General features: G+C 68.8%; 58 protein-coding genes, 1 tRNA gene and 1 other RNA gene (2 of these 60 only partly in view). 31 read left to right on the top strand and 29 right to left on the bottom strand.

Annotation, left to right across the window (positions count from 1 at the left end; genetic code table 11):
• The 3 genes in view from ACZ50N_RS24705 to ACZ50N_RS24695 are tightly spaced (each overlapping or abutting the next) and all read left to right on the top strand, a layout consistent with a single transcriptional unit that may run on beyond the window.
• Positions 1 to 254: the 3' portion of a propanediol/glycerol family dehydratase large subunit gene (locus ACZ50N_RS24705; RefSeq protein ID WP_133414798.1), read on the top strand. 1987 nt of this gene lie to the left of the window's left edge; the window shows 254 of its 2241 coding nt (coding positions 1988-2241); its start codon lies off the left edge, out of view; the stop codon is at positions 252 to 254.
• Positions 251 to 580 (top strand): diol dehydratase small subunit, encoded by a 330-nt coding sequence (locus ACZ50N_RS24700; RefSeq protein ID WP_046362943.1) that lies wholly within the window; start codon positions 251 to 253, stop codon positions 578 to 580. Before ACZ50N_RS24705 ends, ACZ50N_RS24700 begins: the two co-directional genes overlap by 4 nt.
• Positions 577 to 2310, top strand: coding sequence for a diol dehydratase reactivase ATPase-like domain-containing protein (locus ACZ50N_RS24695; protein ID WP_133414799.1), 1734 nt, complete (start codon positions 577 to 579; stop codon positions 2308 to 2310). Before ACZ50N_RS24700 ends, ACZ50N_RS24695 begins: the two co-directional genes overlap by 4 nt.
• On the opposite strand, the gene ACZ50N_RS24690 is transcribed toward ACZ50N_RS24695, so the two are convergent.
• The 3 genes from ACZ50N_RS24690 to ACZ50N_RS24680 form a co-directional block, all read right to left on the bottom strand.
• On the bottom strand, positions 2288 to 3160 hold the full coding sequence (locus ACZ50N_RS24690) for an LLM class F420-dependent oxidoreductase (RefSeq protein WP_133414800.1): 873 nt from the start codon (positions 3158 to 3160) through the stop codon (positions 2288 to 2290). The genes ACZ50N_RS24695 and ACZ50N_RS24690 overlap by 23 nt on opposite strands.
• Positions 3161 to 3345: 185 nt before the next feature.
• Entirely contained in the window at positions 3346 to 4416 is a 1071-nt protein-coding gene (locus ACZ50N_RS24685) for an ATP-dependent DNA ligase (RefSeq protein ID WP_277243150.1), read from the bottom strand.
• A 30-nt stretch (positions 4417 to 4446) separates the two neighbouring features.
• On the bottom strand, positions 4447 to 5979 hold the full coding sequence (locus ACZ50N_RS24680) for an amino acid permease (RefSeq protein WP_464474023.1): 1533 nt from the start codon (positions 5977 to 5979) through the stop codon (positions 4447 to 4449).
• Between the two features lie 121 nt (positions 5980 to 6100).
• On the opposite strand from ACZ50N_RS24680, the gene ACZ50N_RS24675 reads away from it, so the two are divergent.
• From ACZ50N_RS24675 to ligD, 5 genes are read left to right on the top strand one after another with little or no spacing between them, the layout of a single operon-like run.
• A complete protein-coding gene (locus ACZ50N_RS24675) occupies positions 6101 to 7105 on the top strand; it encodes a putative nucleotidyltransferase substrate binding domain-containing protein (RefSeq protein ID WP_464474022.1) in 1005 nt (334 codons plus the stop codon).
• Positions 7106 to 7110: 5 nt separating this feature from the next.
• Positions 7111 to 7881 carry a Fic family protein gene (locus tag ACZ50N_RS24670; RefSeq protein WP_464474021.1) on the top strand — a complete coding sequence of 257 codons (771 nt, stop codon included), beginning with the start codon at positions 7111 to 7113 and terminating at the stop codon, positions 7879 to 7881.
• Positions 7882 to 7896: 15 nt separating this feature from the next.
• Positions 7897 to 8217, top strand: a complete 321-nt coding sequence (locus ACZ50N_RS24665; RefSeq protein WP_073684071.1) for a hypothetical protein — start codon at positions 7897 to 7899, stop codon at positions 8215 to 8217.
• 39 nt (positions 8218 to 8256) lie between these two features.
• Positions 8257 to 9327: an ATP-dependent DNA ligase gene (locus tag ACZ50N_RS24660; RefSeq protein ID WP_464475704.1), complete on the top strand. Its 1071-nt coding sequence runs from the start codon at positions 8257 to 8259 to the stop codon at positions 9325 to 9327.
• Complete coding sequence (gene ligD / locus ACZ50N_RS24655; protein WP_046362934.1) at positions 9327 to 10373, top strand: non-homologous end-joining DNA ligase; 1047 nt, start codon at positions 9327 to 9329, stop codon at positions 10371 to 10373. The genes ACZ50N_RS24660 and ligD overlap by 1 nt, the downstream gene beginning before the upstream one ends.
• Here ligD and ACZ50N_RS24650 read toward each other — a convergent pair.
• Entirely contained in the window at positions 10366 to 11550 is a 1185-nt protein-coding gene (locus tag ACZ50N_RS24650; protein WP_464474020.1) for a PucR family transcriptional regulator, read from the bottom strand. The genes ligD and ACZ50N_RS24650 overlap by 8 nt on opposite strands.
• Positions 11551 to 11667: 117 nt before the next feature.
• Between ACZ50N_RS24650 and ACZ50N_RS24645 the strand changes: the two genes are divergently transcribed.
• The 4 genes from ACZ50N_RS24645 to ACZ50N_RS24630 are packed head-to-tail and all read left to right on the top strand — an operon-like array spanning position 11668 to position 14172.
• A complete protein-coding gene (locus ACZ50N_RS24645; RefSeq protein WP_048422542.1) occupies positions 11668 to 12579 on the top strand; it encodes an AurF N-oxygenase family protein in 912 nt (303 codons plus the stop codon).
• A complete protein-coding gene (locus ACZ50N_RS24640) occupies positions 12576 to 12872 on the top strand; it encodes a DUF4873 domain-containing protein (protein ID WP_052765160.1) in 297 nt (98 codons plus the stop codon). The genes ACZ50N_RS24645 and ACZ50N_RS24640 overlap by 4 nt, the downstream gene beginning before the upstream one ends.
• A 50-nt stretch (positions 12873 to 12922) precedes the next feature.
• Complete coding sequence (locus tag ACZ50N_RS24635; RefSeq protein WP_046365270.1) at positions 12923 to 13423, top strand: hypothetical protein; 501 nt, start codon at positions 12923 to 12925, stop codon at positions 13421 to 13423.
• Positions 13420 to 14172, top strand: coding sequence for a thioesterase II family protein (locus tag ACZ50N_RS24630; protein WP_048422543.1), 753 nt, complete (start codon positions 13420 to 13422; stop codon positions 14170 to 14172). Before ACZ50N_RS24635 ends, ACZ50N_RS24630 begins: the two co-directional genes overlap by 4 nt.
• Positions 14173 to 14191: 19 nt before the next feature.
• Here ACZ50N_RS24630 and ACZ50N_RS24625 read toward each other — a convergent pair whose 3' ends face one another.
• From ACZ50N_RS24625 to ACZ50N_RS24615, 3 genes are all read right to left on the bottom strand, one after another.
• Positions 14192 to 15205 carry a S1C family serine protease gene (locus tag ACZ50N_RS24625; protein WP_046365272.1) on the bottom strand — a complete coding sequence of 338 codons (1014 nt, stop codon included), beginning with the start codon at positions 15203 to 15205 and terminating at the stop codon, positions 14192 to 14194.
• Positions 15206 to 15258: 53 nt separating this feature from the next.
• Entirely contained in the window at positions 15259 to 15993 is a 735-nt protein-coding gene (locus tag ACZ50N_RS24620) for a lipid uptake coordinator LucA (protein ID WP_464474019.1), read from the bottom strand.
• Between the two features lie 71 nt (positions 15994 to 16064).
• Positions 16065 to 16149 (bottom strand) — tRNA-Ser (locus ACZ50N_RS24615).
• A gap of 60 nt (positions 16150 to 16209) precedes the next feature.
• Between ACZ50N_RS24615 and ffs the strand changes: the two genes are divergently transcribed.
• The 4 genes from ffs (at position 16210) to ACZ50N_RS24595 (ending at position 20669) form a co-directional block, all read left to right on the top strand.
• An RNA gene (gene ffs, locus ACZ50N_RS24610) (signal recognition particle sRNA small type) lies at positions 16210 to 16304 on the top strand.
• Positions 16305 to 16335: 31 nt separating this feature from the next.
• A complete protein-coding gene (locus ACZ50N_RS24605; protein WP_464474018.1) occupies positions 16336 to 17634 on the top strand; it encodes an aspartate aminotransferase type Ic in 1299 nt (432 codons plus the stop codon).
• A gap of 39 nt (positions 17635 to 17673) precedes the next feature.
• The gene (locus ACZ50N_RS24600; RefSeq protein WP_464474017.1) at positions 17674 to 19602 is read left to right on the top strand and encodes a DNA polymerase III subunits gamma/tau; all 1929 of its coding nucleotides are present in this window, start codon (positions 17674 to 17676) and stop codon (positions 19600 to 19602) included.
• Positions 19603 to 19604: 2 nt separating this feature from the next.
• A complete protein-coding gene (locus ACZ50N_RS24595; protein WP_464474016.1) occupies positions 19605 to 20669 on the top strand; it encodes a GGDEF domain-containing protein in 1065 nt (354 codons plus the stop codon).
• Here ACZ50N_RS24595 and ACZ50N_RS24590 read toward each other — a convergent pair.
• Together ACZ50N_RS24590 and ACZ50N_RS24585 are read right to left on the bottom strand one after the other, a co-directional pair.
• The gene (locus ACZ50N_RS24590; RefSeq protein ID WP_464474015.1) at positions 20666 to 21970 is read right to left on the bottom strand and encodes a class I SAM-dependent methyltransferase; all 1305 of its coding nucleotides are present in this window, start codon (positions 21968 to 21970) and stop codon (positions 20666 to 20668) included. The two genes, ACZ50N_RS24595 and ACZ50N_RS24590, sit on opposite strands and share 4 nt — an antisense overlap.
• A complete protein-coding gene (locus ACZ50N_RS24585; RefSeq protein ID WP_464474014.1) occupies positions 21967 to 23358 on the bottom strand; it encodes an FAD-binding oxidoreductase in 1392 nt (463 codons plus the stop codon). The genes ACZ50N_RS24590 and ACZ50N_RS24585 overlap by 4 nt, the downstream gene beginning before the upstream one ends.
• 68 nt (positions 23359 to 23426) lie before the next feature.
• Here ACZ50N_RS24585 and ACZ50N_RS24580 point away from each other — a divergent pair, with 68 nt between their 5' ends.
• Complete coding sequence (locus tag ACZ50N_RS24580; protein ID WP_464474013.1) at positions 23427 to 23885, top strand: SRPBCC family protein; 459 nt, start codon at positions 23427 to 23429, stop codon at positions 23883 to 23885.
• 13 nt (positions 23886 to 23898) lie between these two features.
• Here the strand turns inward: ACZ50N_RS24580 and ACZ50N_RS24575 are convergent, their stop codons facing one another.
• Complete coding sequence (locus tag ACZ50N_RS24575; RefSeq protein WP_046365288.1) at positions 23899 to 24642, bottom strand: Rv3717 family N-acetylmuramoyl-L-alanine amidase; 744 nt, start codon at positions 24640 to 24642, stop codon at positions 23899 to 23901.
• A gap of 115 nt (positions 24643 to 24757) precedes the next feature.
• Between ACZ50N_RS24575 and ACZ50N_RS24570 the strand changes: the two genes are divergently transcribed.
• From ACZ50N_RS24570 to ACZ50N_RS24560, 3 genes are read left to right on the top strand one after another with little or no spacing between them, the layout of a single operon-like run.
• Positions 24758 to 25093, top strand: a complete 336-nt coding sequence (locus ACZ50N_RS24570) for a YbaB/EbfC family nucleoid-associated protein (RefSeq protein WP_046365280.1) — start codon at positions 24758 to 24760, stop codon at positions 25091 to 25093.
• 1 nt (position 25094) lies between these two features.
• Entirely contained in the window at positions 25095 to 25706 is a 612-nt protein-coding gene (gene recR / locus ACZ50N_RS24565; RefSeq protein ID WP_048422551.1) for a recombination mediator RecR, read from the top strand.
• 47 nt (positions 25707 to 25753) lie between these two features.
• Positions 25754 to 26629: a type IV toxin-antitoxin system AbiEi family antitoxin gene (locus ACZ50N_RS24560; RefSeq protein WP_464474012.1), complete on the top strand. Its 876-nt coding sequence runs from the start codon at positions 25754 to 25756 to the stop codon at positions 26627 to 26629.
• On the opposite strand, the gene ACZ50N_RS24555 is transcribed toward ACZ50N_RS24560, so the two are convergent.
• Positions 26610 to 27923, bottom strand: coding sequence for a cytochrome P450 (locus ACZ50N_RS24555; RefSeq protein WP_464474011.1), 1314 nt, complete (start codon positions 27921 to 27923; stop codon positions 26610 to 26612). The two genes, ACZ50N_RS24560 and ACZ50N_RS24555, sit on opposite strands and share 20 nt — an antisense overlap.
• 132 nt (positions 27924 to 28055) lie before the next feature.
• Between ACZ50N_RS24555 and ACZ50N_RS24550 the strand changes: the two genes are divergently transcribed.
• Together ACZ50N_RS24550 and ACZ50N_RS24545 are read left to right on the top strand one after the other, a co-directional pair.
• Positions 28056 to 29273: a sensor histidine kinase gene (locus tag ACZ50N_RS24550; RefSeq protein WP_464474010.1), complete on the top strand. Its 1218-nt coding sequence runs from the start codon at positions 28056 to 28058 to the stop codon at positions 29271 to 29273.
• Positions 29270 to 29926 (top strand): response regulator, encoded by a 657-nt coding sequence (locus tag ACZ50N_RS24545; protein ID WP_046365284.1) that lies wholly within the window; start codon positions 29270 to 29272, stop codon positions 29924 to 29926. Before ACZ50N_RS24550 ends, ACZ50N_RS24545 begins: the two co-directional genes overlap by 4 nt.
• A 1-nt stretch (position 29927) precedes the next feature.
• On the opposite strand, the gene ACZ50N_RS24540 is transcribed toward ACZ50N_RS24545, so the two are convergent.
• On the bottom strand, positions 29928 to 30644 hold the full coding sequence (locus tag ACZ50N_RS24540) for a type 1 glutamine amidotransferase (RefSeq protein ID WP_048422554.1): 717 nt from the start codon (positions 30642 to 30644) through the stop codon (positions 29928 to 29930).
• The gene (locus tag ACZ50N_RS24535) at positions 30641 to 31864 is read right to left on the bottom strand and encodes a DUF1727 domain-containing protein (RefSeq protein ID WP_464474009.1); all 1224 of its coding nucleotides are present in this window, start codon (positions 31862 to 31864) and stop codon (positions 30641 to 30643) included. Before ACZ50N_RS24535 ends, ACZ50N_RS24540 begins: the two co-directional genes overlap by 4 nt.
• A 77-nt stretch (positions 31865 to 31941) precedes the next feature.
• Between ACZ50N_RS24535 and ACZ50N_RS24530 the strand changes: the two genes are divergently transcribed.
• Entirely contained in the window at positions 31942 to 32943 is a 1002-nt protein-coding gene (locus ACZ50N_RS24530; protein WP_133414817.1) for a DEDDh family exonuclease, read from the top strand.
• A gap of 1 nt (position 32944) precedes the next feature.
• Here the strand turns inward: ACZ50N_RS24530 and ACZ50N_RS24525 are convergent, their stop codons facing one another.
• From ACZ50N_RS24525 to ACZ50N_RS24470, 12 genes are all read right to left on the bottom strand, one after another.
• A complete protein-coding gene (locus ACZ50N_RS24525) occupies positions 32945 to 33196 on the bottom strand; it encodes a hypothetical protein (RefSeq protein ID WP_046366305.1) in 252 nt (83 codons plus the stop codon).
• Between the two features lie 39 nt (positions 33197 to 33235).
• A complete protein-coding gene (locus ACZ50N_RS24520) occupies positions 33236 to 33484 on the bottom strand; it encodes a hypothetical protein (RefSeq protein WP_464474008.1) in 249 nt (82 codons plus the stop codon).
• Positions 33485 to 33586: 102 nt separating this feature from the next.
• Complete coding sequence (gene leuA, locus ACZ50N_RS24515) at positions 33587 to 35392, bottom strand: 2-isopropylmalate synthase (protein WP_464474007.1); 1806 nt, start codon at positions 35390 to 35392, stop codon at positions 33587 to 33589.
• Between the two features lie 226 nt (positions 35393 to 35618).
• Positions 35619 to 36278 carry a helix-turn-helix domain-containing protein gene (locus ACZ50N_RS24510; protein ID WP_464474006.1) on the bottom strand — a complete coding sequence of 220 codons (660 nt, stop codon included), beginning with the start codon at positions 36276 to 36278 and terminating at the stop codon, positions 35619 to 35621.
• Positions 36279 to 36289: 11 nt separating this feature from the next.
• Positions 36290 to 37474: an NAD(P)/FAD-dependent oxidoreductase gene (locus ACZ50N_RS24505; protein WP_464474005.1), complete on the bottom strand. Its 1185-nt coding sequence runs from the start codon at positions 37472 to 37474 to the stop codon at positions 36290 to 36292.
• Complete coding sequence (locus ACZ50N_RS24500) at positions 37471 to 38796, bottom strand: FMN-binding glutamate synthase family protein (protein WP_464474004.1); 1326 nt, start codon at positions 38794 to 38796, stop codon at positions 37471 to 37473. Before ACZ50N_RS24500 ends, ACZ50N_RS24505 begins: the two co-directional genes overlap by 4 nt.
• Complete coding sequence (locus ACZ50N_RS24495; RefSeq protein WP_464474003.1) at positions 38796 to 39485, bottom strand: protein glxC; 690 nt, start codon at positions 39483 to 39485, stop codon at positions 38796 to 38798. The genes ACZ50N_RS24500 and ACZ50N_RS24495 overlap by 1 nt, the downstream gene beginning before the upstream one ends.
• Entirely contained in the window at positions 39473 to 40390 is a 918-nt protein-coding gene (locus ACZ50N_RS24490; protein WP_046366311.1) for a class II glutamine amidotransferase domain-containing protein, read from the bottom strand. The genes ACZ50N_RS24495 and ACZ50N_RS24490 overlap by 13 nt, the downstream gene beginning before the upstream one ends.
• A gap of 17 nt (positions 40391 to 40407) precedes the next feature.
• Complete coding sequence (gene glnT, locus ACZ50N_RS24485) at positions 40408 to 41718, bottom strand: type III glutamate--ammonia ligase (RefSeq protein WP_464474002.1); 1311 nt, start codon at positions 41716 to 41718, stop codon at positions 40408 to 40410.
• A gap of 110 nt (positions 41719 to 41828) precedes the next feature.
• Positions 41829 to 43082, bottom strand: a complete 1254-nt coding sequence (locus ACZ50N_RS24480; protein ID WP_464474001.1) for an ammonium transporter — start codon at positions 43080 to 43082, stop codon at positions 41829 to 41831.
• Positions 43083 to 43194: 112 nt separating this feature from the next.
• The gene (locus ACZ50N_RS24475) at positions 43195 to 44610 is read right to left on the bottom strand and encodes an MFS transporter (protein WP_464474000.1); all 1416 of its coding nucleotides are present in this window, start codon (positions 44608 to 44610) and stop codon (positions 43195 to 43197) included.
• A 52-nt stretch (positions 44611 to 44662) separates the two neighbouring features.
• On the bottom strand, positions 44663 to 45250 hold the full coding sequence (locus ACZ50N_RS24470) for a nitroreductase family protein (RefSeq protein ID WP_046364048.1): 588 nt from the start codon (positions 45248 to 45250) through the stop codon (positions 44663 to 44665).
• 85 nt (positions 45251 to 45335) lie between these two features.
• Here ACZ50N_RS24470 and ACZ50N_RS24465 point away from each other — a divergent pair, with 85 nt between their 5' ends.
• From ACZ50N_RS24465 to ACZ50N_RS24440, 6 genes are all read left to right on the top strand, one after another.
• Positions 45336 to 46601, top strand: coding sequence for an aspartate kinase (locus tag ACZ50N_RS24465; RefSeq protein WP_046364047.1), 1266 nt, complete (start codon positions 45336 to 45338; stop codon positions 46599 to 46601).
• Positions 46602 to 46603: 2 nt separating this feature from the next.
• Positions 46604 to 47638, top strand: coding sequence for an aspartate-semialdehyde dehydrogenase (locus ACZ50N_RS24460; protein WP_464473999.1), 1035 nt, complete (start codon positions 46604 to 46606; stop codon positions 47636 to 47638).
• A 29-nt stretch (positions 47639 to 47667) separates the two neighbouring features.
• The gene (locus tag ACZ50N_RS24455; protein WP_464473998.1) at positions 47668 to 48768 is read left to right on the top strand and encodes a DUF4185 domain-containing protein; all 1101 of its coding nucleotides are present in this window, start codon (positions 47668 to 47670) and stop codon (positions 48766 to 48768) included.
• Positions 48769 to 48849: 81 nt separating this feature from the next.
• Positions 48850 to 50544 carry a dihydroxyacetone kinase subunit DhaK gene (locus ACZ50N_RS24450; protein WP_464473997.1) on the top strand — a complete coding sequence of 565 codons (1695 nt, stop codon included), beginning with the start codon at positions 48850 to 48852 and terminating at the stop codon, positions 50542 to 50544.
• Between the two features lie 97 nt (positions 50545 to 50641).
• Complete coding sequence (locus tag ACZ50N_RS24445; protein WP_046364044.1) at positions 50642 to 51091, top strand: hypothetical protein; 450 nt, start codon at positions 50642 to 50644, stop codon at positions 51089 to 51091.
• A gap of 86 nt (positions 51092 to 51177) precedes the next feature.
• Positions 51178 to 52620 carry a catalase gene (locus ACZ50N_RS24440; protein WP_464473996.1) on the top strand — a complete coding sequence of 481 codons (1443 nt, stop codon included), beginning with the start codon at positions 51178 to 51180 and terminating at the stop codon, positions 52618 to 52620.
• Positions 52621 to 52685: 65 nt separating this feature from the next.
• Here ACZ50N_RS24440 and rpsR read toward each other — a convergent pair whose 3' ends face one another.
• The 4 genes from rpsR to rpmB are packed head-to-tail and all read right to left on the bottom strand — an operon-like array spanning position 52686 to position 53624.
• Complete coding sequence (gene rpsR / locus ACZ50N_RS24435; protein WP_464469841.1) at positions 52686 to 52925, bottom strand: 30S ribosomal protein S18; 240 nt, start codon at positions 52923 to 52925, stop codon at positions 52686 to 52688.
• Positions 52922 to 53221: a 30S ribosomal protein S14 gene (gene rpsN, locus ACZ50N_RS24430; protein ID WP_073684586.1), complete on the bottom strand. Its 300-nt coding sequence runs from the start codon at positions 53219 to 53221 to the stop codon at positions 52922 to 52924. The genes rpsR and rpsN overlap by 4 nt, the downstream gene beginning before the upstream one ends.
• Positions 53221 to 53388 (bottom strand): 50S ribosomal protein L33, encoded by a 168-nt coding sequence (gene rpmG / locus ACZ50N_RS24425; RefSeq protein ID WP_046364040.1) that lies wholly within the window; start codon positions 53386 to 53388, stop codon positions 53221 to 53223. Before rpmG ends, rpsN begins: the two co-directional genes overlap by 1 nt.
• Positions 53388 to 53624 (bottom strand): 50S ribosomal protein L28, encoded by a 237-nt coding sequence (gene rpmB, locus ACZ50N_RS24420; RefSeq protein ID WP_464469843.1) that lies wholly within the window; start codon positions 53622 to 53624, stop codon positions 53388 to 53390. The genes rpmG and rpmB overlap by 1 nt, the downstream gene beginning before the upstream one ends.
• Positions 53625 to 53722: 98 nt before the next feature.
• Here rpmB and mrf point away from each other — a divergent pair, with 98 nt between their 5' ends.
• On the top strand, positions 53723 to 54886 hold the full coding sequence (mrf, locus tag ACZ50N_RS24415; RefSeq protein WP_073684588.1) for a ribosome hibernation factor-recruiting GTPase MRF: 1164 nt from the start codon (positions 53723 to 53725) through the stop codon (positions 54884 to 54886).
• A gap of 12 nt (positions 54887 to 54898) precedes the next feature.
• Positions 54899 to 55114, top strand: the start of a protein-coding gene (locus ACZ50N_RS24410; protein WP_073684589.1) for a sensor domain-containing protein. 447 nt of this gene lie beyond the right edge of the window; the window shows 216 of its 663 coding nt (coding positions 1-216); it begins with the start codon at positions 54899 to 54901; the stop codon falls past the right edge of the window.

Here is a 55114-nt window from a genome sequence, read left to right as displayed (position 1 = left end):
GTGACCTGGCGCCGTTGGCCAACCTCGAACTGTTCAGCGTGGCGCCCCTGCTGACCGCGAAGATGTACCGCGAGCTGGGCCGCAACGCCGCCCGGCACGCGAAGGGGATGGCGCCGGTGCCGATCTTCACCGGTGGCACCGACGAATCCATTTCTGCGCGCTATCACGCGAGGGCGGTGGCTCTGGTCGCGCTGGAACGTCAGGCGTGCGAACCAGGGACAGCCCCTGTCACGGTGAAGGTGGAGCGACCATGAGCGAGATCACCGTGGAGAACGCCGTCGACGGGAAGCTGGGGCTTGGCGATCTGCGCATGGATCCCGCCGCGCTGGCTCACCAGGCCGCGGTGGCGGAGCAGGGCGGGAACCCGCAACTGGCCGAGAACTTCCTGCGGGCAGCAGAATTGGCGACCATCGATGACGAAGACGTGATGGGGCTCTACGAGGCGCTGCGTCCGCACCGCTCGACGGCCGAGGAACTGGAGCAGTTGCGCACCTCGCTGATCGACCGCGGTGCGCCGCGCTGCGCCGCGCTGGTCGAGCAGGCGGCAGCCGCCTACGCCCGTCGCGGCTTGCTGCGTTGATCCGCACGGTCGCCGGGATCGACATCGGCAACCACACCACCGAGATCGTGCTGGCCACGGTGGACGGTGGGACCGTCACCACGGTCTCGCACGGGCAGGCACCCACCCGTGGCCGCAAGGGTGGCCATGATTCGCTGCAGGGTGCGGCCGCTCTGCTGCACAGGCTCGAGGTCGAGGCCGGGGTCGACGCTGACGAGTTGCTGCTCTCCGCACTGCGGCCGGTGGACACGGCGACCGCGCCGATCCCGCCGGCGTACTCACCGGCGGCGCCGGTGCGCAGCCTGCGCCGTCCGGATGCCAGTACTCCGGCGGGTGCGGGACATGCAGTGGGGCAGCATGTTCGGCTCGCGGATCTGAGTTCATCGTCGGTGGACGGGCCGGTGGTCGTGTCCGTCGACGCGGTCACCGATTTCGAGGATGCCGCGCGCGAGATCGATGCGGCGGTCGCCCGCGGATGGCGGGTCGTCGGGGTGGTGGCCGAGCAGGACGACGCCGTACTGATTCGCAACCGCATTCCGATCGACGTGCCGGTCGTCGACGAGTGCGACGTCGCCGGGCTCGCGCCCGGCGCACTGGTCGCCGTCGAGGTGGTCGAGCAGGGTCGTGCCTACCGGGCGATGGCCGATCCGATCGCGTTGTCGGCCGCCCTGGATCTGCCGTCGACGTCTCTGCCCGAGGTCGCCGAATTCTGTCGGGAACTGGCCGATGCGGCGGCCATCGCGGTCACCGCACGGACGGAGGCGGTACCACCGCCCGCGGCAGACGACGACTACGTGGAGATCCACGTCGACGGCGCTACAGTGCGCTACACGCCCGCGCAGGCGCACGCCGTGCTGCGTCGCTCCGTGCCCGGATCGGTGAAACGTGTTCGCCTGCAGTCGGTTCCGTCAGCCGCAGACAGCCTCGCGGTACACGATGCGTTCTTCACCGATCTCGCGACGATCGACAACGGGGCGTGGCTGCGGCGCGGCGTCGTCGACGCGCACGGGACGGTCGTCGCGCTGTTGGCCGCCGAGGAAGCCGCCGACGCCGCCGCGCGGTTGAGCGAGCTGACCGGCAGGCCCGCCCGCACGCTGGCTTCGGAACCCGAGGCGGCGGCCTGGGGGGCGCGCACCACGCCGGGCTTTCCGCCGGACGCGATGGTGTGCGACATCGGCGGCGGCACAGTCGATCTCATCGGAGCCGAGGCGACGGTGGTGGCAGCTGGTGCGGGGGAGTCGATCACCGTGGCGATCGCGCAGGTGCTCGGCATCCCCCAGGCACTCGCCGAGACGGTCAAGCGCACGCCCGCGATTCGCGTCGAGGGTCCGCACGTCGCGCACGAGGAGGACGGCCGGCGCGTGTTCCTCGACGCCCCTGCTTCGTCGGATGCGATCGGCCGGTTGTGCACCCGGGGCAGCGCAGGGTTGGTGCCCTTCTCCAATCGCCTGGCCGCCGAGGAATGGCGCAGTCTGCGGTTGGCGGTCAAGCAGGAGACCGTGGCGGCGAACATCGCGCGGTGTCTGACGGCGTTCGACGAGCCGCCGAGGGCCCTGGTGCTGGCCGGTGGCGGTGCGCTCGATGACGAGCTGATGCGCACGGTCGCCGAGGCGCTACGGCCCGCCCGTGTCGTGGTGGGCCGCGCCCATATCGACGGCGTGCACGGACCACGCTTCGCCGTCGCCCGCGGCCTGGTCGCCCTTTTCGCCGGTGGGCCCCACGCGGGGGCTAGATCTCGGCGAGTGCCTTGACCGCCGGGGCGATGCTGTCGATCCACGCCGCCGGAGAACCGGTGGGCGGAAACACGATCACCTCGTCGATGCCGAGCTCGGCATACTCGGCGGCGGCTCTGACGAATTCGTCGCGGGTCTCCGGGGCCGGGCTCAGGTCGTTGATCATGATGGTCTTGCGGATCGCGTCGTAGTCGCTGCCCACATCGTCGCAATGCCCGCGCAGCACTCGCAATTTGTGCGCGACCTCGTCGGGCGAGGTGCCGAACAGGTTGCACGCATCGCCGTACTTGGCCACCAACCGCAGAGTCTTGCGCTCGCCGCTGCCGCCGATGAGCACCTTGGGCTTGTTGATCGGCTGCGGATTACACAGCGTTTCCTGCAGGTGGTAGTGCTTGCCGCGGTACTCGCCGTTGTTGTTCGGGTCCCACATCTGGTTGCAGATCTGGATCGTCTCTTCGAGCCGCTCGAAGCGCTCGGCCAGCGGCGGGTACGGCACACCGAGGCCGAGGTGCTCGCGCTCGAACCACGCCGCGCCGATGCCCAACACCGCGCGGCCGCCCGACAACACGTCGACGGTCGTCACCGTCTTGGCGAGCAGTCCCGGGTGGCGGTAGGTGACGCCGGTGACCAGCAATCCGAGACTGATTCGCGATGTCTGGCCGGCGAGGTAGCCGAGCAGCGTGTAGCCCTCGAGCATGTTGGCTTCGGCGGGGAGGCCGGTCGGCTCGATCTGGAAGTAGTGGTCCATGAACCACAGGGAGGTCGCGCCGGCGTTCTCTGCCGCTGCGCCGGCGCGGGCGAGTTCGGGTCCGATGGCTGTGGTGCCGCCGTCGATGTCGAGGATCGGAATGCTGAGTCCTAGGTCCATGTCTGCTTCAAGTCGCTATCCGGGGCGTGCATTCCGCTTGGCAGCAACTTGACTGTGCCTCCCAGGACGGCCACGTGGCGTCGACCCGCCCCCGCGAGAAGACATGAACTCGCGCGACACGCCGCCAGAACACTCGAGTTCGCGTCTGTCCCCTACTTCGTGGGGGCCCCACGCGGAAAGAACGGTCAGGTTTCGCCAAGGCCGGGCACGATGTCGTCGAGGCGGAAACTCACCGGCCGGTCGATCTGGTCGAACGTGCACGAGTGGGGCTCACGGTCGGGCCGCCACCGGTTGAACTGCGCCATGTGTCGAAATCGGGTCCCCTCCATGTGTTCGTAGCGCACCTCGACGACGCGCTCGGGACGCAGCGGCACGAAGGACAGGTCCTTGCCCGCGTTCCATCGTGAGCCGCCGCCGTGGCGGCGCACCACATCCGGGTCGACGTGGGCCGCCCAGTTCCACGGATGCTCCTCGAAAGTCGTCACCAGCGGCTGCAATTCGTCGAACAGCGCGCGCCGTCGCGCCATCGGGAACGCACCGATGACGCCGACCGACGCCAGCGATCCGTCGGCCGCGTACAGGCCCAGCAGCAGGGAGCCGATCGCGTCCGGCCCCGACTTGTGCAGCCGGTACCCGGCGACCACGCAGTCGGCGGTGCGCTGGTGCTTGATCTTGAACATCACGCGCTTGTCGGGCTGGTAGGTCACCTCGGGCGGTTTCGCGATCACACCGTCGAGCCCGGCCCCCTCGAACGCCGAGAACCAGCCGCGGGCGGTGTCCAGGTCCGTGGTCGCCGGTGTCACGTGAAAGACCGGCCCCGACCCGGCGAGCGCCTCGACGAGTGCGGCCCTCCGAAAAGAGAACGGTCGCCCCGTCAGGTCCTCGTCACCGAGCGCCAGCAGATCGAACGCGATGAACGCCGCGGGTGTCTGTGCGGCCAGCATCCGCACCCGCGACGCGGCAGGGTGCAGGCGCAATTGCAGCGCCTCGAAATCCAGGCCGTCGCCGGTGGCGATGACGATCTCACCGTCGACCACGCAGCGTGGCGGCAGCTCGACCCGCGCCGCGTCGGCGATCTCGGGGAAGTAGCGCGTCATCGGCCGTTCGTTCCGGCTGCCGAGTTCGACGTCGTCGCCGTCGCGGAACAGGATCGAGCGGAACCCGTCCCACTTCGGCTCGTACCACGCACCGGGTGGGATCTCGGTGACCGACTTCGCCAGCATCGGCGAAACGGGCGGCTTCACGGGCAGCTGCACCCGCCCAGTGTGGCCGATTCGCCGGAGGCGCTACTTCTTGCGCCCCACCAGTGCGTCGACCGGGTCGGGTGCGCCGTCGCGATCCTTGACCACCCGGTAGGCCACAAAACCGACGACGAGGGTGAGAACCACGAAGATCAGCGCGAAGTACTGCAGGAACAGCGAATCCCCGGCAGGGTTGTAGACCTCTTGGCGCGGCCAGCCGATGTTGACCACCAGCAGGGCACCCATCACGACCGCGATCAGGTTCACGGGGATGCCCCAGCGGCCCAGGTCCATGATCGGCTTCCCGTGCGAGAGGCTGGTCCCGCGCAGCCGGTGCATCAGAGCCGGCACCGTCACCATCAGGTAGGCGAGGTAGACGATCACCACGGACACCGACGCGATCGCGGCGAACACGCTGGCCTGACCGAGGTTGACCAGAAGGACCAGGATCGCCAGCAGGCTGACCGAGATGCCGGTGATGACCGGGGTCCCCGTCCTCTTGTTGACCTTCGCGAGGAACGTGCCGAACGGCAGCCGGTTGTCCCGGGCCATCGAGAACATCACCCGCGACGCCGACGCCTGGATCGCCAGCGTTGCGGAGAAGATCGCGACGGCGACCAGACCCAGCAGCGTCTTGCCGAGCCACGTGTCGAGCTGGCTCTCGATCACCCAGGCCATGCCGCCGTGGGCGAGATCGTCGCCGAGCTCGGGCGCCGACATCAGCGCGGCCAGGATCATCAGTCCGCCGCCGACGAAGGAGACGAGCAGCGCGGTGACGATGGCCTTCGGCGCGGTTCGCCGCGGGTCGCGGGTTTCCTCGGAAAGCTCTGCGGCACTGTCGAAGCCGTACATCACGTAGGCGGCCATCAGCATCGAGGCGAGGAACGCCGGCAGGTACTGCACGCCGCTGCCGTGGCCGCCGGTGTCGGCGACGGCCTGCACCGGGCTGCGCTCGGCGGTCAGGAACATCGCGCCGATGATGAGGATGACGCCGATGATCTCCAGCGTCACCCCGGTGACGGTGATGCGGGCCATGAAGCGCACGCCCGCGGCGCTGATGATCGTGCAGAGCACGATCGTGACCGCGCCCAGGATGATGCCGTTGGTCGCGCCGTCCACCGACAGCGGATCCATGTCCTCACCGACCAGCTGGAATCCGCTCCAGATCGGTGGCAGCACCGTCTGCATCGCGATCGCCAGGGCTGCGATCGACACGATGTAGCCGATCAGCATGAACCAGCCGGCGAACCAGCCGATCGCGTTGCCGGCCAGCCGCCGGGACCACTGGTAGATGGCGCCGGCGACCGGGAACTTGCCCGACAGCTCGGCGAACACGAGGCATACGCAGAACTGGCAGACGAACACGATGGGCCAGGTGAAGAAGAACGCCGGCCCGCCGAGCGCGAAACCGAGCGGGAAGAAGGCGAACACGGTGGTCAGGATCGACACGAACGAGAAGCCGGCCGCAAAAGATGCGTAGCCGCCGACGCCGCGGTGCAATTCCTGGGTGTAGCCGAGTTCCTCGAGCGTGGAGGCATCCTCCGCGGAGGAGATGGCGGGGTCGAAGCCGGCGGTCATGGCGCTCCTGACATGAGACATTCCTGTCGTGCGACAGAAATGTACAAAGCGATCGTGTGCTGGCCGTTTCGGTTGTGTCACGGCTGTGTGACCGGAGCCTGGACACGTCACAATCGACTCCATGCCGCCCGGTCATGATCTCGCGCAGACCGTCGCCGCGCTCGACACGTGCGTCGACGAGGCAGGCCTGCGTGCCGAGATCGACCGCGCGGTGGCGGGCCTGACCCGCCGGCCCGAACAGTCGGCGGCGTGGTCGGCGGTGCTGCGTCGCGCCGTGGCAGCCGCGGTGCGCCTGGTGGAACCGGCGGACTGGACGTGGTTCGTGTCGGGGAGCGTGGCCCGAGGAGAGGCTGTGCCGGGGTCCGACGTCGAGACGATGGTGATGCTCGGCGACGGGATCGGTGACGACGAGAAGGCCGACCTGCTCACGCGCGCGGCGCAGGTGCACGCGCTGTTGGAGCGCTGCGGGATCGGTGGCGACGCCAACGGCGTGCTGGCCAGTCGGCCGAGGTTCTGCCGTCGGCGGCGCAGCTGGGACGAGGGGATCGAGCGCTGGGCGAGCGAGCCCGAGCGGGACCGGGGCGTGGTGATGACCGGTTTGATGGCCGACGCGTCCGGACTGGCCGGCGCCGAGGACACGCTGCGGGTGGCGGCGAACGCGGCGGCACGCCGGCACTACGCGGTGCGCCAGGCGATGGTGCAGGACGCCACCGCGGTGCGGGCCACGGTGCCGTCGCGGCTGAAGGTGTTCGTCAGCGCAGGTGACTCCGTCGACGTCAAACGCGCCGTGCTCGATCCCGTGGTCAAGATCGCGCGCTGGGCCGCGCTGTCGGGCGGCTCGACCGCGCTGGCCACAGGACAGCGGCTCGACGACGGCGCCGCCGCCGGGGTACTGGACGGCGACGACGCCGCGCCGCTGCACGAGTGTCACCAGTGGTTGACGCGGTTCCGGTGGCAGGGGCGCGTGGCGAACCTGCAGGCTGGCCGGGCCGGTGGGGACGTCGTCACGCTCGGGCAACTGTCCCCGCAGGACCGCGCCGCGTTGCGCGGCGTCGCCCGGGACGTGTCCGGGGTGATGCGCACACTCGCTTACCTGTCGTCGATCTCGGCGTTCGCCGACCAGTAGCGCCGATGGGTACCGAGGAGCACGTCGTCGCGACGACGGTGGCCGTGCATCGTATCGAGGGATGGCGCCCCGAGCCCGAGCACTTCGACGCGCTGGCTGCGATCGTGCGGGGAGAACTCGACTGCGACGACCACCTGGCCGCCTACCGGGACCGGCACCCCCCGCCGGTCCCGCAGCGCCGGCGACTGCGGCTGGGGCGGCCCGCACCCTACCTGCTGCCCGGAACAACGTTGCTGCGCAACGAGTTCGGAGTGACCACCGCCGAGGCGCTCGCCGACCTGGAGTACATGACGTCCGCAGCGCGCATGGCGGAGTGGCTGTGCCGTCAGCCACCCGACCAACCGCTCGACGTCCGCGACATCCACCGGCACCTGTTCGGCGGGGCGTATGCCTGGGCGGGTCACTACCGGACCGTCGAATTGCGCCGCGGCAAGCACTCTTTCGGCTCGGTCTCGATGATCGACGACGCGATGGCCGCGGTACACGACCGGGCGCGGCAGCTGGCGGGCGAAGACCTCGACCCCGCGCGGCTGGCCTACGAACTCGCGCGAATCTATGCCGTCTACAACCAGATTCACCCGTTCCGGGAGGGAAACGGACGCACCGGTGCGCTCCTTCTGATCGGCATCGCGGCGCGCTGTGGCCGCCGCCTCGACTTCGCCGGAATCGAGCGCGCCGACTGGTATGCCGCGGCGATCGACAGCATGCCGCTGCGCCGCGACGGCCGGGCGAGCCACCGGCCGTTCCTCTATCTGCTGAATAGGGCCGTGCACTGAGCGCATGATGGAGGCATGATCCGATACGCCGTGTGCGTGCCGCTGGCCGTGCTGCTCGCGGCCCCCTGCGCGGCTGAACCGAGCTCGGCGGCAGCCGTCATCGACGAACTCAAGGATCAGGGCTACGACGTCGCGATCAACTGGGTGAGCGGCATCAGCAGTCGTCCGTTGTCGGAGTGCCGTTCGCTGGGTGTGCACAATCCGGATCTGACGGGCCCGCCGCCGGAGACGTTCACGACGGTCTACGTCGACGTGTCGTGCCCCAACGATCACGACGACGGCGGCGTGTGGATCGAGGGTGGTCTGGGCGGCATCGGGGTCGGTGTCGGGAACTGAGCGCGATGAGATTGTCTGGGTACTCGGGTCTACGTGACTATGGATGCCATGGACCTGCCCGTGATGCCGCCGCTGGAGCCGATGCTGGCCAGGGCGCAGAAGGCGGTTCCTGCTGAGGCAGGCGTGTGGTCGTATGAGCCCAAGTGGGACGGGTTCCGGGCGTTGGTGTTCCGTGACGGCGACGAGGTGGTGCTGCTCTCGCGCAGCGGTAAGGACCTGGCCCGCTACTTCCCTGAGGTTCTCGATGCCGTGCGCGACGAGCTCGCGCCGCGTTGCGTGCTGGACGGAGAGATCGTGGTGCCGCGCGACGTCGGCGGCCGCGTGAGGTTGGACTGGGAGTCGCTGAGCCAGCGGATCCATCCCGCCGAATCGCGCGTCCGGATGCTGTCGGAGCAGACACCGGCGCATTTCATCGGGTTCGACGCCCTCGCCGTCGGCGACACCTCCCTGCTGAAAGAACCGTTCCGGACCCGGCGAGAAGCCCTGATCGATGCGGTCGACGAAAAGCAGTGGTGTCACGTCACCCGCACGACCGAGGACCCCGAGCTGGGCACCCGCTGGCTGCAGGACTTCGAGGGCGCCGGGCTGGACGGGGTGATCGCCAAGCGCCTCGACGGCGTCTACCTGCCGGGTAAGCGCGACATGGTGAAGGTCAAACACGCCCGCGATGCGGACTGCGTGGCGATCGGCTATCGAATTCACAAGAGCGGCGAAGGAATCGGCTCGATACTGCTGGGCCTCTACCGCGACGACGGGGAGCTGCAGATGGTCGGTGGCGCCGCGTCGTTCACCGCGAAGGCGCGGCTGTCGCTGCTGGCCGACCTCGAGCCGCTGCGCATCGGCGACGACGTCCGGGACGGGGAGCCGAGTCGGTGGAACTCGGCGGCGGACAAGCGCTGGATCCCGGTGCGGCCCGAGCGGGTCTGCGAGGTCGCCTACGACCAGATGGAAGGCGACCGGTTCCGCCATGCCGTGACCTTCCGCCGCTGGCGGCCCGACCGCGACCCGGCCAGCTGCACGTTCGACCAACTCGACGTGCCGGCGACATACGACCTCTACGACGTCTTGGAGTCCTCCGGGGCGAGCGAAGCGACGGGGGAGGGGAATTGATGCCCAGTCCCGCAACCGAAATCGACGTCGACGGGGTGAAGGTCCGGCTGACCAACCCGGACAAGCCGTACTTCCCGCAGCTGGGCGCCGACGGCACCAAGGGCAAGCTGGTCGAGTACTACCTGTCGGTGGCCGACCGGATGGTCACGTTGCTGCGGGATCGCCCGGTGCACCTGCAGCGCTTCCCCGACGGCATCGACGGTGAGGAGATCTATCAGAAACGGGTGCCGCAGAAGCATCCCGACTACCTCGAGACCTGTACGGTCACCTTCCCGTCCGGCCGCACCGCCGACGCGCTGAAGATCACCCACCCGTCGGCCATCGCATGGGCCGCGCAGATGGGTTCGGTGACGCTGCACCCATGGCAGGTGCGATGCCCCGACACCGAACATCCCGACGAGCTGCGCATCGACCTGGATCCGCAGCCGGGCACCGGCTTCGCCGAGGCGCGCGCCGTGGCGGTCGATGTGCTCAAGCCGCTACTCGACGAGCTCGGATTGGTGGGCTACCCGAAAACCTCAGGCGGGCGCGGCGTGCACGTGTTCCTGCGGATCGCGACCGAATGGGACTTCATCGCGGTGCGCCGGGCCGGGATCGCGCTGGCTCGCGAGGTGGAGCGGCGCGCGCCCGATGCGGTGACGACGTCGTGGTGGAAGGAGGAGCGAGGTGAGCGGCTGTTCATCGACTACAACCAGAACGCCCGCGACCGCACGTTCGCCTCGGCGTACTCGGTGCGCAAGACGCCCATCGCCACGGTGTCGACACCGTTGACGTGGGACGAGCTGCGCACCGCCGATCCCGACGACTACACGATGCGCACCGTGCCCGATTTCGTTGCCGGCCGGCCTGATCCGTGGGCCGACATCGACACCGTGGCACAGCGCATCGACACGCTGCTGGAGATGGTGGCCGCCGACGAGGAACGCGGCCTGGGCGATCTGCCGTACCCGCCGAGTTACCCGAAGATGCCGGGCGAACCACCCCGCGTGCAGCCGAGCAAGAAGGTCGCGGCGCACTGGGACGACGAGGGAAACCCGGTCACGTAACCGCAAGGGCGACGGTGAGTTCGGCGATCCACCGCGGATCCTGGAGGCGCTCCCCGTAGGCGTCGCGTAGCTGCCGCAGCCGATACCGGATCGTCGACGGCGAGACGAACAGGTCGGCTGCCACGTCATCGCGGCGGCCGTGATGCAGCAACCAGGACCGCAGCGTCTCGACGAGCCGATCCCGGGTTCGATCGGGCAGCCCCGCCAACGGCGCCAGCACCCGGTCACGCAGATCCGCGAGCGCGTCGGCGTCGGCACCGACGACCAATTCCGGGAGGAACTCGTCGGTGTCGAGAACATCGACGGCGTTCGGTCCGCGCAGCGCCGCGGCCCGCACCGCTCGCCGGACCGACGACCGCGCGGCCTGCCACGACAACGCAGGCCCGACAACGGCATTCGTGGCCGCCAACGACGCGAGGAACGGTGGGCGGGCCATGCCGCCGACATCGCAGACCAGGACGACGCGCTGCCCCGCGGCGACCTCGATGGCGTCCTCGGGCACGTTGAGCGTGCGCGGATCGGCGACGATCGCGGTGTGCCGCTGGCTCGGCAGCACCACCGCGGTGAGGGTGCGGGGGGCAAGCCAATTCGCCTCGGCCGCGGCGCGTTCCAGATCCTCGGTAGGCGCGCCGGTCAATACGAGGCGTACCAAGCGCTCCCGCTGCCGCTCGCGGTCGAGCCCTGACTTGGCCTGCTCCTCGGCGTAGCCGGCCACCCCGGCCGCCGAGATCTGGTCCAGGTAGGCGAAGAACATCTCGGCGAACGCGCTGATCTGGTCCCGGTCGATGCCGTCGCGCACGGCCAGGGAACTCCAGTCCCGCCACAGTTCGCGTGCACCCACTCGGTAGGCCGCCAGTTGCACCTCGGTGGGTCGGCCGTTGCGGGCCTCACGCCGGCCGAAGCGGTAGGCGGTGTCCAACACCTCCTGCATCGGCACGGCCGTCAGCGGTTCCGTCGATGCGTGCAACTGGTCGAGGAGGGCGCCCAACAGCTGGTCGGCCGACGCATCGATGACGGGCCGCCAGGATTCCTCGGCGGCCGCGGCGAGTGCGGGTACCTCGGCGATCACTGCCAGCACCATGCGGTCGATGAGGTCCGGCAACCCCGCCCGCATGGCGTCCAGCGTGTGCGGCGGCAGTCCGACGATGCGCGTTCCCGCGGTCTGCGACTCGGACATGGGCACGACTGTACGGAAGCGTGCGTCCTCACGTTGACCGCAGCGGGCAGTTTCGACCCGAAAGACTGGCCGGATAGGGCGAGAAATAGCCCACAGAGGTGAAGAAGAATAGGTGCCATGACCATTTCGTCGACCATGCCCGGAAGTGGGACCAGCCGGGAGGACATCTCGCTGCGGCTGCTCAAGGGCTCGGCCAAGAAGTCCTACGAACCCGTCGTCGACATCGACTGGGACGCCCCGCTGGCCGAGGACAAATACTTCGTCCCGCCGCAGATGTCGTCGCTCTACGGCACGCCGCTGTGGGAGCAGATGTCCCAGCAGCAGCGGTTCGAATTGTCCCGGCAGGAGTTCGTCAACTACCTGTCGATGGGGATCTGGTTCGAGAACATGCTCAACCAGTCGTTGCTGCGCGGAATGATCCACTCCTCACCGACGGCGCACACCACGTTCTACGAGCTGACCGAACTGGGTGATGAAGCGCGCCACATGCTGATGTTCGGCAGGGCGATCGAGCGCGTGGGCGTTGAGCCCTTCTGGCCCACGGGGAATGCGGCGCGCCGGGTCAATGCGATGGCCTTCGTGTTCCGCGGCCCGATGCTGTGGATCGCAGCGCTGGTCGGCGAGGAGATCTTCGATGCGTTGCAACGCAGGATCCTCGAGGACGGCGACGACGTGCAGCCCCTGGTGCAACGCGTGATGCGCATCCACGTCACCGAGGAAGCCCGGCACATCCAGTTCGCCCGCGACGGGATCCGCCGTGACGTCGGCTCGCTGTCGCCCCGTATGCGCTGGCTGCTGGCGAACCTGCACGGCCTCGGCGCCCGCCTCTACCTGCAGAACTTCACCCGACGCGGCCTCTACCAGCGGGTGGGTCTCGATGGTGCGGAAGCGCAACGGCAAGCGCGCGCCAACCCGCACTTCCACGCCGTCCAGCGAACGGGTTTCGCATCGTTGGGTGACTTCCTCGACGATGTCGGGCTGATGGGGCCGATGGCCCGCCGGATGTGGAAGCGCAGTCACTTCCTGTGATCGACGGCGATGACGTGCAGGATGGCAGGCCCGGCTATGCCGGACCGGCCAGCCTGGTGGTCGGCGACGTACGCCATGTCGTGCGGGTGCGGTTGACGGGCTCGATCAACCCGTTCGACGGGCACTATCACTGGCAGGGCACCGTGTACGACGCTCCGGCAGAGGTCCGGTCGGGGAGCGCGGCGGCCCGACTGTGCGTCGCCGACGTCGATGTGGCCGCCCGGCTCGTGGAGCGCACAGCGGGCGGGCATCTGATGATCAGCGGCACTGGGCGGCCGCCCTTTCCGCTCTGACGACGAGGGCAATCGCGTCGCGCGGTGACCTCAGTCGCTACCCTGCCCAAGTGACCTTCCGCAAACTCCTCGCCGCGCTGGCGATCTTCGGGGTGCTGGCCAGCGGCGTCGGCATCGCGTCGCTGGTGCTGGTCGCCAGGTCCGACGAGCAGCAGGCCTCGGCGCCGCGTCGCACGCCGCCGGCGCCACCACCGCCGTCGGTGCCCACCGTCAAGGAGTTCCTCATCGGGGTCACCGTGACCAACCAGGCGTGTCAGCCGAACGGCCCGTGCGTGTACACCTACACGATCGAACCCAAATACGTTGGGCTGCATCCGTTCCCGGAAACACCGTTCAGTGTGGAGTACGAGGTCACCGGCGGTACCGCGCCGCAGCCGGGCAAGTTCACCGTGCAGGGCGAGAAAGCGGAGATCTTCAAGGACGTGCAGATCGAGGGTCCGCCGGGGGCGCGGCTGTCGGTGAACGTGTTGCGCGTCGTCGAGGAACCACCGCCTCCGCCGCCGCCCCCCGGGGCGCCGCCCGCACCTGCCCCCGCGGCCCCGCAGCCGTGACGCAACCGCAGCGGAGCGCCTGGATCCGTAACTTCACCCCCGCGCCGGCGGCGCCGCTCCGCCTGGTGTGCTTCCCCCACGCAGGTGGTTCGGCCAGCTATTACTTCCCCCTGTCACGGGCCCTGTCTCCGGAGTTCGACGTGTTCGCGCTGCAGTACCCGGGGCGGCAGGACCGGTACAAGGAGCCGTTCGTCGAAACGATCGACGAGATGGCCGAACAGATCACCGCGGAACTCGCCGCGGTGCCGGCCGGACCGGTGGCCTTCTTCGGGCACAGCATGGGCGCCGTCCTCGCCTTCGAGGTGACGCGCAGGCTGGAGGCGGCGCAGGGCCGCGCGCCGGTGACGATCTTCGCCTCGGGCTCGCGCGCGCCCAGCCGCTACGGCGACGAGCGTGAGCACAAGGACGACCGCGACCTCGTCGACGTGATGCGGCAGCTCGGCGGAACCGATCCGCGGGTGCTCGAGAACAAGGAGATGCTCGAGACGTTCCTGCCGGCCTTCCGCAACGACTACCGGGCGCTGCAGGCCTACCATCGCGGCACCGACATCGGCATCGGAGCACCAGTGGTCGTGATGACGGCGACCGACGACCCGAAGACGAGCGTGGCCGACGCCTCGGCGTGGCACGAGCACACCTCAGCGGGCGGAACCGTGCACACCTTCTCCGGTGGACACTTCTATCTGGAGAAGCAGCCGCAGCAGGTGATCGACGTCATCGCCACGACGCTGCGGGCACTCCCGGCCTGACGGCCGGACGGACGCAGAGTCAGGACCCGGGGGTGAGCACAGCCTTGCCGGTGCGTGTCCCGCCGCTACGGTCGACCCACGTCAGGTCGACCACGTCGCCCGGGTAGTGCCGGTCGAGCAGGGCCGGCAGCGACTTCGACGAGTCGAGCCGCACCCCGTCCACAGAGAGCAGCAGGTCGCCGTCGGCCAGGCCGGCCTGCTCGGCCGGGCCGCCGCGCAGCACCTCTTGGATGACGACGCCCGGTGCGCCGCGGTCCGCGGCGCGGATACCGACGCCCAGCAGGACCGGCGGCCCGATGTGCACGCTGTCCGAGGCGGCCCCGGCGCGGATCTGGTTGGCGATCGACATCGCATCGTTGATCGGGATCGCGAAGCCCTTGCCACCCGGCCCCATCTTGAAGTTCACCGACGCCGCAGTCGTGATGCCGACGACCTCGCCGTTGGCGTTGACGACAGGACCGCCCGAGTCGCCGGCGCGCACCGGCGCGGCGAACTCGATCAGCCCGGTGATCTCGTCACTGGAGCCGGTCAGCGTGTCCTCGGCGTTGACCGTCTGGCCGAAGGCGGTGAACGTGCCCACCTCCTGCGTCAACGGGCTCTCGGTGCCTGAGGCGTTGCCCAGGGCGACGACGGGCTCGCCGGGCACCAGCACGTTGGAGTCACCGATCCGGGCCGGCGGGAGTCCACCGGCACCCTGCAGCTGGAGCACCGCGACGTCGCGTTTGCGGTCATACCCGACCAGCGTTGCCGGATAGGGGCGGCCGTTGACGGTGCCGGTGATGCGATCGGCGCCCTGCACGACGTGGAAGTTGGTCAGCACCTGGCCGCCCGGATCGATCACGAATCCGGTGCCGGCGCCGATGACGCCCTGGTAGTCGACCTGGGTGTCGATCCGCACCACAGACGGCTCGACCTGCGTGGAGACCGAGACGAGGTCGTTGGGAGCGGCAGCAGCCGGCGCCACCGGGGCGACGAATGCCAGCGCTGCGATCAGTGCGGCCAGGGCAAACCTGAGCCGGGGAAAAGAACCCATAACAATCAATAGTGGCCGCAGGACGAGCTGCTGTCGAACGAGCTCGTGCGTGCTCAGTCCTCGACCGCCACCGAACCGCGGGTCCGGCGGCGCTTGCTGAGCAGCGTTCCCTTGCCGGTCGGGCGCTTGTTCTGCAGCTTGCCGGGGGCTTCGGTGTCGGAGTCGGTGTCGGCGTCGGGCTCTGACTCGATGGAGGTCGGCTCGGGTTCGCTCCCCGCCTCGGCCACGTCGTCGGCCTCGGTGTCCTCGCTGGTCTCTTCGGAGGACCCGGTGTCCTCGACCGTCTCGGCTGTATCGGCTGCGTCAGCTTTGCCGCGCCGCCGTGACGTGCGCTGCTTGACCTTCACCGGTTTCGGGGGCGGAGGCGGCAGCTCGGCGACGAACGCCAGGTGGAACGCCAGGAATCCCAGCAGTGCGATCGCCGCGGCCGCGCCGTAGACGCCGAACAACCACTGGCCGGCGGTGTCCAGCGAGATCCAGATCTCGGCGATCGCCGTCCCGATGATCAGCGCCGCGGCGAGCACGTGCAGCAGGATCGAGGCGGTGCGCAGCCGCAGCGCAGCGTGGGGGACACCGAACTCCGGCCGGCGGGTGCGCTGCAGCGTGAACACGACGGGCAGCGCGGCCAGGCCGATGAGCGCCCCGGTGACGATCCGCAGCGCGGTGCCCAGCGTGTGCGAGGTGTCGCCGAGCAGTTCGAACGTGCGGGGGAGGACGAAGAAGAAATAGAGAACACCGGCGGCAACGGCGAACGACACATGCCAGACCACCGCGACGGTGCGGCCCATAGTCCTCCTCGATCGTGGTGCCCGGGGTGCGATGACGGTGGTGAGCGGGTCGATCGCACCCCGGGCGAGTGCGGAGGATGCGGGATTTGAACCCGCGAGGGCGTTAACCCAACCCGCGTTCCAGGCGAGCGCCATAGGCCACTAGGCGAATCCTCCGTCGGCAATGGTAACCGACCGCCATGGTGGCTCAGGAAATCCGCCACCCGTTAGACTCGCCGTGGACCCCGCGCGGCGTCCATCCTGTGAACTCCCCCAGGGCCGGAAGGCAGCAAGGGTCAACGGGCTCTGGCGGGTGCGCGGGGTCCCCTTCATGTCACACCCGTACGACGCGAAAGGCGAGCGGTGTCGTTTCAGTCGCTGGGCCGCGAAGAGCTGGCTCAGCAGCACGAACTGCAGCAGCGCAACTACGCCGAGCTGCAGGCCAAGAAGCTCCAGCTCGATCTCACCCGCGGCAAGCCGTCGCCGGCCCAGCTCGATCTGTCGAACGGCCTGCTGAGCCTGCCCGGCGACGGCGCGGACTCCTTTCGTGATCCCGACGGCACCGACACCCGGAACTACGGCGGCCTGCACGGTCTGCCTGCGCTGCGCGCCATCTTCGGCGAGTTGCTCGGCATCGCCGTGCCCAACCTCATCGCAGGCAACAACGCCAGCCTCGAATTCATGCACGACGTGGTCGTGTACTCGCTGCTGCACGGCGGTGTCGATTCGCCGCGGCCCTGGCTCGAGGACCTCCGCGACGGCACCGGGGTCAAGTTCCTGTGCCCGGCACCCGGCTACGACAGGCACTTCGCGATCACCGAGAGCCTCGGCATCGAGATGATCGCCGTGCCGATGCGCGAGGACGGACCCGACGTCGACCTCATCGAAGAGCTCGTCGCGGAGGACCCCGCGATCAAGGGCATGTGGTGCGTGCCCGTGTACGCGAACCCCACAGGTGCCACGTACTCCTGGGAGGTGGTCCGCCGGTTGGTGCAGATGCCCACGGCGGCAAAAGATTTCCGCTTGATGTGGGACAACGCCTACATGGTACACACGCTCACCCACGAGTTCACCAAGCAGGTCGACGTGCTGGGCCTGGCCGAGGCGGCCAACCATCCGAACCGCCCCCTGGTGTTCGCCTCCGCCTCGAAGATCACCTTCGCCGGCGCCGGGGTCAGCTTCTTCGGGGGTTCGCTGGGCAACATCGCGTGGTATCTGCAGCATGCGGGCAAGAAGTCGATCGGGCCCGACAAGGTCAACCAGCTGCGGCATCTGAAGTTCTTCGGCGACGCGGACGGGGTCCGGCTGCACATGCAGCGCCACCAGGAGCTGCTTGCGCCGAAGTTCGCGCTCGTCCAGCAGATCCTGGAGGACCGGCTGGGTGCGTCCAAGATCGCGTCGTGGACAGACCCCAGGGGCGGCTACTTCGTCAGCCTGGACGTGCTGCCCGGCACCGCTAAGCGCACGGTGTCGCTCGCCAAGGACGCGGGCATCGCCGTGACCGAGGCCGGTGCCTCGTTCCCGTACCGAAAAGACCCGCAGGACAGCAACATCCGCATCGCGCCGACGTTCCCGGGGATGGCCGATCTGCGGGAGGCCATCGACGGGCTGGCGACGTGCGCGCTGCTCTCGGCGACCGAGTCGCTGCTGGCGGAGAAGTAGGCCGCGAAGTAGTCGGACAGGGTCGGTAGCCTCTTCGACGTGGCTCTCTACCGTAAGTACCGACCGGCGACATTCGCCGAGGTCGTCGGCCAGGAACACGTCACCGAGCCGTTGTCCACCGCGCTGAACTCGAACCGCATCAACCATGCGTACTTGTTCTCCGGGCCTCGCGGGTGCGGCAAGACGTCCTCGGCGCGCATCCTGGCCCGGTCGCTGAACTGCGTCGAGGGACCTACCGCCACGCCGTGCGGGGTGTGCGATTCCTGTGTGGCCCTTGCGCCCAACGGCCCGGGCAACGTCGACGTCTCCGAGCTCGATGCGGCGAGCCACGGCGGCGTCGACGACACCCGAGAGCTGCGCGACCGCGCGTTCTACGCGCCCGCCCAGTCGCGGTACCGGATCTTCATCGTCGACGAAGCGCACATGGTGACCACGGCGGGTTTCAATGCGTTGCTCAAGATCGTCGAGGAGCCGCCCGACCACCTGATCTTCGTGTTCGCCACCACCGAGCCGGAGAAGGTGCTGCCGACCATCCGGTCGCGCACCCACCACTATCCGTTCCGGTTGTTGGCGCCCCGCACCATGCGATCGCTGATCGAGAAGATCGTCGCCTCGGAGAACGTCGACGTCGACGACGCGGTGTATCCGCTCGTCATCCGGGCCGGCGGCGGCTCACCGCGAGACACGCTGTCGGTGCTCGATCAGCTGCTCGCCGGCGCGGACGGCAACCACGTCGCCTACCAGCGCGCGCTGGCTCTGCTGGGCGCCACCGACGTCGCGCTGATCGACGACGCGATCGACGCGCTCGCCGCCGGTGACGCGGCCGCGCTCTTCGGCGCGGTGGAGGGCGTGGTCGACGCGGGCCATGACCCGCGCCGCTTCGCGACGGATCTGCTCGAGCGCTTCCGCGACCTGATCGTGCTGCAGGCCGTGCCCGATGCGGTGGCCCGCGGCGTCGTCGACGGTGCCGAGGACGAACTCGACAGGATGCGGGAGCAGGCGGCGCGGATCGGGACGGCCACGCTGACCCGCTATGCCGAGGTGGTGCACGCCGGGCTGGGGGAGATGCGCGGGGCGACGGCGCCGCGCCTGCTGCTCGAGGTGGTGTGCGCGCGCCTGCTGCTGCCGTCTGCCAGCGACACCGAGGCGGCGCTTCTTCAGCGGGTGGAACGCATCGAGACCCGCTTGGACATGTCGATTCCCTCCGACGGCACTGCCGCACCTGCTGCTGCGGCACCGGTCAAGCAGTACGTCCGCAAGACCCAGACCGCTGAGCAGGCCGCCCCACCGCCCGTTCCGGCGGCGTCCCCCGCTCCTGCGGCGGCGCCCCCACCTGCGCGGCCGCCGGCTCCTCCGGCGATGCCGGCGCCGAAGCCCGCACAGCGCGCACCCGAGCCCGATCCCGAACCTGCTGCCGCCGAACCGGTTTCATCACCTCCGCCGGTGCGGCAACCCGCGGCGCCCGCGGTCGAGGCTCCGCCCGCGACACCCGCTGCGGCGGTAGCGGCGGGCGAACCGAACGCGGCGGCCGTGCGCAGCATGTGGACCACGGTGCGAGAGAAGGTCAGGGAGCGCAGCCGCACCACCGAGGTGATGCTCGCCGGGGCGATCGTGCGCGCGGTGGAAGACGGCACGCTGATCCTCAGCCACGAATCGGCGCCGCTGGCCAAACGGCTGACCGAGCAGCGCAACGCCGACGTCATCAAAGAGGCGCTCAAGGACGCGCTGGGCGTGAACTGGTCCGTGCGCTGCGAGGTCGGCTCCGCGCCCGCCGCAGCGCCCGAGCCCGCCGCGCGGCCCCGCAAGGTGCCCGACGAGCCGCCGCCCCCACCTGACGGGGACGACGAGGAGAGCATGCTGGCCGAGGCCGGCAGCATCGATCCCGCCGCGCCGCGCCGCGACCCCGAGGAAGCAGCATTGGAGTTGCTGCAGAGCGAGTTGGGCGCGCGCCGCATCGACGGCGGTTAGCCGTGGGCGTTCGGGAGTTCGCGTTCGCGACGCGGGCCCTGCGTGAGGGTCGCATGATGGGAGCGTTCACGCGTTTCATCGCCATGGCGTGTTTCCTCCTGGCGATGTTGTGCGTCGTCACCGCCGTCATCCCGATGGGACCCGACACCATTGCCGGACGAGCGATCCTCCTCACCGTCGCGGTGTCGGCCGTACTGATGGGTCTCCGGTGGCTGTTCACGCCGTGGCCGACCCACGGTCCAGCGGTGGTTTTCGTCGTCTGGGCCGACGTCGCGGTGGTGCTGCTGTCGATGGTGATGTCGACTCCTGAAGCGCGGCTGAGCTCGGCGCTGTATCTGGGATTGAACGGCATCTTTGCCGCGTTCCTACTCGGTCCTCGAGTTCTGCTGGCGCATTGCGTATTCGGTGCCGTGGTCATCGCGGCGATCACAGTCGAAGGCATGTCGTCAGGGGCGGCGCTCTGGGATCTGGGCATGTTCGCCCTGCCGGCGTTGGCGTGGGTGGTCTTCGTGCCGCTGGCCGGCTGTGTGCTCATCACCAGCGGCCGGCGTGCGCTGCGCGCCACCGTGCGCTCCGCTGAACGTGATCCGCTCACCGGTCTGTGGAACAGGCGTGGAATGCTCTCCGCCTTCGGCCGCGCCGTACGCAACGTGTCGGAGCCGCACATCGTCGCCGTGGCGGTGTTCGATATCGACAAGTTCAAGCAGCTCAACGACACTCGTGGCCACACGGCGGGGGACGGCGCGCTGATCGCGTTGGCTCAGAGGTTGCGGGCGATGGCGCAGCCCGGTGAGATTCCGGCCCGCATCGGCGGTGATGAGCTCATGCTGGTCGGCCTCTACTCCGATACCGACGACATCGACGATCTGATGCTCCGGCTGACGCCGCTGACCCGCAGCGCCGAGGGGGATCTGACGGTGAGCATCGGGGTGGCGTCAGAACGGACCGACGAGCCGCACTTCCTCGTCGACGATCTGGTCCGGCATGCCGACACCGCCATGTACCGAGCCAAGCGGACCGGCGGCGGGCGCTGCTCCGTCTACGGTCGTCCCGAGGGTAACGGTTAAGAGCTCCACCACGGACGCAACGGCAGGCCGCCGTCGCCGCCGCGCTCATCGAGCTTCGCGGCCAGCACCTGGTGGAGCTGAATGGCGTTCTGCTCGAAGCCCACTCGCGAGGCCGCCATGTACAGACCCCACACCTTGGCGGTGGGCAGCCCCACGTCGGCGACCGCCTGATCCCAGTTGTCCACGAGGTTGCGGCACCAGTCCCGCAGCGTCATCGCGTAGTGGTGACGCAGGTTCTCCTCGTGCAGCACCTCCAGGCCGACGTCTTGGATCTCGGTGATGATGCGGCCCGACCCGGTCAGCTCCCCGTCGGGGAACACATAGCGGTCGATGAAACCTCCGGCAGCGGGGCCGTGCCGATTGTCGTGCCGGGTGATGCAGTGGTTGAGCAGCAACCCGCCGGTGCGCAGCTTGGACTTCAGGAACCGGAAGTACGCCGGATAGTTGGCCACTCCGATGTGCTCGGTCAAACCGATCGAGGACACGGCGTCGAACTGGGACTCCCGCACGTCGCGGTAGTCGCTGTGGCGCACCTGCGCCAGATCGCCCAATCCTTCGTCAGCGATCGCCTTTTGGGCCCACTCGGCCTGCTGGCGTGACAGCGTGACCCCGGTCGCCTTCACCCCGTGTCGGGCGGCGTAGCGCACCATGCCGCCCCAACCGCAGCCGACGTCGAGAAGTCGGTCGCCGGGCTTCAGCCGCAGCTTCTCGAACACCAGGCGGTACTTGTTCTCCTGCGCCTCTTCCAGCGACGCATCGGGCCGCGGGTAGCACGCGCAGGTGTAGGTCATCGACGGGCCGAGCACCCACTCGTAGAAGGTGTTCGACACGTCGTAGTGGTGGTGGATCGCCTCGGCATCACGAGTCTTGCTGTGCCGCAGGCCTTCTGCGAATCGGCGCCAGCGTGGCAGAGCCTCCTGCGGCGGCGGTGAGATCGGCTTGAGGTGCTCGATGCCGATCGAGCGGACGATCTGCGCCATCACCCGCGCCGATGGCCGCTTGAAGTCGAGTTTCTCGGTCAGCGCATTGAGCAACGGATACGGATCGCCCGGGTGCACCCCACGCATGTCGAGGTTGCCCGAGATGTAGGCGCGCGCGAGGCCCAGATCACCGGGCGCGGTCGCGAGGTAAGTGGTGCCGCGCGGGGTCAGCAGACTCAGACCGAGGTCCGCGTCGTCGGGGCCGGCGCTGCTGCCGTCGTACGCCGTGAACTTCAGTGGTTGTGAGCCCGATGCGAAGATCTCCAGGATCTCGGCCAGCGTCAGCTTCGGGGCCTCGGTCGTCTCTCGAAACGTCGTCATTGTCGCCGCACCGCCTTCGCATACAGGTCCAGGAACCGTGAGTCCGGGTCGTAGATCTTCTTCACCGTCGTGTACACCTCGCCGCCGTAGAGCTCGTCGAACTCCTCCCGCGAGTAAAAAGCGTCCGAGTACAGGGATTTATGCCCGGCGAGATCGCTGACCTTCCGCTCGATCAACCGGTTCGTGTACCCCTCCTCGGGCCCGACAGGCACCGAGGACCAGAATCCGACATTGACGTAACTGTGCTGCGGCCGAATCGGATACAGCGGCCAGCCACCAGCTGAACTCGTCGATTCGCGCAGTCGGAGCGGACACAGCCAGATCGGTTCGATCGGGACGGTGGCCAAGAACCAGTCGACGAACTCGGCGGTGTGCTCGATGGGCACCTCGATGTCCTGCACGACCCGTTCGCGTGGCGGCCTGCCGTTTCGCTTCTCGATGCGGTCGGCGATGTCGAAACGCTGGTCGTAGCCGATCAACTTCCAGTAGAAGCTGCTGCGCCGCAACCGGCGCGGCCAGAAGCGCCTGATCCGCGGGTTCTGAGCGCCGAACGCCCGTGAGCACCAGAACCAGTCGGTGTCCCAGCGCCACAGATAATCGTGGATCGTCAACCGGTCGTGCTTCTCGCCGGTCGGATGCTGAATGGACCGGTAGTAGATCTGCTGACCGGTGTAGTCGCTGACGGGGCCGGGTGTGCCCGTTTGCACGCCCAGACACAGGTAGCTCTCCTCGGCGGTGAACACGACGCCGTCGAGGTAGTCGACCCGCTCGCCGTTCCAGCCGCCGGTGGAGATGATGCGATCCATCGCCTCGACGAGCTCGGTGATGGCGTGGAACCTCAGGTGGCGCAGCGCCACGAATGGTTTCACCGGTTCCAGCTCGATCTTCAGACGCACCGAATAGCCTAGGGTGCCATAGGAATTGGGGAAGGCTCGGAACAAGTCGGGGTTCTCGTCGGCCGATGCAGTGACGATTTCCCCTGTGCCGGTGAGGATGTCCATCTCGAGCACCGACTCGTGCGGCAGACCGTTGCGGAACGATGTGGACTCGATGCCCAGCCCCGTGACGGCGCCTCCGAGCGTGATGGTCTTCAACTGTGGGACCACCAGCGGTGAAAGCCCGTACGGCAGTGTCGCGGCGACCAGATCTTCGTAGGTGCACATGCCGGCGACGTCGGCGGTGCGCGCCTGAGGGTCCACGGCGATGACGCCGGTGAGGCCCGACACGTCCAACCCGGGCGCGGTGCTCTTGGCGCGGACGCGAAACAGATTCGAGGTCGGTTTGGCCAGGCGTACGGTCGCACCCGCCGGGATGGCCCGGTAACTGGCAAGAAGCCGCTGCACGCCCTCGGCGTGCGCGGCCCATGCATCGATCGAGCCCACAGCCACACATATACGCTAGTCCGCGGTCGCACCCGATGCGACCGCACCAGACTCGACGACAAGGAGTTCCACCGATGGGACAGGTCAGCGCGTCCAGCACGGTTCTGATCGACGCCGACCCCGCGACAGTGCTCGGCGCCGTCGCCGACTACCAGGCGATGCGTCCGAAGATCCTGTCCGAGCACTACAGCGGCTACCGCGTGCTCGAAGGAGGTCAGGGCGCGGGAACGGTCGCCACCTGGAAACTGCAAGCCACGAAGTCGCGCTCACGCGACGTCAAGGCCACCGTCGACGTCGCGGGCCGCACCGTCATCGAGAAGGACGCCAACTCGTCGATGGTGACCAACTGGACCGTCGCACCCGCCGGCCCGGGGTCGTCGGTGACGGTCAAGACGTCCTGGCAGGGCGCCGGCGGTATCGGCGGATTCTTCGAGAAGACGTTCGCGCCGATCGGTCTGCGCAAGATCCAGGCCGAGGTGCTCGGCAACCTTAAGCGTGAGGTCGAGGGCACCATCGCTGTTGAGGAGACCTAGCAGTTCAGGACGTCTAACTGCGCTGGGCGCCCAGGAAGGCCACCACACCGCGCACGATCGCGTCGGCGTATTTTTGCCGGCCCTCGGGGGATTTCATCAGACCCGAGTCGATCGGGTTCTTCATGTTCCCGCACTCCACGAGGATCGACGGGTACTGCGCGAGGTTCAGCCCGGCGATGTCAGCGCGCGGGTTGAGCCCTGACGAGCCGATGTAGGTCGCCGGCGGAATCCCCGACCCGGCCATCGTGTCGCGCATCGTCTGGGCGAACTGCACGGCAGGACCGGCCTGCGCCGCGTTGAGCGGCGGCGAGGAGTACAGCACGTGGAAGCCGCGCCCGGTGGCCGGCCCGCCGTCGGCGTGGATCGACACGATCGCATTCGGCCGGATCGCGTTGGCCATCGCGGCGCGTTCGTCGACGCAGGGCCCCGGCCCGCTGTCGTCGCCGCGTGACATCGCGGTCCGCACCCCGAGGCCGGTCAGCGCCTGCCGTACCCGCAGCGTGGTGTCCCACGTGAACGTGTGCTCGGGGTAGCCGTCGTCGGTGGCCGTACCGCTGGCCTGGCAGTCCTTGGTGCCGCCGCGGCCGGTGGGTACCTGGCGGCTCAACCCGGCCATTGACGCCTGGTGACCCGGATCGAGGAACACGATCATGCCGGCGACGTTGGAGGGGGCGGCATGTGCTGGTGCCGCGAGCGTGGAGGCCGCGACGAGCAGCCCGGCGACGATCTGGGCGCCGACACGGCGAGTGGCTCTGATCAGCACCGCGCCACGGTAGCCCGCCTGCCGACTACGCTGGAAGCCCTGAGCGCCGGTTCGGCGTGAGCGCAACCAAGTCGAGACCGACACGCAATCAACCCGCAAGAGGATCAGCATGCAGCCTGGTGGCCAACCCGATATGTCCGCTCTGCTCGCCCAGGCACAGCAGATGCAGCAGCAGTTGATGGAGGCGCAAGAGTCGCTGGCCGCCTCGGAGGTGCACGGTCAGGCCGGTGGCGGCCTGGTGCAGGTCACGATGCGCGGTAGCGGTGAAGTGGTCGGTGTGGCCATCGACCCGAAGGTGGTCGACCCGTCTGACGTGGAGACGCTGCAGGATCTGATCGTCGGCGCGATCGCCGACGCCGCCAAGCAGGTCACCATCATGGCCCACGACCGTCTCGGCCCCCTGGCCGGCGGCATGGGCGGCGGCCTCGGCCTGCCGGGTATGTGACTTGTTCGAAGGACCCGTTCAGGACCTGATCGACGAGCTCGGCAAGCTGCCCGGGATCGGCCCGAAGAGCGCGCAGCGCATCGCGTTTCACCTGCTCTCCGTCGAACCGCCGGACATCGACCGGCTGACCGCCGTGCTGAACAAGGTGCGCGACGGGGTGACGTTCTGCGCGGTGTGCGGCAACGTCAGCGACGAGGAGCGCTGCCGGATCTGCGCCGATCCGCGCCGGGATGCGTCGCTGGTCTGCGTGGTGGAGGAGCCCAAGGACGTGCAGGCCGTCGAGCGGACGCGGGAGTTCCGCGGGCGCTACCACGTGCTGGGTGGGGCGCTGGATCCGCTGTCGGGCATCGGCCCTGACCAGCTGCGAATCAGGGAGCTGCTCAACCGCATCGGTGAGCGCGTCGACGGGGTCGAGGTCGCCGAGGTGATCATCGCGACCGACCCCAACACCGAGGGCGAGGCGACCGCGACGTACCTGGTGCGGATGCTGCGCGACATCCCGGGACTGTCGGTGACGCGCATCGCCTCCGGGCTGCCGATGGGCGGGGATCTGGAATTCGCCGACGAGCTGACGCTGGGCCGTGCCCTCGCCGGCCGCCGCGCAATGGCCTGAGCGTTCGATCGGTCGGCATTGTCGGTGGGTGTTGACACCATGACCGCATGAACAGGGTCATCCTCGGCGGCGAAGCCGTCCGCGCAGGCGTGGCGACCAGGCATGAGCTCCGCCGCGACTACACGACGCTCTACCGTGGCGTGTTCGTCCGCAACGGGGTGGAGGTCACGCTGCGGGACCGGGCGGTCGGCGCATGGCTGGCGACGGGCCGGCAAGGGGTGATCGCCGGAGTCGCGGCTGCGGCGCTGCACGGTGCCCCTTGGGTCGACGTCGATGTTCCGATCGACGTGATGGGAGTCCGGCGTCGAATGCGCGAAGGCGTGGTCGTCCACACGGAGGTGCTCGCAGCCGATCAGATCACCTCGCTCGGCGGGCTGCCGGTGACCACGCGCGTGCGCACAGCCTTCGATCTCGGGCGTCATCTGGACCGCACCGAGGCGTTGGCTCGGCTGGATGCGTTGATGTGGAACCAGCGGTTCGACATCGCCGAGGTCACCGAGCTGGCCGATCTCTCACCCAGGTTGCGGGGTATCGCCCAACTTCGGGAACTCCTGCCGCTGGTCGACGGCGGTGCGGCGTCTCCGCGGGAGAGCGCACTCCGGCTCACGTTGCACGACAACGGTTTCCCGCGTCCGGAGACGCAATTCCCGGTGCTCGACGGGTCGCGGCCAGTGGCGTTCCTCGACCTCGCGTATCCCGAGTACGGCGTCGCGGTCGAGTACGACGGCGATCACCACCGCACCGACCGGCGGACCTACGTCAAGGACATCGCCCGCCTGCGGATGCTCGAGCAACGCGACTGGATCGTGATCCGGGTGATCGCCGAGGACCGGCCCGACGCCTGGCTGTCCCGCGTCGCGACCGCGTTACGGAAGCGGGGGTGCCCCATACCGCCGGGCATCGTCACGACGCTGTCCGCGTGACGGCCTCCTGCTCGAGCCGGGCAGTCAGCCGGCGGTAGCCGTTGAGATTCACCAGGCCGCGGTGCTCCGGTGCACCGCGCAACTGCAGGTCCGGATAGCGGTCGAACAACGCGCGCAGCGCGGTCACCGCCTCGTTGCGCGCCAGCGCGGCGCCGAGGCACACGTGGATGCCGCTGCCGAACGCCAGGTGCTCGCGGGCGTTGGGGCGCGTGATGTCGAAGCGGTCCGGATGATCGAACACCTTGGGGTCCCTGTTGGCACCTCCGAGCAGGAGCACGACCGCGGTGCCCTGCGCGATTGGCACCCCGGCGATCTCGGTGTCGCGGCTGGCCTGCCGCGCCGTCATCTGCACGGGGCTGTCGAAGCGCAGCATCTCCTCGATCGCCGACGGCCACAGGCCGGGATCGTCGCGCAGCAGCGCGAGTTGGTCGGGGTGATCCATCAGCGCGACGATGCCGTTGCCGATGAGATTGACCGTCGTCTCGACCCCGGCGCCCACGAGCAGCGTCGCGTTCGCCCGCAGTACGCGATCAGTCAGCCCGCCCTCGAGGGCCATCGTGCTGAACGGGGTGCCGTCGGAGCCCTCGGCGCGAAGCCGGCGGAAATGATCCTGCATGTAGGCCTCGACGTCGCGCAGTTCTTCCATCGCACCGCGGAATGCCGCCCAGCTGATGCCGATGTCGAGTAGCGGAGCAATCGTGTTGCCCCACCTCAGGATCCGCGGACGCTCGGCGCGCGGGACGCCGAGCAGATCGCTGATCACCGCGGCCGGCACCTGAGCGGCGTAGTCGCCGACGAGATCCACCTCGCGCCGCCCGTCGAGGCCGTCGAGCAACTCGAGCGTCAGCTCGTCGATGCGGGCATCGAGCGTGGCGATCGCGCGCGGGGTGAAGCTGCGCGCCACCATCTTGCGGTAACCCGTGTGCTCGGGCGGGTCGGTCATCAGCATCGACGGCGCCTCGACGGGGTTGGGCAGCTCGGGATCGAGCCGACGCACGATCCGTGCGAGCACGTCGGGCAGACCGGTTTCGGCGGGATCGGCGACGACGAAGTCGTTGTCGCGCAGCACCGTCCGGCAGATCTCGTGGTCGGCGCTGACCAGCACCGCGGGGGTCTGCGCGAGCGGTCCCGCTGCCCGGATCTCCTCGATGCGGCGCAGCCGCCCGGCGGAGTCGTCACGGCCGAGCGTCAGCGTCGCCATCGGCTCCCCGTGCCGAGCCCGCAGAGAGAGGAAGGCGCGCGGCAGACCGTGCAGTGCTGCCCAACGCATCCAGGTCGACAGTTCGCTAGCCATGTCTCGACGGTAGGCAGTTCAGCGCGCGAGCGCATCGTCCCAGGAGAGCAACACCGCCTCCTACCGGGGTAGGAGGCCGACTGCCGACCGCGGGCGGTTCCCCGGTACCCGGACCGCTCCTAGACTGGGCCGATGCTCGATGCGCTGCGGCACCGCGTGCGCGGATACGCCGCGCGCAAGGCGGACGAGATGCCGGGCGGCTACACCTGGCCGTTCGTCATCAGCGTGGACGTGACCATGGTGGTCGTCTCGGTGATCGCGGCGCTGCAGCGGCCGTGGTCGCACTGGTGGATCGCCACCGTCGCGCTGCTGATCGGAATCCTGCCCGACGTCGTGTTCTTCTTCACCGACCGGCGGGTGCCGGTAGCGGTCGAGGCGGCCACGGTGTGGCTGGCGTGGACGGTGAGTACCGCGCTGTTCCTGTTCGCCTTCCCCACGCCGATCAGCGGTGACTTCGCGCCGCTGCTGCTCAGCCTGCTGACCGGGATGATCGGCGCGTTCACCTCGGCGCGGACCAGCCTGCTGGTGGCGTTGTCCGCGGCGGCGCTCGTCGGCGCCGCGGTGTGGGCCGGACGGCTCGAAACACCCTGGCTCTATCTGACGTTCATCGCAATCGGCCTGCTCGTCGGTTGGCTGATGCGCATTCAACAGGAGCTGTTGCTCGAACAGCGGCGCGCGCACGCCAAACTCGCCGAGCACGCCGCCGCCGACGAACGGCGCCGGATCGCCCGCGAGGTCCACGACGTGATCGCACACTCGTTGAGCGTGACCCTGCTGCACGTCACCGGCGCGCGGCGCGATCTGCAGGTCGACCGCGACGTCGACGAAGCGGTGGACGCGCTCGAGCAGGCCGAGCGCCTCGGCCGTCAGGCCATGGCCGACATCCGCCACACGGTCGGCCTGCTCGACGACGCCACCGCAACGGCGGTTCCCAACCCCGGCATCGATGATCTGGCCGCGCTCGTCGAGGATTTCGTGCGGGCGGGGCTGTCGGTGTCGCTACGCATCTCGGGGGACACCGGCCGGATCTCCGCGGCCGAGGGCTTGGCGCTCTACCGCATCGCGCAGGAGTCGCTGGCCAACGTCGCCAAGCATGCACCCGAGGCGGCGACGTCGGTCACGCTCGACGTCGCAGGCGCGGCGGTGCTCACGATCGTGAATCGGGTTCCGGTCCTCGTCCCGGGTCGCGGCGAACAGCACGAGGGGCGGGGCATGCGCGGCATGCGGCAGCGCATCGAATTACTTGGCGGCACACTGGATGCGGGGCCCGACGGTGACGCGTGGTCGGTGCGCGCTGTCATCCCGGTGGAGGGCCGACCCGGCTGCGTGCTGCGGGGCGGCGCGCCGTGACAGCCGAGCCGGTGAGCGCGCTGCTCGTCGACGACCAGGAGTTGGTGCGCTCCGGCCTGCGCCGCATACTGCGACGGCGGGACGGGATCGTGGTCGTCGGCGACTGTTCCGACGGCGACGAGGTGCCTGCCGCAGTGGCCGAGCATCGGCCCGACGTGGTGGTGATGGATCTGCGGATGAAGCGCGTCAACGGGATCGAGGCGACGCGGGCCCTTGCCGACTGTGGGGGACCTCCGGTGCTGGCGCTCACGACATTCAGTGATGACGATCTGCTCTCAGGCGTGTTGCGCGCCGGCGCAGCGGGTTTCGTGTTGAAGGATTCGCCGGCCGAAGAGCTCATCCGGGCCGTGCACGCCGTTGCGCGCGGGGACGGGTACCTCGACCCGTCGGTGACCGCGCGGGTGCTGACGACCTATCGCACTGCGGCCTCCGATCCGGCGCCCGACGCGGTGAGCGAGCTGACCCCGCGTGAACTCGACGTGTTGACGCTGGTGGCCAAGGGTCGTTCGAACGGTGAGATCGCCGAGGAGCTGGTGATCTCCGGTGTCACCGTGAAGAGTCACATCGGCCGCATCTTCGGCAAGCTGGGGCTGCGCGATCGCCCGGCGGCCATCGTCTACGCCTATCGCCACGGGCTCGTCGCCCCGCGCTGATCTACACGCGGCGCGGTGCCGCCAGGCGTTCCCGCCGCAATGTGTCGACCTCCGGAAGGTCAAGGGATGCAAGCGGTCCCACCACCTTTGTGAGCAGGTGGTCGGCGAGTTCGGGGTTGCGCGCCAAACAGCAGCCGTGCAGATAGGTCGCCACGACGCTGCCCTGCACCGCACCGTCCACGCCCGAGCCCGCCCGGTTGCCTGCACCCTTGGTCACCGCGGCCAGCGGCCGCGCGTCAGCGCCCAGATCGGTTCCGCCCCGGTGATTCTCGAAACCGGTCAACGGCTGGGTGAGCCCGTCGATCAGCGGTGTGGAGGCCACCTCGCCAATCGTCCGCTCCGGCTGCGGTGAGGTCGTGACGTCGAGCAGCCCCACCCCGGACACCCGCTCCCCGGCCGAGGTTTCGTACCAGTGGCCCAGCACCTGGATCGCCGCGCAGATCGCCAGCACCGGCGCGCCGCGTGACACCGCCTGCTGTAGACCGGGATAGCGCACCAGATGTTTGGTCGCGAGACGCTGCGCGTAGTCCTCGGCACCGCCCAGGGTGTAGATGTCCAGGTCGGCGGACACCGGGTCGTCGAGCGTGATCTCGACGATCTCGGCGTCGATACCGCGCAACCGCAGCCGCTGCCGCAGCACCAGCGAGTTGCCGCCGTCGCCGTAGGTGCCCATCACGTCGGGCAGCACGAGCCCGATGCGGACTGTGGATTCGCTCATGGCAGCCGCCTGTTCAGCTGGAGGAACGCCGTGTAGTTGGCGAGGACCTCGACGTGGCCGGGCGGGCAGCTGCGGATCGCCGCCAGCGTGTCGTGCACCAGCGTGTGCTCGACGCCGGCGTAGCCGAGGCGCACCGCGAGATCGGTGCCGCGTTCCCCGGCCGCCACCACCGGCACGTTCTCGAAGTGCTCGAAACGGACGTCCCACAACCACGACAGGTCCTCGCCGTCGGGCACCTGCCCGTTGACCGAGATCACCACGCCCGCCGCGTCGCGGTCGAGCATCGACAGTGCCTCCTGCCAGCCGGCGGGATTCTTGGCCAGCAGCAGCCGGGCCGTGTGTGACGGGCCGACCGGCACGGTCCGATAGCGGCCGGCCACTTCGTCGACCGCCGACACAGCGGCGACGGCCGCGGCGGGATCGGCGCCGAGGGTGACCGCGGCGGCGACGGCCTGGGTGGCGTTGCCGCGGTTGACCCTGCCCGGCAGCGTGAGCGTCATCGGCAGGGCCAGGCCGCCGGGACCGTGGATGTGGGTGTCGTCGTACCGCCAGTCCGGTTCCGGCCGGTGGAAGTCGCAGCCCGTCGAGTGCCAGTTCGCGCCCTCGCGCACGATCACCTCGCCGGAGCGCGGGCAACTGACCGAATCGCTGGCCCAGCCGCCGCCGGCGGCCACCCACACCACGTGTGGGTGGTCGTAGGCGGCCGAGGTCATCAGGACGTCGTCACAGTTGGCGACCACCACGGCCGCGCTGTGACGGGCCAGACCTGCGCGCAGGGTCCGCTCGATGTGGTTGATCTCACCCACCCGGTCGAGCTGATCGCGCGACAGATTGAGCAACACGATCACCGACGGGGTGACGGCGTCGCTGACGTGCGGGACGTGCATCTCGTCGACCTCGAGCGCGGCCAGGGACGCGGTGGGCGCGGCGGCCAGCGCGGCCACCAGCCCGGCATCCATGTTGGCGCCCTCGGCGTTGGTCGCTACGGGGCCGAGCGTGGCCAGTGCGGCGGCTGTCATCCGCGTGGTGGTGGACTTGCCGTTGGTGCCGGTGATGACGACGGTGCGACGGCCCTGGCCGAGTTGCTGCAGGACAGAGCGGTCGATCGTCATCGCGACGAGCCCGCCGATCATCGCGCCGGCGCCGCGGCCGGTGACCCGCGACGCCCAGCGGGCGCCTGCACCAGCTGCGAGCGCCGCTCGTGCGCGTACCGAGACCATTCCCGGCAGTTTAGAGAAGGGGCCGACACGCGGCGTGGGGAGCAAGGCTTGTCGGGGCTGCGTGCCATTCTCGGAGGGTGAGTTCACCCGCCGTCCGCACCTGGGGCCGGCCCGCCGACGAGGCGGGCGCCGGGTGGGCGGTCGTCGACGTCGAGACCTCCGGTTTCCGGCCCGGACAGGCACGCGTCGTGAGTGTCGCCGCGCTCGCGCTCAGCGATGACGGCAACGTCGAGAAGAGCCTGTACTCGCTGCTCGATCCGGGGGTCGATCCAGGCCCGACGCACATCCACGGGCTCACCGCCGAGATGCTGGCCGGCCAGCCCACCTTCGGAGACGTCGTCGCGGATCTGTGTGAGGTGCTGCAGGGCCGCACGCTGGTCGCCCACAACGTGGGCTTCGACTACGCATTCCTGGCCGCGGAGGCCGAGATGGTCGGCGCTGCGCTGCCCGTCGACACGGTGATGTGCACCGTCGAGTTGGCCCGGCGGCTCGACCTGGGTGTGGAGAACCTCCGGTTGGAGACGTTGGCCGCGCATTGGGGAGTGACCCAGATGCGCCCGCACGATGCCCTCGACGACGCGATGGTGCTCGCCCAGATTCTCAAACCGGTGCTGGCGCGCGCCTTCGAGCGGCGGGCGTGGCTTCCCGTGCATCCGGTGTCGCGCCGCACGTGGCCGAACGGTCGCGTGACGCACGACGAACTGCGGCCGCTCAAGGCCATGGCCGCCCGGCTTCCGTGCCCGTATGCGAACCCGGGCCGCTTCGTGCCCGGGCGGCCCCCGGTGCAGGGCATGCGAGTCGCGGTGGCCGCCGAGGTCGAGCGCACGTATGAGGAATTGATCGAACGGATGTTGCACGCCGGGCTGGCATTCACCGAGGCGGTCGATCAGCACACCTCGCTGGTGGTGTGTGATCAACCAGAAGTTCTGCAGGGCAAGGGGTTTCAGGCCCGGGAACTGGGTCTGCCCGTCGTGTCCTCAGTGCAGTTCATGGACGACGTGATGTCGGTGGTCGGTGGTACCCAGGTCGAAGACTTCGTCGGCTCCGACCTGGGCGAGGACCAACTCGCCCTGTTCTGACCTAGGGCGCTTCGCAGATGCGTCCGGGAGTGCATCCCGCGACGTCCTGCATGCCGTCCTGGCCGGGCGGGATCTCTCCGACGATGGGCGGCGGACCGCCCTCAGGAGCGGTGGCATCGCACGCGGCACCGCGTGCTGCCCCGCCCGGGTCGTCGCACGGCACATTGGGTTGTGCACCGGCGATGGGTGCCATCGCGATGACCGTCGCGGCGGCCCCGGTCAGCATGGCTGTTCCGAAGGTGATGAGTTTCATGTCCCTGTGAATTGCCCGCGTGCAGACTGTTGAAACGATCTAATCATCGCCGTTGTTGCAGACCCGACCCGGAATGCAGCCAGCGCCGCCGATGTACGGGCTACCGCCGTCCTGACCCGACCCCGCCCCCGTCGTCCCGCCACCGGGCGTGACGTTCGTACACGGAGTGCCGTCAGCGGCACCGTGCGGCGTCGCGCACTCCGGCTGCGCGACGGCGGCGGGAGCGAACGAAATCATCGCCGCTGCCGCGAGAGTGAGAACCGAACCAGACGTCAACTTGAGCTTCATGCGGTAATTTCTTCCCGACCCGCGGGGGCGCGAAACCGCAATCAGCACAAGTCATTTCTTGATCACTTTCTCGCTTCGCGAGAAGGATGACACCGACCGCGCTCAGCGCCGAGCGGCCCGGTTGACCGCCGACACCACCGCGCGCAGCGAAGCCGTCGTGATCGACGTCGCGATCCCGACACCCCACACGGTCTTGCCGTCGATCGAGGCCTCCACGTAGGCCGCGGCCTGGGCCTCCTCGCCCGAGGACATCGCGTGCTCGGAGTAGTCCAGCACGTTGACGTCGTAGCCGATCGCGCCCAGCGCGTCGACGAATGCGGCCAGCGGGCCGTTGCCGGCGCCGACGATCTCGCGCTCGGCGCCGTCGACCTTGACCACCGCGGTGATGGTGTCGGTGCCACCGTCGACCTCGGCTGCGTCGACTCGCTGACGCATGCGCTCCAACGGCGTGATCGGGGCCAGGTACTCCTCGTGGAACGCGTCCCACATCTCCTTGGGCGACACCTCGCCGCCCTCACCGTCGGTGATGGCCTGGATGGCCGCGGAGAACTCGATCTGCAGGCGCCGCGGCAGCGCCAATCCGTGGTCTGCCTTCATGATGTAGGCCACGCCACCCTTGCCGGACTGCGAGTTCACCCGGATCACAGCCTCGTAGGTGCGGCCGACGTCTTTCGGGTCGATCGGCAGGTACGGCACCTGCCACAGGATGTCATCGACATCCGAATCCTGTTCGTCGGCTGATACTTTCATCGCGTCCAGGCCCTTGTTGATGGCGTCCTGGTGGCTACCGGAGAATGCGGTGTACACCAGATCGCCGCCGTAGGGATGCCGTTCGTGAACGGGCAGCTGATTGCAGTACTCGACGGTGCGCCGGATCTCGTCGATGTTCGAGAAGTCGATCTGCGGATCGACGCCGCGGGAGAACATGTTCAGCCCCAGCGTCACCAGGCACACGTTGCCGGTGCGCTCGCCGTTGCCGAACAGGCAGCCCTCGATGCGGTCCGCGCCGGCCTGGTAGCCCAATTCGGCTGCGGCGACGGCAGTTCCGCGGTCGTTGTGCGGGTGCAGGCTCAAGATGATGCTGTCCCGCGGGGTCAGGTGGCGATTCATCCACTCGATCGAGTCGGCGTACACGTTCGGCGTGGCCATCTCGACCGTCGCCGGCAGGTTCACGATCAGCGGTACCTCGGGCGTCGGCGCCACGATCTCGGCGACGGCGTTGCAGACCTCGACCGCGTACTCCAGCTCGGTGCCGGTGTAGGACTCCGGCGAGTACTCGAAGCGCCACTGGGTGCCCGGGTACTTCTTCGCTTCCTCGACGCACATCCGTGCGCCGTCGGTGGCGATCTTCTTGACGGCGTCGCGGTCGGCGCGGAACACGACGCGGCGCTGCAGGATCGATGTCGAGTTGTAGAAGTGCACGATGGCGCGGGGTGCGCCCTCACAGGCCTTGAACGTCTTCTCGATCAGTTCGGGCCGGCACTGCGTCAACACCTGGATCGTCACGTCGTCGGGTATCGCGCCCTGCTCGATGATCTCCCGGACGAAGTCGAAGTCGGTCTGGCTCGCCGACGGGAAGCCGACCTCGATCTCCTTGTAGCCCATCCGGACCAGCAGGTCGAACATCCGGCGCTTGCGGGCGGGGCTCATCGGGTCGATCAGCGCTTGGTTGCCGTCGCGCAGGTCCACCGCGCACCACAGCGGCGCAACGTCGGTGACCTTGTCGGGCCAGGTGCGGTCGGGCAGCGTCACCGGCTCTACCTCGGCGGCGAAGCTGCGGTATCGGTTGACGGGCATCGCGGAGGCGCGCTGGGTGTTCCAGGACGGCTGGCCGTCGCGGCGGGGGCCGGCGGGCGTGGTGATGGTGCGTACCGAATGAAAAGCGTCGGGGGTGAAGTTCTCGGTCATGATGTGGGCTCCGGGTTGGATGGGGGAATCTCAGACCGGCGCATCGCGAATACCCGCGACGGGAGGCCAGTCTGGATCAGACCCCGTCGCGGCGTCCGAGAAGGAGCACCCGCTGCACGCGGTCGACTGTACTCCGGCGGGCGCGCCGGGCAAAACGGGTCCGCGGTTGTACGGTGTCATCCGCAACACGCCGCGACGGGCGGATGAGGACGCACGCTCGGCGCGCTCAGACGTGGGAGTCGGGGAACGCGATCACCGACAGGAACCGGATGGGCAGCTCGACGAGGTCGACGGGGCCGTGGGCGCCCTCGCCGTCGAACTGCAGCGAATCGCCGGGGTGCAGCCGGTAGACCGACCGGCTGTGGCTGTAGTCCATCACCCCTTCCTGCATGTAGATGAACTCGGTGCCCGGGTGCTGGAACAGCGGATACGTTCGGCTCTTCTCCGACAGCGTGACCTGCAGACACTCCAGTCGCTTGTGCTCGCCGCGCAGTGAGCCGAGCAGTTCGTAATCATGGCCCTCGCGGGTGCCCTCCCGCACGATCCGCGCCCCGGTTCCGGACTTCACGAACGCCGCGGGGCGCTCGACATCCGCGCCGCGGAACAGGCTCGTCACCGGCACGTCGAAGCCCTTGGCCAGCAGCGCCAGCGTGGACAGGCTGCACGAGGTCTGCGCGTTCTCGATCTTGCTCATCATGGCCTTCGAGATGCCGACCCGGGCGGCGGTGTCGGCGACGGTGAGCCCCTGCTGGAGCCGCAGCAGCCGCACGTTGCGTCCGATCGCGGTCTCGATCTCCAGTTCGTCGACCGGCTCCTGCGGGTCGCGGTCCCGCGCGGTGCCGGACTTGTTGCGCAGCAGTGCTGAGTGATCGTCAGCTGGGGTCACAGCTCACCTGTCTAGCGCATCTGCCCGGCGCCGACGTACGGGTACGGCGTCGTGAGCAGGTCCGCTTCGGCGAAGCGGGCCAGCCGGAAATCCGACGCCGGGATACGCGGGTCGCGGCTGTGGCCGTCGATCACCAGATCGGCAACGAGCCTGCCGACGGCCGGCGCGATCTTGAACCCGTGCCCGGAGAAGCCCGCGGCGACGAGCAGGCCGTCCACCTCGGTCCGAGAGATGACCGGGTTCCAGTCCGGTGTGACGTCGTAGCACCCCGCGTAGCTGCTGGTGATGACGGCGTCGGGAAAGCCGGGGAAGCGGGTGCCGACCTTGTCGACGGTGACGTCGACGAACTGCTCGGTCGCCCGGTTCAGATAGCCGTCCGGGTCGGCGGTCTGCGCGTCGCTGAGATCGCTGTTGCCGAAGAGGATTTCCCCGCCGACCTCGGGGCGCACGTACTGCAGCGACACCAGGTCGGAGAACACCGGCACCGGGGGAAGGTCGACACCCGGGTCGATCAGCACGATCTGTTCGCGGACGACGCGGATCGGTACGTCGATGCCGTAGGGCGCCAGGAACGGCTGCGTCCACACCCCGGTCGCGACGACGACGGTGTCTGCGGCGACGGTGCTGCCGTCGCTCAGCATCACACCGGTCACGCGGTCTCCGTCGACTGCCAATCCTGTTGCCGCGCAACCCTGCCGGATGCGCACACCGGCCGCACGCGCCGTCGTGGCGAACGCCTGAGCGGTTTGGTAGGCGTCACCGTATCCGCCCCGTGCCTCGTACCCGAAGGCTGCGAACGGCTCCAGATCGGCGAACGGCCACATCTCGGCGACCTCGGCCCGGTCGATCTCCTCGGTGTCCACGCCGACGGCGCGCTGTGCGGCAAGGCTCTTGCGCAGGGCGTCGACGTTGGGTTCGCCGACGCCCACGACGTAGCCGGTCTGGCGAAATCCGATGTCGCCGCCGAAGATCTCGGCGGCCTGCTCGAACACCTCGAGTCCATCGGCGGCCATCGCCGCCAGCGAGCTGACGCCGTAGTGGCAGCGCACGATACCGCTGGATTTCCCCGTCATGCCGGAGCCGACGGTGCTGCGCTCGACGACGACGACGTCCGTCACGCCGCGCTCGGCCAATGCCCACGCGGCCGCGCAACCCTCCAGCCCGCCGCCGACGATGACGACGTCGGCCGTGTTCACAGGCCCGGTATCCACGACGTGCCGGCCAGCGGGACCTTCGCCATCGCGGCGGCTTCGATGCTGACCGCGACCAGATCGTCGGGCTCGAGATGGCAGACGTGGGACTTGCCGCAGGCGCGGGCGATCGTCTGCGCCTCCATCGTCAGCACCCGCAGGTAGTTGGCCAACCGTCGGCCGGCGGCCACCGGGTCCAGGCGGGCGGCGAGCTCGGGATCCTGGGTGCTGATGCCCGCAGGATCGTTGCCGTCCTGGTAGTCGTCGTAGAAACCTGCTGCGCTGCCCAGCTTTTCGTACTCGGCGGCGTAGCGCGGGTGATTGTCGCCCAGGGCGATCAGCGCTGCGGTGCCGATCGCGACGGCGTCGGCGCCCAAGGCCAGGGCCTTCGCGACGTCGGCACCGTTGCGAATGCCACCCGAGACGATCAACTGAACTTTGCGGTGGACGCCGAGTTCCTGAAGCGCCCTGACTGCCTCAGGGATCGCGGCCAGTGTCGGGATGCCGACGTGCTCGATGAACACCTCCTGGGTGGCCGCCGTCCCGCCCTGCATGCCGTCGACGACGACGACATCGGCGCCGGCGTGCACCGCGAGCTTGACGTCGTAGTAGGTGCGGGTGGCGCCGACCTTGACGTAGATCGGCTTCTCCCAGTCGGTGATCTCCCGCAGCTCGTTGATCTTGATGGTCAGATCGTCGGGTCCGGTCCAGTCGGGATGGCGGCACGCCGAGCGCTGATCGATGCCCTGCGGCAGCGTGCGCATCGAGGCGACCCGTTCGGAGATCTTCTGGCCGAGCAGCATTCCGCCGCCACCAGGCTTGGCGCCCTGACCGAGGACCACCTCGATCGCATCCGCCTTACGGAGGTCGTCGGGGTTCATGCCGTACCGCGACGGCAGGTACTGGTACACCAGATGCTTGCTCTGGCCCCGTTCCTCGGGCGTCATGCCGCCGTCGCCGGTGGTGGTCGACGTGCCGACCTCGCTGGCGCCCCGGCCCAGCGCCTCCTTGGCGGGCCCGGACAGGGCGCCGAAGCTCATGCCGGCGATGGTGACCGGAATGGCGAGGTGCAGAGGATGTTTGGCGTGCCGATCGCCCAGCACCACGTCGGTGGCGCAGCGTTCGCGGTAGCCCTCGAGCGGATACCGCGACATCGATGCGCCGAGGAACAGCAGATCGTCGAAGTGGGGGAGCCGGCGTTTGGCCCCCCACCCGCGGATGTCGTAGACGCCGGTGTCGGCGGCGCGCTGGATCGCGGCGATCGTGGCGCGGTCGAAGGTGGCGGACTCACGCAGGCCGAGGCGCGCGCGGTCGTCGGTGTCGGTCATCAGTAGCTCGCAGAGTTGTCGACGTGGAAGTGATACAGCGATCGCGCGGATCCGTAGCGGGTGTAGGAGGCGGTGTCGTCGTCCTCGAAACCCGCTGCCTTGAGGAGTTGTTCGAGCTCCTCGTGGTGTTCGGCGCGCATCGGCTTGGCCACGCAGTCGGCGCCGAGGGAGGCCACCTCACCACGCACGTAGATACGCGCCTCGTAGAGCGAGTCGCCGAGTGCCTCACCGGCGTCGCCGCGCACCACGAGCCGGCCGGCCTGAGCCATGAATGCGCTCATGTGTCCGACGTTGCCGCCCACGACGATGTCCACGCCCTTCATCGAGATACCGCAGCGCGCCGCGGCGTCGCCCTCGATCACCAACAGGCCGCCATGTGCCGTCGCACCCGCCGATTGCGAGGCGCTTCCCTTCACCCACACCGAGCCGCTCATCATGTTCTCCGCGCAACCGGTGCCCGCGTTGCCGTTGATCACGACATCGGCCTGCTGGTTCATGCCGGCGGCGTAGTACCCGACGTGGCCGTTGACGCTCACGCTGACCGGCGCGTCGAGGCCGACGGCGACGTTGTGGGCGCCGGCGGGATGGTCGATGACGAACTCGCCCTGCAGGTTCGGGGCGTGCAGCGCGGCGTTGACTTCGCGCAGCGGCGTGGTGCTGAGGTCGAAACGTTGTACTACCTGCTCCATGCGTAGACGACCTCCGGTTCGGGTTCCCAGATGCGCGCGTTCTCGACACCGGGAAGGCCTGACAGGGCGCGGTATTCGCTGGCCATCGCCACCCAATCGGGGGTTTCGGCGATCACCGCGGGTTTGCATGCGATGGCGTCGCGGACCACGGCGAACGAATCGCGGTTGGACACCAGCAGCGTGTAGAAGCCGTCGAAGGTCGCGCAGAGCTCCTTGAGGGCGCTCTCGACGTCGCGACCCTCCGACAACTGCGCCGCGATGAATCGCGCGCCGACCTCGGTGTCGTTCTCGCTGTCGAACACGACACCGCGAGCCCGCAGTTCGCGGCGGATGGTGGCGTGGTTGGCGAACGACCCGTTGTGCACCATGCACTGGCCCGGTCCGACGGCGTAGGGGTGGCAGCCCGAGGGAGTGACCGCGGACTCGGTCGCCATCCGGGTGTGGCCGACGCCCTGCCAGCCCTGGGCGCCGGAGAGTGCCCATCCCTCGGTCAGCACTCGTGGATGGCCGACACCCTTGAGAACCGCCATGTCGGAGCCGAAGCCGGCGACGATGGCGTGGGGGTAGCACCCTCTCACCGCCGCCAGCAGAGCCTCTGACGAGGTGTCGCAGGACAGCAGGTGACTGTCACCGACCGCCACCACCTCGACGGCGTCGACGTCCTCGTCGAGGGCGACCGCGACGGTGCGCCGGACCAGCTCGACGTCCTCGGTGCGGCCGGTGCCGAGATCGGCCACCGATACGCAGCCCTGGCCCGGCGGAGACCAGGTGGGGTCGCCGTAGACGGCCACACCGGCGGAATCGCTTCCCCGGTCGCCCATTTCGCAGAGCATGCTGCTGAGCAGGGTGCCCAGGAGCGGATAGAGCTCGGGTGTGCGCAGATGCAACCCGACGATGCCACACATGGCGTCCTCCAGTGGTGTCAGAAAGCGGTCAGGTACTGGTCGATCTCCCACGGGCTGACCGCGCTGTGGTAGTCGAAGAATTCTTCGCGCTTGATGCCGGCGAAGTATGCGGCGACCCCGTCGCCCGCGGCGTCGAGGACCCCGGTGACGACAGCATCGTTCTCGAGTTCGTCGACGGCGTGCAGCAGCGTGGGAGGCAGGGGGCGAGTGCTGATGCCCGACCCCACCGGGCCGGGATCCGTGCTGCGCTTGATGCCGTCGATGCCTGCGCCCAGCGCAGCGGCGATCGCGAGATACGGGTTGGCCGAACCGTCACCGCCGCGGAGTTCGACGCGCTGGGCGTCGGGCACCCGGATGTAGTGGGTGCGGTCGTTGCCGCCGTAGGTGGGCAGCCGCGGCGCCCACGAGGCCCCCGACCGTGTGGAGACCGCACCGGTCCGCTTGTAGGAGTTGACCGTCGGCGCGATCACCGCTTGCAGTGCGCAGGCGTGGTCGAGGATGCCCCCGATGAAACCGTAGGCGGTGTCGGACAATCCGAGGCCGCGACCGTCGTCACCCTGGGCCGGGAACACCGCGTTGCCGGCGCTGGTCAGCGACAGGTGCAGGTGCAGGCCGCTGCCGGTCTTGTCGGAGAACGGCTTCGGCATGAACGTCGCGATCATGCCCCGCTCCGCAGCGATCATCGACAGCAGGTACCGCAGCGTCACGACGCGATCGGCGGTGGTCAGCGCATCGGCGAACGTGAAGTTCTGCTCGAACTGGCCGTTGCCGTCCTCGTGATCGTTGGCGTAGTTGGACCAGCCGAGACCGTTCATCGCGGCCGACACGGCGGTCAGATGGTCGTACATGCGGGTCACGCCGCGTGCGTCGTAACAGGGCTGGGATGCCGTGTCGGCCGCATCGGCGACCGTGAGTCCACCGTCGGCGGTGCGGCGCAGCAGGAAGTACTCGACCTCGGCTCCCACCCACGGCTCGAAACCGGCGTCACCACAACGCTGTACGAGATTCTTGAGGATCACGCGCGGCGCGAACGGCCAGGGGGTGCCCTCGACGTGCGGGTCGCAGTGCACGATCGCCAGGCCTTCCTTGAGGAAGGGGACCGGGGTGAAGGAGGACGCATCGGGCAGCGCCATCAGATCCGGATCCTTGGGTTCCTGGCCCATGGCCCCCACCGCGTAGCCGGCGAAGCCGACGCCCTCGGTGGCCAGGAGGTCGATCGCTTCAACGGGAACCAGCTTGGCGCAGGGCTTTCCGCGGAGATCGACGAACAGCGCGAGGATGAATTTCGTGCCGGCCTTCTCGGCCGCGACCGCGAGGTCCTGGGTCATGTCGTCCACCTTGGTCTCTTGTTAGGAATCAAAGTATCACTAGCGGAAACCCCCCGCACGTCGAACGGCCGGTGCGGACAGCTGTCCGCACCGGCCGTTCGAGTGATGCGTTAGACGGAGGCGAGCTCGTAGGACGCCTCGCGGTGGAACGCCGCGTCGATGCCCTTCTCCTCGTCGTCGGGCGAAATACGAATGCCCACAGTCTTCTTCAGTGCGAAGGCGATGATGCCGGCGACGACGAACGAGTACACCATGACCGCGCCCGCTGCCACGGCCTGCCGCCACAGCTGGTCGAACCCGCCGCCGTAGAACAGGCCATTGGTGGCGTTGGGCATCGAGTCGCTGGCCAGGAAACCGATCAGCAGGGTGCCGATGACACCACCGACGAGGTGGACTCCGACGACGTCGAGCGAATCGTCATAGCCGAAGCGCTCCTTGAGGCCCACCGCGTACACGCACGCCGCACCGGCGACCGCGCCGAGGATGATCGCGCCGACCGGGGTCACCGCGCCACAGGCCGGGGTGATCGCGACCAGGCCGGTGATCGCGCCCGATGCCGCGCCGACGCCGGTCACGTGCCCGTCCTTGATCTTCTCCACGGCGATCCACGCCAGCGTCGCAGCGCAGGTGGCGACGAACGTGGTGACCATGACGATCGCGGCCGAATTGCCCGCCGCCAGAGCGGAACCGCCGTTGAAGGCGTACCAGCCGGCCCACAGCAGCCCGGCGCCCAGCAGCGTCAGCGGCACGTTGTGCGGTTTGCGCAGCTGACCCCAGCTCGCCGACTTGCCCAGCACGATCGCGACGGCGAGCGCAGCGGCGCCGGCATTGATGTGCACCGCGGTGCCGCCGGCGAAGTCGATGGCCTTCAGCTTGTTCGCGATCCAGCCGCCGGTCGAGTCCTCGGTGACGACGCCGTCGAAGGCGAAAACCCAATGGGCGACCGGGAAGTAGACCAGCACCGCCCACAGCGTCGCGAAGCCCATCCATGCACCGAACTTCATCCGGTCGGCGACCGCGCCGGAGATCAGCGCCACCGTGATCGCGGCGAAGAGCGCCTGGAAGATCGAGAACAAGCTGACCGGTAGACCCGAGATCGTGGTCTGCGTCTCGAGAAGGTCCTTCATGCCGGCGAATTCGGTCAGGTTGCCGAGGAACCCACCGTACGAGGTGCCGAACACCATCGAGAACCCGAACAACACCCACAGCACACCGACGATCGCGACCGCGCCGAAGGTCATCATCATCATGTTGGTCGAGCTCTTGACGGACACCATGCCGCCGTAGAACAACGCCAGGCCGGGGATCATCAGCGTGAGGCCGATGATGCAACACAGCATGAACGCGGTCGTTCCCGTATCCATAAACATCTCCTGCGATGGGCGGCTCCTGCTGCGGAGCCGTTCACCGACAGTTACCGATGTCTCTGTTACGTGGACCATCTCGTTGTGTTTCGGCGACGTAACAACTGACGGCCTAGCGTGTGGTCGCCACCGGAAGCTCCGCGCCCCCGCGCTCGAGGCCCGCTCGACTCGGTAGCAACGCGAGGACGACGATCGTCAGCCCCAGCAGCACGAAGACGGCCCAGAGGGGATGGGTGGCCGTCGCGAATTCCGCCGTGTGGGTGAGGGCGTCGCCGGCCAGGGGGCCGCAGAGCGCCACGCCGATGGCCAGACCGACCTGCCGGCTCGTCGTGGCCAGCGCCGCGGCCGTGCCCGAGCGATCCGCAGGCAGCGCTGTGACCGCGAGCGCGGTGACGGGCGCGTTGACCATGCCGAAGCCGATGCCGAAGACCGCGAACGACAGCGCCAGCGACCACATCGGGGTGTCGGGCTCCAACAGCATCAGTGACGCTGCTGCACCCGTGAACGCGAATCCGGAGACCAGCAGCGGGGGGCGCGTACCCCACCGGCCGATCAGGTGCCCGGCCACGGGAGAGCCCAGGGCTGCGGCGGCGGCCATGGGCAGGAAGCACAGGCCGGCCCGGATCGCCGACAGTCCCCGTTCGTCCTGCAGATAGTGCGACATCACGAACAGGAATCCGCCGTAGAGCGCGAACGAGCAGACCGCGATGCCGATCGCCGAACAGAACAGCGGTCGGCGGAACAGGCGCAGATCGATGAAGGGCGTCCGGTGGCGTGCCTCCACGGTGAGGAACGCGATGGCCGCGCCGAGCGCCATCGTCGCGACCCCGACGACGGCCCCGCTGGTGGCGCCACGGCCGGGGGCTTCGATGAGGACGAAGACCACGCCGAATATCGTTGCTGCGCCGAGCAGTTGGCCGGCCGGGTCGAATCCCGTCGGTCGCCGGGACATGGATTCGGGGACGAACACGATGGTCAGCACGATGGCCGCCAGACAGATCGGGATGTTGATCCAGAACACCGCGCGCCAGCTCACGAGATCGGTGAGAGTTCCTCCCAGAACAGGACCGAGCGCCAGCCCCAGCCCGATCACCGAACCCCAGATCCCGATGGCGCGGGCGCGCTCGACGCGACCCGGGAAGACCTGAACGACGATGGCCATCGCGATGGTGTTCAGCATCGATGCGCCCACGGCCTGTATCGCACGCGAGCCGACCAGCACCCCGACCGAACCCGCGAGGCTGCACATCAGCGAGCCCAGCGCGAACGTCGTCAGGCCCGTCAGGAAGACGCGCTTGCGCCCGTAGCGGTCGCCGGCTGCACCGGACAGCAGCAGCACGGCGGCCATCGTCAGCGCATAGGCGGCGATGACCCACTGCATCGATGCTGCGGAGGCTCCGAGGTCGTCGCGGATGCTCGGTATCGCGACGTTGACGATCGTGCCGTCCATCGCGGCGATCAGGACGCCGAGGCAGCACGCCGCCAGAATGACCGCCTTGCGGCGCGGTGAATGCTCCGCTTCCCCCACCGGCGCAGCGTAGAAGTGAGCGGTCAGGATCGCGCAGCCAACGAGTCTTTCGTCAGAATCCGGCCGACTGGGCGTTGAGCACGATCTCCGACAGCGGCTTGCGCTCGCGGGGCGCTCGATCCCGTTCGGCGATCTCCGGGTCGACATCGGCGTGATCGCCGAGCCGCCCGACCGCGATGACCATCAGCGGTCGCAGGCTCGCGGGCAGGCCGAACGCCGTGACCGCCCCGGCGGCGTCGAAACCCGCCATCGGGTGGGTGACCAGCCCCCGCGACACCGCCTCGATCGCGAGAGTGGCCATCGCCGCACCGGCGTCGACCGCGCTGTACCGCGCAGTGGTGTCGTCCTCGCCCTCATCGGCGCACAGCAGCAGCAGCGCCCCCGCCGCGTGGGCGTAGCTGTTGCCCCGGGTGAGCAGCCCCGCCAGGGTGCCGAAGGTGTCGTCACCCCGGACGCCGACCACGAACCGCACCGGCTGGCGACGGCCCCAGGTCGCGGCCCAGCGGGCCGCTTCGAGCAGGCCGGTCAGGTCGTCCTTCGGGAGTTCGGCGGTGGCATCGAAGGCCCGCGGGCTCCAGCGTGCCGCTATCGGAGGGTGCAGAGGGACCGAGGTGTCGGCGGACCGATCAGTGCGCGTCACCCCGGTGACGCTACTGGGGCGAATAAATCAGGTGCGCTCAGCCTTTATCCTTGTTCGGGTTCCCTCACGTCCGAAAGGCTCTCCAGTGGCGCTCGTCGTACAGAAGTACGGCGGATCCTCGGTGTCCGACGCCGAGCGTATCCGTCGTGTGGCCGAGCGCATCGTCGAAACCAAGAAGGCCGGCAACGACGTCGTCGTCGTGGTCTCGGCGATGGGCGACACCACCGATGAGCTGCTCGACCTGGCCAAACAGGTCTGTCCCGCACCGCCTGCGCGTGAGCTGGACATGCTCCTGACGGCCGGGGAGCGAATCTCCAATGCGCTCGTCGCGATGGCGATCGAGTCGCTCGGCGCGCAGGCCAGGTCGTTCACCGGCTCGCAGGCCGGCGTAGTGACCACCGGCACCCACGGCAACGCCAAGATCATCGACGTCACGCCCACCCGGCTGCGTTCGGCACTCGACGAGGGCCAGATCGTGCTCGTCGCCGGCTTCCAGGGCGTGAGCCAGGACACCAAGGACGTCACCACCCTGGGGCGGGGCGGCTCCGACACCACCGCCGTCGCCGTGGCGGCCGCCCTCGACGCCGACGTCTGCGAGATCTACACCGACGTCGACGGCATCTTCACCGCCGACCCGCGCATCGTGCCCAACGCCCGCCGCCTCGACACCGTCTCCTTCGAGGAGATGCTCGAGATGGCCGCCGCCGGCGCCAAGGTGCTGATGCTGCGCTGCGTCGAGTACGCGCGCCGCTTCGACCTGCCCATCCACGTCCGCTCGTCGTATTCCGACCGGCCGGGCACCATCGTCAAAGGATCGATCGAGGACATCCCCATGGAAGACGCCATCCTCACCGGAGTAGCCCACGACCGCGGCGAGGCGAAGGTGACCGTCGTCGGCCTACCCGACGTCCCCGGTTACGCCGCCCAGGTGTTCCGCGCGATCGCCGACACCGACGTCAACATCGACATGGTGTTGCAGAACATCTCCAAGGTCGAAGACGGTAAGACCGACATCACGTTCACGTGCTCGCGGGAGAGCGGGCCCGGCGCGGTCGAGAAGCTGACGTCCCTGCAGGACGAGATCGGCTTCACCCGAGTGCTCTACGACGACCACATCGGCAAGGTGTCGCTGATCGGTGCCGGGATGCGCAGCCATCCCGGCGTGACGGCGACGTTCTGCGAGGCGCTGGCCAAGGCCGGCATCAACATCGACCTGATCTCCACCTCGGAGATCCGGATCTCGGTGCTGATCAAGGACACCGAGCTCGACCGGGCGGTCGCCGCGCTGCACGACGCGTTCGGGCTCGGCGGCGACGAGGAAGCGGTCGTCTACGCAGGAACGGGGCGTTAGCGATGGTGCGCATAGGTGTTGTCGGCGCGACCGGTCAGGTCGGCCAGGTCATGCGAACCCTGTTGGCGGAACGTGACTTTCCCGCCACCGAGGTGCGGTTCTTCGCCTCGGCGCGCTCGGCGGGCAAGAAGCTGGAGTTCCGCGGCCAGGAGATCGAGGTCGAAGACTCCGAGACAGCGGACCCGTCGGGTCTGGACATCGCGCTGTTCTCCGCCGGCGCGACGATGTCGCGGGTACAGGCGCCGCGGTTCGCTGCCGCAGGCGCGGTCGTGGTCGACAACTCCTCGGCGTGGCGCAAGGACCCCGACGTCCCGCTGGTGGTCTCCGAGGTCAACTTCGCGCGCGACGCAGGGGTGCGGCCGAAAGGCATCATTGCCAACCCGAACTGCACCACGATGGCGGCGATGCCGGTGCTCAAGCCGCTGCACGACAAGGCCGGCCTGGTTCGCATGATCGCCTCGACGTATCAGGCGGTGTCGGGCAGCGGTCTCGCCGGCGTCGACGAGCTCTTCGGCCAGGCCAGCGTCGTGGTCGCCGACAGCCAGGCGCTGGTGCACGACGGCAGCGCCGTGGCTTTCCCCGCGCCGAACAAGTACGTGGCGCCGATCGCGTTCAACGTCGTCCCGCTGGCCGGCTCGTTGGTCGACGACGGATCGGGGGAGACCGACGAGGACCAGAAGCTGCGCAACGAGAGCCGCAAGATCCTCGGGATCCCCGACCTCGCGGTGTCCGGCACCTGCGTGCGGGTGCCGGTCTACACCGGACACTCGCTGTCGCTGAACGTCGAATTCGCGCAGCCGATTTCGCCCGCCGAGGCCACCGAGATCCTGTCCGGGGCGCCCGGTGTGACGCTGGTCGACGTGCCGACGCCGCTGGCCGCCGCGGGTGTCGACGACTCCCTGGTGGGGCGGATTCGGCAGGACCCCGGCGTGTCCGACGGCCGCGGACTCGCGATCTTCGTCTCCGGGGACAATCTACGAAAAGGTGCGGCACTGAACACGATTCAGATCGCCGAGTTGCTGGCCGCCCAGCTCTAGTGCGCCGAAACCGACGTTTGGGCGGGTAAGTGCGAGAGACGGGCGCCATTTCGTCGATCTCGGCGCTGGTGCTCGCCCTGGCCCTCGCTCCCGTCGCGAACGCCACACCGGCCGATCTGCCCCCGCTGCAGCCCGGCCAGGTGCTGCGTGTCGGTCCGGTGGCCGGAACCGGCACGCCGACAGCTGATTACGGCATCGGCGCGACCGATCTGTGTGAGTTCATGCAGTTCCCCTCCGGCATCCTGCAGGTGTGCGGGGACAGCTTCGCCGGCCAGGGCGTCGGATTCGGCGGTTGGTATTCTCCGATCGCATTGCACGTCGTCGACGGGTCGCTCGAGGACCCGGGCGGGGTGCGCTACGACGGGGTGACCGGGATCGGCGCTCCGTTGCTCGCCGACCCGACACCGCCGGGATCGTCGCAGCTGCCCGCCGGCATCGTCGAGATCAACCGGGAGAACTATCTCCTCGTCACCACCACCAAGGATCTGCGGCCGCAGTCGTCCCGTTTGGTGAAAGCCGAAGCAGGGCGAGGCAACTGGGCGACAGTACCCGGATCGGTGCGCGATGCCGCCTATGCCGGCGGCGGACAGTCGCAGATCAGCGGCTACTACGACCCGATCCCGACCGAGGACTCGCCGCGCGGCTGGGTGTACATCGTCGCCAACAATTTCGACCGCACCGGCTCGTTGACCCTCTACCGGACGCCGCCGCAGACCTTCACCGATCGTGCCCACTGGCAGGCGTGGTCGCCCGCCGGCTGGGGTACACCGCCCGCGCCGCTGTGGGGTGACCGGATCGGGGAGATGAGCGTGCGCCAGATCGACGGGCAGACCGTGCTGTCGTACTTCAACGCCAGCACCGGCAACATGGAGATCCGCGTCGCGAACGATCCGACACAGCTGGGGACCGCGCCGGTGACCACCGTCGTCGTCGCGGCGCCGTGGCCGGAGCAAGCCGAGGATCTCCCTGCGCCACAGGACAATCGACTCGCCCAGCCGTACGGCGGGTACCTGTCACCGGCGTCGACACCTGATGCGGTGCGCGTCTTCGTCAGCCAGTGGAACACCACCCCGCGCGGCGGCAGCCCGTACCGCGTCATCCAGTTCGCGGTGAATCCGGTGAAGCCCTGACGGCGCGCGCAGCGTTTGCACTGCCGAGCGACCGGACATGATGTCCATGGCGGATGTGATCGCGCGGGAAGGGAGTGACCAATGTCCGTACTGTTCATCGCGGAGAGGTCCAGGCGAGCGAGTGCGGGACTCTCGGGCCTGTCGATGGTCGCCGGAGACGGCGTCAGTTTTTCCGAGGACCCGCCGTTCCTGTACAGCGACTCGCCCGCCGAAGCGAGGAGAGTGGCGCTGGTGAGCGGCGGGGGCGCGGGTCACGAGCCGATGCACGGCGGATTCGTCGGCCGCGGCGGGCTGGACGCAGCCTGTCCGGGTGAGATCTTCACGTCCCCGCACAATCGGCAGATCTACGCGGCGTGCAGCCGGGTCGCGAGACCGGACGGCGTGCTGCAGATCGTGAAGAACTACACCGGCGACGTCCTGAACTTCAACATCGCCGCCGAGAGGTTGCGGGCCGACGGCATCCCGGTGGAGCAGGTTCTGGTCGACGACGACTGGGGTTCGCGTGACGCCGGGAAGGTGGGCAGGCGGGGCACCGCGGCGACGGTCATCGTCGAGAAGGTGCTGGGTGCCGCCGCCGACGACGGGATGTCCCTGACGGACCTGGCCGCGCTGGGACGCGACATCGTGGCGCGATCGCGCACCGTGGCGATCGCCGCGGAGGCCCACCGCAGCCCGGGAGACGGCGGCCGCGCCTTCGAGGTGAGGCCGGACTCGCTCGAGTTCGGTGTCGGCATCCACGGGGAGCCCGCACGCGAGAGCATCGACGCCGCCGACCTCGACGGGCTGGTCGGCACCATGGTAGACGCGCTGACCGCCGACCTCTCGGCACCGGACGGAGTGCTGGTGCTGGTCAACGGCCTCGGCGGAACAGGGCAGCTCGAGTTGCTACACGTCGGTGACGCCGCTGCCCGGACCCTGACCGACCGCGGCCTGACGGTGCGCAGCCTGGTCGTGGGTGCGTACTGCACGGCCCTGGACATGCGGGGCGTCAGCTTGACGGTGGTCGACGCCGACCCGGCCTGGCTGCCGCACTGGTACGCCGATCACGGCACCCCCGGGCTGCCCCGACCCCGACCGTTTCCGGGGATCCGGACGCTGCGCGGCGTCGCCTCCGACGACGACGCATCCGAGGCAGCGTCGCCGTGGCTGCAGGATGTGGCGAGCCGAACCGAGCGACTGCGAAATCGGTTCAACGCGCTGGATCAGGCAGCCGGCGACGGCGACTTCGGCGACAACCTCTCGGCCGGCATCGGGCACGCGGTGCGGCGCGGGGACGGCGATGACGACGTGGTGGCCGATCTCGGACATCTCGCCGACGCGTTCCTCGATGACGTCGGCGGGTCGAGCGGACCGCTGCTGGGGCTGGTGTTCGGCGGGGTGTCGTCCCGTGCCGAGGATTCTCGGTCCGAGGGGCTCAGCGGCGCGGTGCTCGCCGGACTCGCCGATGCGTTGACAGCCGTGCAGCGGGCAGGCGGTGCCGAGCCTGGCGACCGGACATTGGTCGATCCGCTGGCTGCCATCGTCGAGGACGCCCGCACGCGGGGCGTGACTGCGCTCGACGAGGCATCGGTGCTGGCGGGAATCGCGGCGGCCGCCTCGACCGCGGACATGGTCGCCGGCCGGGGTCGGGCCGCCTACGTCGGAGAACGCGCGATCGGCCAGCCCGATGCCGGTGCTGTGGCGATTGCGTGGTTGGCCGCGTTGCTGTGGCAGACCGTCGGCGGTGGCTCCGCCGACGTCGACGACGCACTGGCGGACCTGCTGCCTGAGGCGTGACCCGGGTGGCCGGCGGCTGCTCGCAGAACCCGACCTCATACGCAATTCTCAGGCAACGCCTAACCGGCATTGCGCGTTGTGGAGCAGGATCGTGCGCATGAGCGAGACACCGCCACCGTCGGCACCGCAGTCATCGTCACCCCCGCCCGACCAGAACGAGCCCGCCACGGGGCCCGTCTTCGCGCCGCCGCCCGCCTACACCGAGCCCGCCCCGACGCCGCAGAACACCGTCTACGTCGAGCGATCCAGCCGCCTCACCAAGGTCGCGGCATGGGTCGGTATCGTCGCCGGCTCGCTGTTCATCGTCGTCGTGATCTTCGGCGCCGGTTTCTTCACCGGCAAGGCCGTCGGCAACCACCGGGACTACGACCGCGGCCACGAGATGATGATGCGGCCCGGCGCGTCGATGTTCCCAATGGGTCCGCCCGGAGGCTTCCAGCGCGGTCCGTCGTTCTCCGGCCCCTTCGGCCCGGGACAGATCATCGAGATCCCGCGGCCCGGCGGAACACCGGGGGAGCCCGACACACCGGCGCCGCCGCGTCCATGAACGCGGGTGGTTTCTCCGGCTTCTGGGTATGCGGCGACAAGACGGCGGCGCAGCCCGGCAGCCGCTCGGCAGCTTCAGGAGAGTAGATGTCTGACAAGTACGCGACCACCGACGGTGGTGCCCCGGTCCCCAGCCTCGAGCACTCGCTGACCGTCGGCCCGGACGGGCCAATCCTGCTGCAGGACCACTACCTGCTCGAGCAGATGGCCAACTTCAACCGGGAGCGCATCCCGGAGCGCCAGCCCCACGCCAAGGGCGGCGGTGCCTTCGGCGAATTCGAGGTCACCCATGACGTCAGCGCGTTCACCAAGGCCGCGTTCCTGCAGCCGGGGACCAAGACGGAGATGGTGGCCCGCTTCTCGACGGTGGCCGGTGAGCGCGGCAGCCCAGACACCTGGCGTGATCCGCGCGGGTTCTCGCTGAAGTTCTACACGTCGGAGGGCAACTTCGACATGGTCGGCAACAACACCCCGGTGTTCTTCCTGCGAGATCCGATGAAGTTCCAGAACTTCATCCGCAGCCAGAAGCGGATGCAGGCGTCGAACCTGCGCGACCACCACATGCAGTGGGACTTCTGGACGCTGTCGCCGGAGTCGGCGCACCAGGTCACGTGGTTGATGAGCGACCGCGGCATCCCGAAGTCGTGGCGGCACATGAACGGCTACTCGAGCCACACCTACAGCTGGGTCAACGCCGACGACGAGCTCTTCTGGGTGAAGTACCACTTCAAGACCGACCAGGGCATCGACTACCTCACCCAGGAGGACGCCGACCGGCTGGCCGGCGAAGATGCCGACTATCACCAGCGGGACCTGTTCACCGCGATCGAGGACGGCAACTTCCCGACGTGGACGCTGCACGTGCAGGTCATGCCGTTCGAGGACGCGAAGACGTACCGCTTCAACCCCTTTGACCTGACGAAGGTGTGGCCGCACAGCGACTACCCGTTGCAGCAGGTCGGGAAGATGACGCTCAACCGCAACGTCGTCGACTACCACGCCCAGATGGAGCAGGCCGCGTTCGAACCGAACAACGTCGTGCCGGGCACTGGGCTCTCACCCGACAAAATGCTGCTGGCGCGCGGCTTCTCTTACGCCGACGCGCATCGGCACCGCCTCGGGGTCAACTACAAGCAGATCCCGGTGAACGAGCCGAAAGTGGAGGTGCGCGCCTACTCCAAGGACGGGCCCATGCGCATCCGCAACGTCACAGATCCCGTGTACGCGCCCAATTCGATGGGCGGGCCCGAAGCCGACCCGCGGCGGGCGTCCGAGGTGCACTGGGCGTCGGATGGCGACATGGTGCGCGCGGCGTATGCGTTGCGCGCCGAGGACGACGACTGGGGCCAGGCCGGCACTCTCGTGCGCGAGGTTCTCGACGACGAGGCGCGAGATCGCTTGGTGCAGAACATCGTCGGGCATGTCTCCGACGGTGTGAAGGAGCCGGTGCTGTCCCGGGTGTTCGAGTACTGGCGCAACGTCGATCCGGACCTTGGCAAGAAGGTCGAAGAGGGCGTGCGGGGCGCGTGACGCGTCGCGAGTGCACGGTTTCTGACGAGAACCTCGCGGCCGCGTCAGAAACCGTGCACTCGGCGTCAGCGCTGGCCCGGGTAGGGCAGCAGCGCCATCTCGCGAGCGTTCTTGATCGCCGTGGCGACCTGTTTCTGCTGCTGAACCGTGATGCCGGTGACCGATCGCGACCGGATCTTTCCGCGCTCGGACAGGAACTGCCGCAGCGTCGCGGTGTCTTTGTAGTCGACGGCCTCGATTCCCAGCGAGGACAACAGGTTCCGACGTTTCTTCGCGGGCTCGAGTACCCGCCTCGACCGCTTCACCAGCTCGCCTTCCGCACACCCGGCAGCTCACCGCGATGGGCGAGTTCGCGCATCCGGACCCGCGAGAGCCCGAATTTGCGCAGATGGCCGCGGGGCCGGCCGTCGACCGCGTCGCGGTTGCGCAGCCGCACCGGGCTCGCATCGCGCGGTTGCTTACTGAGTTCTGCTTGGGCTGACGCTTTTTCGTCAGGTTCACCCGTGCGGATGATCTCCTTGAGTTCGGCACGGCGCTCGGCGTAGCGAGCCACCACCTCGCGGCGCCGGGCGTCGGCGACGATCTTGGATTTCTTGGCCATCAGCGCTCTTCGCGAAAATCGACGTGCCGGCGCGCGACGGGGTCGTACTTGCGCAGGACGATCCGGTCGGGATCGTTGCGCCGGTTCTTGCGCGTGACGTAGGTGTAGCCGGTGCCCGCTGTCGAGCGGAGCTTTACCACGGGACGGATGTCGGTACTCCGTGCCATCAGATTTTCTGCCCTTCCCGGCGGAGGCGGGCCACCACCGATTCGATGCCGTCACGGTCGATGGTCTTGATGCCTTTTGCGCTGACGCGCAACGTGATTCGGCGACCTTCTGACGGCAGGTAATAGGTCTTGCGTTGGATGTTGGGGTCCCAGCGCCGACGAGTGCGGCGGTGCGAATGCGACACCGCGTTGCCGAAGCTGGGTGCGCGGCCGGTGACCTGGCAGTGAGCCGACATGGCGCCTCCTTAATGGAAATCGTTTTCGACAAGATGCGGACTGGACTGTAGCGTGAACGCGTCTTTATTGAAAATCATTCCCGATAAGGAGTCAGTCGATGCGCACCCCCGTCATCGTCGTGGCCGGCCACAACAGCGCCGCCGGCACAGCCGAGATCACTCGAGTACTGCTCGAGCGACCGGGCACGCTGGCGGTGGAGCACGACTTCGACGGGCACGTGGTGCACCGCACCACCACTTCGATCCAGCGCGGCATCACCGTGAAGGCCGACGCGGTGCTCGAGCTGACCAACTGCTGCCTGTCCTGCACCGTCCGCGAGGACCTGCTGGCCCACCTGTGCCACCTGCACCGCCGCGGCGGCGTCGAGCGCATCGTCGTGCGTCTGGCTCCGTGGCTGGAACCCGCACCCGTCTGCGCCGCGATCGCGCACTCGACCGCCGCGAGTGAGCTGTCGGTCGCCGCTGTGCTCACCGCCGTCGACACGGACACCTGGTTGCCCCACGCGCTCGGTGAGGACGAATTGGCCGACGGACGGACCGTGGCGCAGGTCGTGGTCGGACAGGTCGAGTTCGCCGACGTCGCCGTTCTGTCGGCCCCGGATCGCGAGACGCTCGCCGTCGTTCGCAGGCTCGCCCCACGCGCCCGCATCACCGTCGGCGCCGACCGTCTGGAACTCGCCCTCGCGCACCTCGAATCGGATGCACGACGCGGTCGCGGCGACGATCCGCATGCCTCGCTGCTCGCCGGTCAACCACCGTTGGACCCCGACGGTCGCGTCGGGCTGGTCGAGTTCACCGCTCGGCGCCCATTCCATCCCGACCGCCTGCACGACGCGCTCGACGTGCTGCTCGACGGCGTGGTGCGCAGCCGAGGTCGGCTCTGGGTGGCCAACCGGCCCGACCGGGTGATGTGGTTGGAGTCCGCGGGTGGCGGCCTGTTGGTGACGAACGCGGGAAAATGGTTGGCGGCGATGACCTCTCGCGAGGCCGCCTACGTCAATCCGGAACGCCGTGCGATGGCGGCTCTGATGTGGGACCCGCGCCACGGCGATCGGCACACCTCGCTGGCAGTGCTTACCTGCGGGGCCGGCGACCGGGACATCACGCGAGCGCTGAACGACGCCTTGCTGACCGATGACGAGATGAGCCGTGAGCACGAATGGTCCGGCTACGCCGACCCTTTCGGCGACTGGCATGCCGACCCGTGCGGCGAAGCGGTGTCCACGTCCGCAGGCGAGGAGGAGAGCGGCGCGGAAGGGTGATCCCCGACTGGCATGATCGGTGAGGTGAAAGCCGTCGCTGCAGGCTGCATCGCCGCCGCCAGTTTGGCTCTGACCGTCACGTCGGCCGCGCCCGCCGCTGCCCGGCCGTCCGAGCCCGGAGTGGTGAACTACGCGGTGCTCAACAAGGGTTCCGTCGGCAACATCGTCGGCGCGCGTCTGGGCGTCGAGTCGACGTTCACGGCGCCGTTCCAGGCGTACTGGGTCGAC

It is taken from the genome of Mycolicibacterium obuense (assembly GCF_055397605.1).
This window is presented reverse-complemented; position numbering and strand designations above follow the sequence as displayed.

What these genes read in the sequence shown, in the direction of transcription:
- ACZ50N_RS24620 (WP_464474019.1), bottom strand. Translation starts at nt 15,993, where the DNA reads ATGGGCCGCACCGTCGCGGTGGTCTGGCATGTGTCGTTCGCCGTTGCC.
- ACZ50N_RS24450 (WP_464473997.1), top strand. Translation starts at nt 48,850, where the DNA reads ATGTCCGTACTGTTCATCGCGGAGAGGTCCAGGCGAGCGAGTGCGGGA.
- mrf (WP_073684588.1), top strand. Translation starts at nt 53,723, where the DNA reads ATGCGCACCCCCGTCATCGTCGTGGCCGGCCACAACAGCGCCGCCGGC.
- ACZ50N_RS24480 (WP_464474001.1), bottom strand. Translation starts at nt 43,082, where the DNA reads ATGGATACGGGAACGACCGCGTTCATGCTGTGTTGCATCATCGGCCTC.
- ACZ50N_RS24440 (WP_464473996.1), top strand. Translation starts at nt 51,178, where the DNA reads ATGTCTGACAAGTACGCGACCACCGACGGTGGTGCCCCGGTCCCCAGC.
- glnT (WP_464474002.1), bottom strand. Translation starts at nt 41,718, where the DNA reads ATGACCCAGGACCTCGCGGTCGCGGCCGAGAAGGCCGGCACGAAATTC.
- rpmB (WP_464469843.1), bottom strand. Translation starts at nt 53,624, where the DNA reads ATGTCGGCTCACTGCCAGGTCACCGGCCGCGCACCCAGCTTCGGCAAC.
- ACZ50N_RS24550 (WP_464474010.1), top strand. Translation starts at nt 28,056, where the DNA reads ATGCTCGATGCGCTGCGGCACCGCGTGCGCGGATACGCCGCGCGCAAG.
- ACZ50N_RS24525 (WP_046366305.1), bottom strand. Translation starts at nt 33,196, where the DNA reads ATGAAACTCATCACCTTCGGAACAGCCATGCTGACCGGGGCCGCCGCG.
- rpsN (WP_073684586.1), bottom strand. Translation starts at nt 53,221, where the DNA reads ATGGCCAAGAAATCCAAGATCGTCGCCGACGCCCGGCGCCGCGAGGTG.
- ACZ50N_RS24535 (WP_464474009.1), bottom strand. Translation starts at nt 31,864, where the DNA reads ATGGTCTCGGTACGCGCACGAGCGGCGCTCGCAGCTGGTGCAGGCGCC.
- ACZ50N_RS24555 (WP_464474011.1), bottom strand. Translation starts at nt 27,923, where the DNA reads ATGGCTAGCGAACTGTCGACCTGGATGCGTTGGGCAGCACTGCACGGT.
- ACZ50N_RS24700 (WP_046362943.1), top strand. Translation starts at nt 251, where the DNA reads ATGAGCGAGATCACCGTGGAGAACGCCGTCGACGGGAAGCTGGGGCTT.
- ACZ50N_RS24625 (WP_046365272.1), bottom strand. Translation starts at nt 15,205, where the DNA reads ATGGGTTCTTTTCCCCGGCTCAGGTTTGCCCTGGCCGCACTGATCGCA.
- ACZ50N_RS24560 (WP_464474012.1), top strand. Translation starts at nt 25,754, where the DNA reads ATGAACAGGGTCATCCTCGGCGGCGAAGCCGTCCGCGCAGGCGTGGCG.
- ACZ50N_RS24495 (WP_464474003.1), bottom strand. Translation starts at nt 39,485, where the DNA reads ATGGAGCAGGTAGTACAACGTTTCGACCTCAGCACCACGCCGCTGCGC.
- ACZ50N_RS24650 (WP_464474020.1), bottom strand. Translation starts at nt 11,550, where the DNA reads ATGTCCGAGTCGCAGACCGCGGGAACGCGCATCGTCGGACTGCCGCCG.
- ACZ50N_RS24680 (WP_464474023.1), bottom strand. Translation starts at nt 5,979, where the DNA reads ATGACCGCCGGCTTCGACCCCGCCATCTCCTCCGCGGAGGATGCCTCC.
- ACZ50N_RS24520 (WP_464474008.1), bottom strand. Translation starts at nt 33,484, where the DNA reads ATGAAGCTCAAGTTGACGTCTGGTTCGGTTCTCACTCTCGCGGCAGCG.
- ACZ50N_RS24670 (WP_464474021.1), top strand. Translation starts at nt 7,111, where the DNA reads ATGGGTACCGAGGAGCACGTCGTCGCGACGACGGTGGCCGTGCATCGT.
- ACZ50N_RS24490 (WP_046366311.1), bottom strand. Translation starts at nt 40,390, where the DNA reads ATGTGTGGCATCGTCGGGTTGCATCTGCGCACACCCGAGCTCTATCCG.
- ACZ50N_RS24445 (WP_046364044.1), top strand. Translation starts at nt 50,642, where the DNA reads ATGAGCGAGACACCGCCACCGTCGGCACCGCAGTCATCGTCACCCCCG.
- ACZ50N_RS24460 (WP_464473999.1), top strand. Translation starts at nt 46,604, where the DNA reads ATGGTGCGCATAGGTGTTGTCGGCGCGACCGGTCAGGTCGGCCAGGTC.
- ACZ50N_RS24665 (WP_073684071.1), top strand. Translation starts at nt 7,897, where the DNA reads ATGATCCGATACGCCGTGTGCGTGCCGCTGGCCGTGCTGCTCGCGGCC.
- ACZ50N_RS24500 (WP_464474004.1), bottom strand. Translation starts at nt 38,796, where the DNA reads ATGACCGACACCGACGACCGCGCGCGCCTCGGCCTGCGTGAGTCCGCC.
- ACZ50N_RS24590 (WP_464474015.1), bottom strand. Translation starts at nt 21,970, where the DNA reads ATGACGACGTTTCGAGAGACGACCGAGGCCCCGAAGCTGACGCTGGCC.
- ligD (WP_046362934.1), top strand. Translation starts at nt 9,327, where the DNA reads ATGCCCAGTCCCGCAACCGAAATCGACGTCGACGGGGTGAAGGTCCGG.
- ACZ50N_RS24690 (WP_133414800.1), bottom strand. Translation starts at nt 3,160, where the DNA reads ATGGACCTAGGACTCAGCATTCCGATCCTCGACATCGACGGCGGCACC.
- rpmG (WP_046364040.1), bottom strand. Translation starts at nt 53,388, where the DNA reads ATGGCACGGAGTACCGACATCCGTCCCGTGGTAAAGCTCCGCTCGACA.
- ACZ50N_RS24645 (WP_048422542.1), top strand. Translation starts at nt 11,668, where the DNA reads ATGACCATTTCGTCGACCATGCCCGGAAGTGGGACCAGCCGGGAGGAC.
- ACZ50N_RS24675 (WP_464474022.1), top strand. Translation starts at nt 6,101, where the DNA reads ATGCCGCCCGGTCATGATCTCGCGCAGACCGTCGCCGCGCTCGACACG.
- ACZ50N_RS24540 (WP_048422554.1), bottom strand. Translation starts at nt 30,644, where the DNA reads ATGAGCGAATCCACAGTCCGCATCGGGCTCGTGCTGCCCGACGTGATG.
- ACZ50N_RS24580 (WP_464474013.1), top strand. Translation starts at nt 23,427, where the DNA reads ATGGGACAGGTCAGCGCGTCCAGCACGGTTCTGATCGACGCCGACCCC.
- ACZ50N_RS24570 (WP_046365280.1), top strand. Translation starts at nt 24,758, where the DNA reads ATGCAGCCTGGTGGCCAACCCGATATGTCCGCTCTGCTCGCCCAGGCA.
- ACZ50N_RS24660 (WP_464475704.1), top strand. Translation starts at nt 8,257, where the DNA reads ATGGATGCCATGGACCTGCCCGTGATGCCGCCGCTGGAGCCGATGCTG.
- leuA (WP_464474007.1), bottom strand. Translation starts at nt 35,392, where the DNA reads ATGACCGAGAACTTCACCCCCGACGCTTTTCATTCGGTACGCACCATC.